General features: G+C 68.0%; 43 protein-coding genes and 1 CRISPR repeat array (1 of these 44 only partly in view). Of the genes, 9 read left to right on the forward strand and 34 right to left on the reverse strand.

The genetic code is table 11. From position 1 onward, the window contains the following. The 10 genes from B0I29_RS00210 to eccD all read right to left on the reverse strand — a co-directional run. Nucleotides 1-115 carry the 5' portion of an amino acid adenylation domain-containing protein gene (locus B0I29_RS00210; RefSeq protein ID WP_111646743.1) on the reverse strand. It extends 6,755 nt beyond the left edge of the window, so the window shows 115 of its 6,870 coding nt (coding positions 1-115); the start codon lies at nucleotides 113-115; its stop codon lies off the left edge, out of view. 106 nt (nucleotides 116-221) lie between these two features. Then, complete coding sequence (locus B0I29_RS00215; RefSeq protein ID WP_146616662.1) at nucleotides 222-16,733, reverse strand: WXG100-like domain-containing protein; 16,512 nt, start codon at nucleotides 16,731-16,733, stop codon at nucleotides 222-224. A gap of 81 nt (nucleotides 16,734-16,814) precedes the next feature. Beyond that, entirely contained in the window at nucleotides 16,815-17,132 is a 318-nt protein-coding gene (locus tag B0I29_RS00235) for a hypothetical protein (protein ID WP_111646747.1), read from the reverse strand. Continuing rightward, nucleotides 17,125-17,559, reverse strand: a complete 435-nt coding sequence (locus tag B0I29_RS00240; protein ID WP_111646748.1) for a YbaB/EbfC family nucleoid-associated protein — start codon at nucleotides 17,557-17,559, stop codon at nucleotides 17,125-17,127. Before B0I29_RS00240 ends, B0I29_RS00235 begins: the two co-directional genes overlap by 8 nt. A 12-nt stretch (nucleotides 17,560-17,571) precedes the next feature. Then, nucleotides 17,572-19,677: a hypothetical protein gene (locus tag B0I29_RS45075; protein WP_146616663.1), complete on the reverse strand. Its 2,106-nt coding sequence runs from the start codon at nucleotides 19,675-19,677 to the stop codon at nucleotides 17,572-17,574. A gap of 3 nt (nucleotides 19,678-19,680) precedes the next feature. Further along, a complete protein-coding gene (locus B0I29_RS00250) occupies nucleotides 19,681-20,139 on the reverse strand; it encodes a hypothetical protein (RefSeq protein ID WP_111646749.1) in 459 nt (152 codons plus the stop codon). A gap of 5 nt (nucleotides 20,140-20,144) precedes the next feature. Further along, nucleotides 20,145-20,441 (reverse strand): WXG100 family type VII secretion target, encoded by a 297-nt coding sequence (locus tag B0I29_RS00255; RefSeq protein ID WP_111646750.1) that lies wholly within the window; start codon nucleotides 20,439-20,441, stop codon nucleotides 20,145-20,147. A 41-nt stretch (nucleotides 20,442-20,482) separates the two neighbouring features. Then, entirely contained in the window at nucleotides 20,483-20,812 is a 330-nt protein-coding gene (locus B0I29_RS00260) for a WXG100 family type VII secretion target (protein WP_111646751.1), read from the reverse strand. A 44-nt stretch (nucleotides 20,813-20,856) separates the two neighbouring features. Continuing rightward, entirely contained in the window at nucleotides 20,857-22,215 is a 1,359-nt protein-coding gene (gene eccB, locus B0I29_RS00265) for a type VII secretion protein EccB (RefSeq protein ID WP_111646752.1), read from the reverse strand. 1 nt (nucleotide 22,216) lies between these two features. Beyond that, nucleotides 22,217-23,587: a type VII secretion integral membrane protein EccD gene (eccD, locus tag B0I29_RS00270; protein ID WP_111646753.1), complete on the reverse strand. Its 1,371-nt coding sequence runs from the start codon at nucleotides 23,585-23,587 to the stop codon at nucleotides 22,217-22,219. A 152-nt stretch (nucleotides 23,588-23,739) separates the two neighbouring features. Between eccD and eccCa the strand changes: the two genes are divergently transcribed. Next, nucleotides 23,740-27,738, forward strand: coding sequence for a type VII secretion protein EccCa (gene eccCa, locus B0I29_RS00275; RefSeq protein WP_111646754.1), 3,999 nt, complete (start codon nucleotides 23,740-23,742; stop codon nucleotides 27,736-27,738). Here eccCa and B0I29_RS00280 read toward each other — a convergent pair. From B0I29_RS00280 to B0I29_RS00355, 16 genes are all read right to left on the reverse strand, one after another. Beyond that, entirely contained in the window at nucleotides 27,704-28,849 is a 1,146-nt protein-coding gene (locus tag B0I29_RS00280; protein ID WP_111646755.1) for a S8 family serine peptidase, read from the reverse strand. The genes eccCa and B0I29_RS00280 overlap by 35 nt on opposite strands. A gap of 64 nt (nucleotides 28,850-28,913) precedes the next feature. Continuing rightward, nucleotides 28,914-29,837, reverse strand: a complete 924-nt coding sequence (locus B0I29_RS45535; protein WP_220091241.1) for an RICIN domain-containing protein — start codon at nucleotides 29,835-29,837, stop codon at nucleotides 28,914-28,916. A gap of 69 nt (nucleotides 29,838-29,906) precedes the next feature. Beyond that, nucleotides 29,907-30,623, reverse strand: coding sequence for a lysophospholipid acyltransferase family protein (locus B0I29_RS00290; RefSeq protein WP_220091242.1), 717 nt, complete (start codon nucleotides 30,621-30,623; stop codon nucleotides 29,907-29,909). Nucleotides 30,624-30,747: 124 nt separating this feature from the next. Further along, nucleotides 30,748-32,511, reverse strand: a complete 1,764-nt coding sequence (locus tag B0I29_RS00295; protein ID WP_111646756.1) for a CapA family protein — start codon at nucleotides 32,509-32,511, stop codon at nucleotides 30,748-30,750. A gap of 26 nt (nucleotides 32,512-32,537) precedes the next feature. After that, the gene (gene alr / locus B0I29_RS00300; RefSeq protein WP_220091243.1) at nucleotides 32,538-33,653 is read right to left on the reverse strand and encodes an alanine racemase; all 1,116 of its coding nucleotides are present in this window, start codon (nucleotides 33,651-33,653) and stop codon (nucleotides 32,538-32,540) included. Continuing rightward, nucleotides 33,650-34,786 carry an acyltransferase family protein gene (locus B0I29_RS00305; protein WP_111646758.1) on the reverse strand — a complete coding sequence of 379 codons (1,137 nt, stop codon included), beginning with the start codon at nucleotides 34,784-34,786 and terminating at the stop codon, nucleotides 33,650-33,652. The genes alr and B0I29_RS00305 overlap by 4 nt, the downstream gene beginning before the upstream one ends. Next, the gene (locus B0I29_RS00310; RefSeq protein WP_111646759.1) at nucleotides 34,783-35,865 is read right to left on the reverse strand and encodes a D-alanine--D-alanine ligase family protein; all 1,083 of its coding nucleotides are present in this window, start codon (nucleotides 35,863-35,865) and stop codon (nucleotides 34,783-34,785) included. The genes B0I29_RS00305 and B0I29_RS00310 overlap by 4 nt, the downstream gene beginning before the upstream one ends. A gap of 217 nt (nucleotides 35,866-36,082) precedes the next feature. Further along, a complete protein-coding gene (locus B0I29_RS00315) occupies nucleotides 36,083-36,775 on the reverse strand; it encodes a hypothetical protein (RefSeq protein ID WP_111646760.1) in 693 nt (230 codons plus the stop codon). Nucleotides 36,776-36,967: 192 nt separating this feature from the next. Further along, complete coding sequence (locus B0I29_RS00320; protein ID WP_111646761.1) at nucleotides 36,968-37,825, reverse strand: HEAT repeat domain-containing protein; 858 nt, start codon at nucleotides 37,823-37,825, stop codon at nucleotides 36,968-36,970. A gap of 125 nt (nucleotides 37,826-37,950) precedes the next feature. Further along, nucleotides 37,951-38,283 carry a hypothetical protein gene (locus B0I29_RS00325; RefSeq protein ID WP_111646762.1) on the reverse strand — a complete coding sequence of 111 codons (333 nt, stop codon included), beginning with the start codon at nucleotides 38,281-38,283 and terminating at the stop codon, nucleotides 37,951-37,953. Between the two features lie 193 nt (nucleotides 38,284-38,476). Further along, the gene (locus B0I29_RS00330; RefSeq protein ID WP_146616665.1) at nucleotides 38,477-38,764 is read right to left on the reverse strand and encodes a hypothetical protein; all 288 of its coding nucleotides are present in this window, start codon (nucleotides 38,762-38,764) and stop codon (nucleotides 38,477-38,479) included. A 289-nt stretch (nucleotides 38,765-39,053) separates the two neighbouring features. Further along, nucleotides 39,054-39,242 carry a hypothetical protein gene (locus B0I29_RS00335; RefSeq protein WP_146616666.1) on the reverse strand — a complete coding sequence of 63 codons (189 nt, stop codon included), beginning with the start codon at nucleotides 39,240-39,242 and terminating at the stop codon, nucleotides 39,054-39,056. A 26-nt stretch (nucleotides 39,243-39,268) separates the two neighbouring features. Beyond that, nucleotides 39,269-39,484 carry a hypothetical protein gene (locus B0I29_RS45540; RefSeq protein WP_111646765.1) on the reverse strand — a complete coding sequence of 72 codons (216 nt, stop codon included), beginning with the start codon at nucleotides 39,482-39,484 and terminating at the stop codon, nucleotides 39,269-39,271. Beyond that, nucleotides 39,481-40,593, reverse strand: a complete 1,113-nt coding sequence (locus B0I29_RS00345; protein ID WP_111646766.1) for a pyridoxal-dependent decarboxylase — start codon at nucleotides 40,591-40,593, stop codon at nucleotides 39,481-39,483. The genes B0I29_RS45540 and B0I29_RS00345 overlap by 4 nt, the downstream gene beginning before the upstream one ends. Next, complete coding sequence (locus B0I29_RS00350) at nucleotides 40,590-41,396, reverse strand: hypothetical protein (protein ID WP_146616667.1); 807 nt, start codon at nucleotides 41,394-41,396, stop codon at nucleotides 40,590-40,592. Before B0I29_RS00350 ends, B0I29_RS00345 begins: the two co-directional genes overlap by 4 nt. Before the next feature lie 5 nt (nucleotides 41,397-41,401). Continuing rightward, nucleotides 41,402-42,865 carry an APC family permease gene (locus tag B0I29_RS00355; protein WP_111646768.1) on the reverse strand — a complete coding sequence of 488 codons (1,464 nt, stop codon included), beginning with the start codon at nucleotides 42,863-42,865 and terminating at the stop codon, nucleotides 41,402-41,404. A 598-nt stretch (nucleotides 42,866-43,463) separates the two neighbouring features. Between B0I29_RS00355 and B0I29_RS00360 the strand changes: the two genes are divergently transcribed. The 3 genes from B0I29_RS00360 to B0I29_RS45080 all read left to right on the forward strand — a co-directional run bounded on the left by B0I29_RS00360 (nucleotide 43,464) and on the right by B0I29_RS45080 (nucleotide 46,711). Beyond that, nucleotides 43,464-44,795, forward strand: a complete 1,332-nt coding sequence (locus B0I29_RS00360; RefSeq protein WP_111646769.1) for a helix-turn-helix domain-containing protein — start codon at nucleotides 43,464-43,466, stop codon at nucleotides 44,793-44,795. Between the two features lie 5 nt (nucleotides 44,796-44,800). After that, nucleotides 44,801-45,370 carry a GNAT family N-acetyltransferase gene (locus tag B0I29_RS00365; RefSeq protein WP_111646770.1) on the forward strand — a complete coding sequence of 190 codons (570 nt, stop codon included), beginning with the start codon at nucleotides 44,801-44,803 and terminating at the stop codon, nucleotides 45,368-45,370. A 228-nt stretch (nucleotides 45,371-45,598) separates the two neighbouring features. Next, nucleotides 45,599-46,711: a polysaccharide deacetylase family protein gene (locus B0I29_RS45080; protein WP_146616668.1), complete on the forward strand. Its 1,113-nt coding sequence runs from the start codon at nucleotides 45,599-45,601 to the stop codon at nucleotides 46,709-46,711. 335 nt (nucleotides 46,712-47,046) lie between these two features. Here the strand turns inward: B0I29_RS45080 and B0I29_RS00370 are convergent, their stop codons facing one another. The 8 genes from B0I29_RS00370 to B0I29_RS00405 all read right to left on the reverse strand — a co-directional run bounded on the left by B0I29_RS00370 (nucleotide 47,047) and on the right by B0I29_RS00405 (nucleotide 52,261). After that, entirely contained in the window at nucleotides 47,047-47,619 is a 573-nt protein-coding gene (locus B0I29_RS00370; RefSeq protein WP_111646771.1) for a DUF6346 domain-containing protein, read from the reverse strand. Between the two features lie 16 nt (nucleotides 47,620-47,635). Then, a complete protein-coding gene (locus B0I29_RS00375; RefSeq protein WP_111646772.1) occupies nucleotides 47,636-48,640 on the reverse strand; it encodes a hypothetical protein in 1,005 nt (334 codons plus the stop codon). Beyond that, the gene (locus B0I29_RS00380) at nucleotides 48,637-48,951 is read right to left on the reverse strand and encodes a type VII secretion target (RefSeq protein ID WP_111646773.1); all 315 of its coding nucleotides are present in this window, start codon (nucleotides 48,949-48,951) and stop codon (nucleotides 48,637-48,639) included. The genes B0I29_RS00375 and B0I29_RS00380 overlap by 4 nt, the downstream gene beginning before the upstream one ends. Beyond that, nucleotides 48,948-49,340, reverse strand: a complete 393-nt coding sequence (locus B0I29_RS00385; protein ID WP_181557627.1) for a YbaB/EbfC family nucleoid-associated protein — start codon at nucleotides 49,338-49,340, stop codon at nucleotides 48,948-48,950. Before B0I29_RS00385 ends, B0I29_RS00380 begins: the two co-directional genes overlap by 4 nt. A 460-nt stretch (nucleotides 49,341-49,800) precedes the next feature. Beyond that, nucleotides 49,801-50,628 (reverse strand): hypothetical protein, encoded by an 828-nt coding sequence (locus B0I29_RS00390; RefSeq protein ID WP_111646775.1) that lies wholly within the window; start codon nucleotides 50,626-50,628, stop codon nucleotides 49,801-49,803. Nucleotides 50,629-50,639: 11 nt separating this feature from the next. Further along, entirely contained in the window at nucleotides 50,640-51,026 is a 387-nt protein-coding gene (locus B0I29_RS00395) for a hypothetical protein (RefSeq protein WP_146616669.1), read from the reverse strand. A gap of 17 nt (nucleotides 51,027-51,043) precedes the next feature. Then, entirely contained in the window at nucleotides 51,044-51,211 is a 168-nt protein-coding gene (locus tag B0I29_RS00400; RefSeq protein ID WP_111647295.1) for a helix-turn-helix transcriptional regulator, read from the reverse strand. Between the two features lie 210 nt (nucleotides 51,212-51,421). Then, nucleotides 51,422-52,261 (reverse strand): ATP-grasp domain-containing protein, encoded by an 840-nt coding sequence (locus B0I29_RS00405; RefSeq protein ID WP_111646777.1) that lies wholly within the window; start codon nucleotides 52,259-52,261, stop codon nucleotides 51,422-51,424. 89 nt (nucleotides 52,262-52,350) lie between these two features. Between B0I29_RS00405 and B0I29_RS00410 the strand changes: the two genes are divergently transcribed. The 5 genes from B0I29_RS00410 (at nucleotide 52,351) to B0I29_RS00430 (ending at nucleotide 57,491) form a co-directional block, all read left to right on the forward strand. Beyond that, nucleotides 52,351-52,605, forward strand: coding sequence for a hypothetical protein (locus tag B0I29_RS00410; protein ID WP_111646778.1), 255 nt, complete (start codon nucleotides 52,351-52,353; stop codon nucleotides 52,603-52,605). A gap of 125 nt (nucleotides 52,606-52,730) precedes the next feature. Further along, nucleotides 52,731-53,201 (forward strand): hypothetical protein, encoded by a 471-nt coding sequence (locus B0I29_RS00415; protein WP_111646779.1) that lies wholly within the window; start codon nucleotides 52,731-52,733, stop codon nucleotides 53,199-53,201. 357 nt (nucleotides 53,202-53,558) lie between these two features. Then, nucleotides 53,559-54,076: direct repeats of the CRISPR family, unit length 28 nt; unit sequence CTGCTCCCCGCGCATGCGGGGGTGATCC. A gap of 356 nt (nucleotides 54,077-54,432) precedes the next feature. Continuing rightward, nucleotides 54,433-55,668 (forward strand): PD-(D/E)XK nuclease family protein, encoded by a 1,236-nt coding sequence (locus B0I29_RS00420; RefSeq protein WP_181557628.1) that lies wholly within the window; start codon nucleotides 54,433-54,435, stop codon nucleotides 55,666-55,668. A 369-nt stretch (nucleotides 55,669-56,037) separates the two neighbouring features. Then, complete coding sequence (locus B0I29_RS00425; RefSeq protein WP_146616671.1) at nucleotides 56,038-56,529, forward strand: hypothetical protein; 492 nt, start codon at nucleotides 56,038-56,040, stop codon at nucleotides 56,527-56,529. Nucleotides 56,530-56,633: 104 nt separating this feature from the next. Beyond that, entirely contained in the window at nucleotides 56,634-57,491 is an 858-nt protein-coding gene (locus tag B0I29_RS00430) for a tyrosine-type recombinase/integrase (protein WP_111646782.1), read from the forward strand. The last annotated feature ends 180 nt before the right edge of the window (nucleotides 57,492-57,671 follow it).

Consider the following 57,671-nt stretch of genomic DNA (forward strand, 5'->3'; position numbering starts at 1 on the left):
CGATCTGGCCGAGGATCTCGCCGTACTCGCCGGCGTTGAAGATGGTGTTCTCCGGATCGAGCTGCTGGGCGTACCAGATCCCCCGCTGTCCCGCCATCAGCTCGCGTGGCTCCACCGTGGTCTCCCGATCTGCTAGCCGTTCGCGCCCGCGACGCCGAGCACCCCCGGAAACCTCTCAGCCACACATCGACGGAGAGTCGACAGAACGACAGCAGTAAAGGTCAGTTCGTCGTCGTCGCCGCCACCTGGGTCATCAGCCGGCCCGCCCAGTCGACCAAGTCGGTGTATTGCTGATCCAGCGTGTCGATGTCGATGCGTTGCGGACCGAAGTACCGCAGCTCCAGGACCGCGAGAGGCATGCCGGCGATCTCCTCGTCGAGGTGGTCCAGATCGGTGCGGATTTCCAGAGCCCGGTTCTGTCCGATCGTCGGGCCGACACCGAAGGCGCTATTCAGATAATCCTCAACCGTGAACGACATCTGGTCCTTCTGCACCCGTGCCTCGAGCTGGAGCAGGACGTCGGCCCCGCCGGGAAATGCGTGGGACTTGAGCCATTCTTCGTTCTTCGCTTCGAAATCCAGGATGAACTCGTCGATCAGCTCGTCGCTCTTCTCTTGGAGGAAGGCGCGCGGGGCCGATGGCAAACCTTCGCGGTGAGCATTGAGCGCGGTCCGTGCGGCAACGATCGTCCGGTTCTTCGGAATCGGCTTGCCGGTGAAAGAGCCACCGATGACGGCGGCTGTCTGGGTGTAGACGAGCGCCAGGAAACCGGCTATTGCCTTCGCCTCGCTGTCTATCTGCGTTTCATCAGCGCCAGAAGTGGCGATGCGCGCGTTGCGGTAAATCTCTGCCCTGCCGAATCCGAAGATGAACGCATGGTCGAGTTGGGTCCAGGCGTAGTCACCACGGAATTCCAGCGGGACGTTGGCGAAGGCCAGCCCCAGCAGGTCCGTCACCTCAGACAGCGGAACGCCAACCGTGTAATGCGGGAACAGCGGCGGGACGCGACCCTCATCGGCGTCACCGATGATGCCGACTCCTGTCGCCGCCGGCTGGACCACGAAACCCTCGATCCCGTGAAAAGCCTGCTCGATCGTCTTGCCCTTTCCAGCGGTCAGAGCGGTCAGCGCGATCCTGGCCGAGTCGATCGCAGTTCGCATCGCCACCTTGTTTTTTTCGGCTGGCATGACGGCTGTCGGCTCGGACACGACCTCGGCGATCCAGGCCCGGTACCAGTCGATGACGATTTTCACGCCCGGTCCGGTCACCAATGGCCCGAGGTTCCAGATCTCCTCGGCGGTGGCTTCGTAGGTAAATCCCAGAGCGGTCCGGGACTCCAGCTCGAATCCAGCGCCGCTCGCCACGCGTCCGCCCAACTCGTCGACCGGAACCCCGTCAACACGAATCTCGTCGTCCAGCGGCACGAACAACACCGGCACCTCGTCCGGCGGATTCAGCAACCAACCGTTCTGACCGTCGGCGAGCACCACGGCATCACCTGTCCGGATCGCGTTGACCACGTGTGCCGGTCGTTCTCCGGCGCCCTCGAACACCACGAAGCCTCGCGCCCGAGGACCGGCCGTGGCCAGGCCGGCGCGCACGGCACCCACCGTCGACGCGACGAATCCGCGGTCCGCGTAGTTCACCAGGTCTGTCAGGGCCATCGGCCCCGACGGCGGCACCTGATAACCATGACCCGCGTCGTCGCTCAGCGACATGTCCACGCCGATGGCCGCCAGCACACAGTTCGTCACGTACTGCCCCCGGTTGGCACGCCAGGGATTGACCCGTCCCAGCCAGCGCAGGCCCAGCGCCGCAAGGTCCGCCCCCGGCACCACCCAGGCCTCGTACATATCCATGCCGGCCACCGGCAGGTACGGCGGCGGAGCAGGCGCGGGTTGGTCCGGGACCAGGGGCGGCACGTACTTCTCCGCCACCGCGGCGATCGGCATGCCGAGTCTGTCGCCGATCACCCGTGCCGCGTTGTCGAGCCATCGACGGCCGTCCTCGCCAGGGATGTCCCCTCGGGCCTTCTTACTCATGAAGCGACCGGATTTGTCGTTGATCTGCCATCGGTCCTCGGCCGCGTTCCACAACAGCTCCCCGGAGACGCGGGCGGCCGGCCGCCCACCGGCGATGTTTGCTCCCGCACTCTCCGGCTCGAACGCGGCCACGAGCGTGGGGTGGCCGACCTTCTCCGTGACCCTCTTGATCTCCTCCGGGGTGACTTTTTCCTTCCGGGCATGTTCCATCTGGGCCCGCAGCTCCTCCCAGTAGTCGGCACCCAGCATGTCGTCCGCATTCTCAACGCCGAGAACCACGTCGCCGCCGGCATCCACCGAGTAGAGCCATCGCGTTCCGCGATACGCCTCGAGCACCTTCACCGGCAGGTCCTCCAGCCGGTACCACAGCACGTTCAGCTGCACCACGCCGTCGTCGGCCACCTCCCGCACGTCGACCCGCTTGGCCTGCACCAGCGGCCCGAATTCGTGGTCGAGCCGCCGCGCGCGCTCCTCCGGTGACTCCACCGGCGGCAGAGCGACCGGTGGCGGATCGGTAGGCAGCGCCGCCCCCAGGTCCCGGACCGCGGCCCGCAGCTCCAGCACCGGCGCCATCCGCGTCGAGCCGTGCGGCTTCGACGCGAGCCACACCGCGATCGCCTCGGAGATCCCCGCCAGCGCCCGCCGCCTCGCGGCGACCGTACGCGCCGCGTGATATTCATCGATCCGGCCGTCGATCGCCCGCAGGCGCTGCGACCGAGGCTTGCTCATACCCAGAGCCGAGTTCTCCCGCCAGGTCCGCAGCACCGTCCCGGCCGGCCGCCCGCTGCCGGCCGTCCAGTCCAGATCCACCACCGTGCCGCCCACGTCGATCCCCGCGGTCAGCGGCAGGAAGAACACCTCGGTGACGTCCACGGGCACCCGCGCTCCGCCGCCGGCCTGGGCGTCGATGAACGCCACCGTCCTGCGCTCAGGATCCGTGGAGTCGAGCGCGACCACGTTGATCACGTGCCCCCTGCCCTTCTCGTCCAGATAGCCCAGGAATCCCCGCGACGCGGGCGGCGCGGACCTCATGACAGCACGCACGGCCTCCACGTCCGGCAACTCGGAGAACTCGTAGCGCTCACCGTCCGGCACGTGACCGCGCGCCGGGTCGTTGGCGTATGCCACCAGATCCGCCACTCTCGTCGGCGCCGATGCCGGCGCCTGATATTCGTTCCCCGCCGGGTCGGCCAGCGACATGTCCGCCGCGATCGCCACGATCACGCAGTTGGTCGCGAACTCACCCTCCTCCTCGCGCCGCGGATTGACCTTGCCCAACCAGGGAAAACGCACATCGATCACAGCGTCCGACAGCGGCCCTCCGGCGGCCTTGGAACCGAGGAACTCGCGCAGGCGTGACCGCCTCGAGGGACCGGCCGTTCTCTCTGCACCGGTGTCGGTCATGGCGCTGCTCCCTTCGGCGGCCGTTCCGGCTGCCATCGGCTCGTTCGTGCTCGGTTGCGCTTGCGGGTCGGTCACCGATTCCTGGGGTACGGGTACCGCCCGGCTCGTTTCGTCAGGTGCCACCGGGTCCGCACTGCCGGTCGGTGGCTGTGTCGTGTTTACCGCCGACGGACGCCGGGAGCCGGACGCGAGGCTCGGGGTGCTGTCCCCGGGCACCGGAACCGATGCGGCCCAGGGATTGCGCCACCGCGGCACCGAAGCGTTGGTGGCGACGGAGAGCGTCGACCCCTGCCTGGTTGCGGCGCGGGAGCGCAGGCCGAAAACCTCGGCGACGTGCGGCCGGCGTGCCGCCGGTGTGCCACTGCGTGAGCTGTCCGTCGAGGTGACCGACGGCCGCGGGTGCCGGAACTCGACCGTGCTGGTCCGGGCCACCGGCGCGGGGGGTGTCAGGGTATGCGGGGCGCCGTCGGCGTCCACCAGCGTCGGCGACGGTTCCTCGTCCGGAGCCAGTGTTCGATCCCGTGGCATGAAACGCACCAGAGGCTCCTTGCCTGCCTCATGGCTCGCGATGATGTCGTCGCGCATCCCGCGGTATGGCTCCGGCGGCGCCCAGCCCAGGTGCGGCCCGTGTTCGACGGCGACGTCCGACTGCCGCAACCGGTCGACGACGGCGTCCAGTTCGGTGCCGCTCAGCCGTTGTCCGGTGGTCGCGTCGAGCAGGTCGAAGACGTCGTGGTCGCCGGCGATCAGCCGGTAGGAACCGTCGGCCGGCCGGCCCTTCTTCGACGAGGTTGTGGAGGCCTCGGACTCCCGTCGGTGAGCGATGCCGCCGACCATCACGATGTCCGGGCTCAGTGTCGACGACCCGGCGTTCTCGGCGGCACGCTGCCGGGCACGCCGCTCCTGCGCCGGAGTCCAGTCCGGCAGCGGCGTCGGCGGCTCGAAGTTCACCACCAGGCCGGCCATCTCCGAAGGCACGCCGATCGTCAGGTCCTGCGGCCCGACGGTCTTGTTCTTCAGCGCGGCCGGCTTCGGGCTGGCGTTGAGTTCCAGCCAGGCCGCCGAGGCGGGGTTCGTCGGGCGTACGTCGATGATCGTGCCGAGCGTGGTGGCCAGGTCCTGGAAGCGCCGCTGGTTCGCGAAGGGCATCCCGTACTGCTCCAGGACGATCGCCGGGGTGGTCGGCGTGCCCGGCCGGACACCACGCGGCGAGAGCCCGTCGTAGAAGTCGCCGGTGCGCGCGAGCCGCAACTGGTAGCGCTCGCCGGGCCACAGCTGCACGGCGTACGGCCGGTCGGCGGTGCCCTGCTCCACCACGATGTCGATGTCGAGCGCGACGGCGAGCGTCTCGGGCAGCAGGTCACCCAGCCGGGAATCCCACGGAATCGCGCCGGTCATGCCCGCCGTCAGCAGCTCACGCAGTGAGGGGATCCGGCCCTCGGTACGCACCAACCGGCGGGCGTGGCCGACGACCGCACCGTCGCCGGGCCCGGCAGCCTGTTCGGCCCGGTCCCACATCGAATGCCCGGCGTCCGCGGCGAGCGCGGGCAGCAGTCCCGGGGAAATATCCGCCTCGGGCAGGTCGCCGAGGAGCAGATCGGTCAGGAGCCGCTGCTCGGTGAGCACGTCGGGCCAGCCCGGCAGGTCACGAACAGCGTCGGCCGCGAACGTCCGCAACCGCAGATGCGCATCAACGGTGCCGAGGCCACTGACCATTCTGGACAGCAGGCCCTCCAGCCCCTGCAACCGAGCACTCTCCAGCACCGATCTGAACAATGTGTGCCCGTCCCGGATCACCGGGTGCACGACCCTGCCGAAGGGAGACAGACCGTCCCCATTCACGGGCGCCGGAGCTGCGTCCGGCGCCGGTGACAACGACCGTGGAGAATCGACGATGTCCGGCTCCTCGTCGGTCTCCGGCTCCGGCGCCAGTTCCGGTGCTGACCGTTCGGTGCCGTCGAAGACCAGCCATTCACCGTTCCAGATGATCGTTTTTCCGGTCGTCTCGGTGCTCACCACCTCGGTCGCGGCGATGACGGGCACGTCGAAACCATGCGCGCGCAGCGTCCGCTGAAAGTCGTACGCCGTCCCGCCCGGCCCGTTGATCCGCCCGGTGCTGCACGCCAGCAGCACGTAGGAGGTGGGCCGGTCGGCGGCCTCGTTCGCCTGCTGGAAGCCGGGGGTCCGCATCAGCGCGAGGGCCATCGCGGCGCCGTCGACCCGGACGATCATGCCGCCCGTCACCGTCAGGGCGGAGTTGTGACCGGCGACGAAGAACGGATTCGCACCGGCCACGTCGGTCCGCCACGGCGTGATCGTGACATCCGGCGGCGGTGTTTGCGGAACTTGTCCGCCGTTGGCGTCCGGCCTGTAGTACACGGGCCGCATCATCGCTGACCGGTACCCGTCGGCCGCCGCCCAATCCTCGATCCCGTCAAGGTAGCCGCCGACGCCGAGCACCACGCCGAAGCGCCGACCGGCCGAGTCCTCCAAGCTCGTGTAGTTGTCGTTGTTGAGCAGGATGAGCATCGGCGGCGTCATCGGGTCCGAATGCACGTTGCCCTGATGGTCGATGTGCGCGTTGCGGTGGCCGATCACGCGGATCTCGGGCACCGCTGTCGACGAGTCGTCGAACTCCTCGGCCTGCCCGTCGGTCCAGCGCCGCCACTCTCCGCCGGCCGCGGTGAACAGCACCGGCACCCGGGTGTCCGGGTCCGGCTGCAGCAGCATGGTGGCGTCGCCCTCGTACGCGAACACGGTCGACCGGGACAGCACCCGGCTGAACGCCGCCATCGCTTCGTTGTCGGGTCCGTCCGCGGTGGCCTGCCGGTTGGTGACCACCACGATCGGCCGATCGTGGTGGTCACCGGCACCCTGGAACGCCGCTGAGGCAGCCACGAGGCGGGCCAGTCCCACGCCGTTGACACGCCGGGTCCGGCCGTCGGCGTCGACGACCGGGTACCGGCCGCTCGCCACGTCGTCCGCGCTGCGTTCACCGGTCACCACGAAGAACGGATGCCGGTCATCCCACGGAGGGGTACGCCCCCAGAATCCGTTGCGCTGTTTCACCAGAAAGTTCGGATCCTCGCGGGACTCGGTGACATAGACCTCGTCGCCGGCCCACCGGTCCCCCGCCATGGCACGCAGCGTGTCGGGGTCGTGCAGCTGCCGGTCCTCCGCGTGGAAGGTGACACCGGCCGGATGGCGGGAGAAGTCGGTCAGCACCCGGGACGGAACCTCCGCGGGGTTGAGCCCGTCCAGGCTCGTATCCCCGGCGAGCAGTCCGATCTGCACCACGGCGGCACGACGGTCCTCGACCGTCGCCCGCACACGGGGATCCCCCGCCATCGCGGTGACCTGGATCCCGTGCTCGGGCCCGAGCTCCGCCCGCAGCTCACGCTCGATCAGCCGGCGCACGCCGCGTGCTCGCCGCGCAGCCGTGCGGGAACCGGTGAACCTACGTAGCGATGCCGAGCCGAGGATGCCTGAGCCATTCCCGTACCCGGTGATGGTGATCTGCAATGTCGCAGGCCGAACCTGCTCGCGGCGCTCGGCCAAGGACCGCACGAAAGCGCGGATGCTCTCCTGCTGACCCTGGTCGGTTTGATGGCTCTGACGCCGGAAACGAACCGTCAGCGAATGCCAGCCGTCGGTGGTGACGGCGGTAGCGGGCGGCGGGTCAGCGGCCTCGTACCCATCCAGCTCAGCGGGGTCATCCTGACCACTGGACGAACCGCCCTGCTCCTCGGACGAATCGTCCTGCTGCTGCGGCGGGGCCGCCTGCTGCCTGCGCGGTTCGTTCGAGCCGGCCGATGGAGCACCGGGGCCGGCAACGGGCATGCTGGGGCCGGCCGATGGGCCACCGGGATCGGCAGGTGGTGGCCGTCTCCAGCCGGGCCCGCTTCCCTCGCCCCGGCCTTTGCCTTTGCCTTTACCTGTCGGGTCGACAGCATGGGGAACGCGTCGGACCATGACCTCGTCAGTGCCTGCCATCTGCTCGTTCACGTCCACACGGAAGTGTCTGGTCAGATCGTTCACCTCGTCGTCGGTCAATTGCTGCGGCAGCGGCGCGTTCGCTATTTCGGCAAAGGCTCTCGCCAGGACCCGGCGAGCGGCGGTGGCTCGGAAGGTGTCGCCCGCCTCGATGGTCAGCAGCCAGTCGCCCGGGTGGGTGTCGATCCGATCTCGCAGCCAGGACCGCATACCGGCGACCTCGTTTGTCGGATCGTCCTCGTGTCCGGCGAGCATCAGCCGGTATGCGTCCGGGTCGTCGGTCACCGCGCTGCGGGTCTCGAGCCGGGATTGCTCGATGGCCTGCTTCATCTCCTCTTCGAAGGCCTTGTCCGCGTCGCCGAGGTGTGTCGGCTGCTGCTCGAACAGCTCCATCACCGGGTCTGAAGGAACGATGTAGAGGGGATCGCCGGTGACCGCAAGCCCGTGCGATGTCGGGTCGGCGAGTCCGGCGATGTCGTTGCCTTGTTGCACCACGACGCCCCGCCTCAGGGCCATTCCGATCACGTACGGGACGGTGAGGTCGGCAGCCACGTGGTTCCGGTTGGCGGCGGCACCGAACAGGTCCCGGCGCACGTTCCCCCCGAAGGTCTGGGAAAGCCACCCCCAGGTGTGCTCCGGCAGCCTTTCCAGCCGTTCCCTGATCGCCAGCCGGAGTGCCGCGGTCACCTCGGCCAGGTCGCCGGTGACGTCGAGCCCTGTCTGTCCGGCCGCGCGTTGCGCGATCCTTTCGCGCTGGGCACGGTACCTGCCGCCCAGCATGTCGGCGATGACCTGCGAATGGGTGACGATCAGCGTATGGAGGAGGCGATCGTTACGTCGTTCCTCGACGCCGGGATCAACCGGCGGCACCGGCGCCAGCTTCGGTTTCTTGCCCTCCGGTTTGACCGGCTCCGGCGGCTCGACCTTGGACGGCGCAGCTTTGGACGGCCCAGTCTTGGACGGCCCAGTCTTGGACGGCCCGGCCTTGGACGGCCCGGCTGTCGGCGGTGCGGCCTTCGGCTCGGCCTTTTTGACCTCCACCGGCGGAGGCTGCGCAGGTGCCTCGACATCGGCCGCACCCTTTTCCGGCGCTGGTGGCGCCGGCTTATCCGGGCCGGCAGACGGACCGGCAGACGGTCCCGCCGACGGGCCGGAAGGCTGGCTGGGCGGCTGGCTGGGCGGCTTCAGCACCGACATCTCGATCGCCTCGCCCGGTGCCGCCGGCGGCACCGGCACTGGCGCTGGCGCTGGCGCTGGCACTGGCGCTGGCGCTGGCGCTGGCGCTGGCGCTGGCGCTGGCGCTGGCGGAGCCTGGATCTCCCCCGGCTCCGTGTCACCGGGGACCCCTGACCCCACCGCGGTCATCGTCGGCGCATCGCGGTCGCTCTGCCCGAGGATGCCGAAGTTCTCGGGGACCGCCCGCCGCGACGCCCGCCCGCCGCGATAGATCACCACGGCCACCTCGTAGCGGTACAGGTAGAAGTCAGCGAGCTGCTCAGCGTTCTGCTCGTCGATGAAGCCGAGGCCCTCATCCTGTTCCTTGGAGGCCGCGTCGGAGATGCCGCCCTGGACCTGCCCGGCCAACCGGTAGGGATACCTGGCCGGATCCTCCCGGCGTTCCTGCAGCTTCCCGGCGGCGTCGCCGCGCACAGCAAAGGAATAGTTCGTCGACCGAGACGCCGAGGTCGACGGGGCGTCCTCCTGCTGCCGGTAGTTGCGGGACTTGTACCGCGCAAACGCCGGTTCCGCGGCATCCTGTGGTGTGACGGTCGAGGCGCGGCGAAGCTGCTTGATCGCGATGACGTCAAGGCCCAGGGTCACGCCCAGGTCGGCCACCCGATATCGATGGTTGAGCAGGTCTTTGAGGCGCGCCCGAACGAAGGTCAGGTCGAGTTCGCCGGTGACCTGCGACCCTCTTCCGGGCAGTGCCGCGAGCGGCGTACGCGTAACAGCGGATGTTCCGGTGGCCAGTGCTCCGGGGTCGTCGATGAACGTGGCCAGCCACTCCACCGCCGGCAGGTCATATGGATGGAAGCTCTCGTCCTCCAGGATGAGCCGGTTGAGCGGCGAAATCCCGGCACCGTCATGGGTGGCGATCGTGGTCCAGACGCCCTGCTGATCCGCGTTGAGCAACAGGTGCTCGTCGACCACCATCCTGACCATGCCGGTCTGCCTGTCGTTCTGCACAGCCCAGAGCGCTTCGGCGTGGCGTGCGTCGGCAGGGCCCACATTCCGGGTAGCAAGTACGACGGCCCGCAGCCGGGTGTCAACCGCCGGCGCCGTGGTGGTGAACGACATCTCGATGGTGTACCGAACGGAATCGGTCAGGGCGTACGACTTGCCGTTCTTGGTGCCGATGCGGTTGATGCGGGTCTCGGCAGCGGTGTGGGTGCTGGTCTCGGCCTCCTCGCGGTTGCGGGATCCTTTCAACAGGGCACCGCCGCTCCCCTTGCCCGGTCCGACATGCCGAGCCCGGAACTCGAGGTCGTGCTGGTTCGTGACGGCCTTGGTCAGCGTCGTGCCGCGGCTCTGATGCTGCTCGCTGCGCATGGTCAGCAAGGTGTCGGGGCGAGACTCCTGGTATGCCTCGCTCGTCCCGTGTTCGACACGGGCACTCACCCGGACTTGCAGAGTTCCGCCGAACAGCGGGCCTACCCATTCGTACCTTCTCAGCACGCCCGGGCCGAACAGCTCCATGGGTACGGCTTCGAGCTGGTCGGGCGCAAAATTGGCGAGGATGTCGTGCAGGAACGAACGGCCGTAGTCGCCATGCAGGAGGTCGCGCCGGCCGAGTTCGGCTTCGATCCACTGGTTGACGGCATCGGCACCGAGCCACTCGATGTGACTGAACGTGTGTGTCCGGCCGGGGTCGATGCTCCGCCAGCCGCTGACCGGAATGTTCCTGTCGGTTCCCGGTAGCCGCAGCCGGTAAGCCAGTGTCTCCGGCATGTACACGACCAAGGGGTGGCCCAGGGCCGGGCTGACAACGGCGTCGGTCACTCGGGGAGCAGGCATAGGTGGCAACGGCCGTGCCGCCGGCAGCTCCCCCCGGCCGATCGCGGTAGCCACCGTGACCACGGCCGTTCGGGCTTTCCGTAGCGCCGGCACAGCGGTGTCGCGCCATCGCAGCGCTCGCAGCCGGAATTCGATTCGTCCCGCGCCATATCCGAGCAGCAGTTCGCGATAGCTGATACGAGTGATGTCGATGCCACCGTCGCCGTTTTCGGTGCCCTTCTGGCGCCCCCAACGTCGGTGCCCGGTGTAGCGGCCGACTGCACGTGTGCTCTCGTCGGCCTGCTCGTCGCCGACCACCGAGCCGGCGATGAACTGGCCTTCTCCGAACGCGCCGGCGGTCCCGCCGAGATTGCTGCCCGACTCCTTGGAGATCTCCCGGACCGCTTGCGAATATTGCTCGATCTCTCCCATGCGGCTGCCGACGAGTACCGGGTCATGGATGACCAGCTGGACCTCGATGGCGCTCTGGTACCCGTTCAACGACGGCAGTCGGACGAGGTGTCCCTGTGGTCGGACCAGAGCGGCGAAATGCGACTCCAGATAGCCGGGGGATCCCATCATCAGCAGTGCCTCGGGCCACGATCCCCGGTCGGCCCGCCAGTTCGCGTCCAGCCCGTGCATGTCGGCGTACATCCCGGCGGCCGGATCCAGCAGGGCGGGCAGGGATCGGAAGATCGGCATGATCCCCTCCGTGCCATGGCCGGTGAATCGCAGGTGGCTCGGACCGGCCCCCTGACTGGGCGGCGTCTGTCCACGGCCCCATTCATCGGCGAGCGGCCGCACGACTGTCTGCTCGATCGTGATCACGGGCAGGACAAGGCTCACGGGACTGTCGTCAGCTGTCATCCGGCTGTTGACCTGGACTTCGATGACGTCGGTCTCGAAGTTGTCAACGATCTCGATGCGGCGGTACTGCCGGATCTTCCATCCCAGGCTCTCGCCGCTGGTCCTCGAGTAGTCGCTGCCGAGCAAACCGCCGACACCGAATCGGACGACGGCGGGTAGATACACGGTGAGTGAACCGAGCAGTTCGATGTTTCCGCCGTATGCCCGTCCATGGCTCATGTCGGCGGCATCGCCGACCAGACTTCGCTTGTTGACCGAGATCAGCTTGTCCCGGCGTTGACGGCGCGGTAGCTGTGTGGGCGGGGCGGCCTGGACGAAGATGGTGAACTCGGTGCCCCGGAACGTCACCGTGAACCGTTTGCCCGAGTACAGGCCCATGAAGTCGGCCAGCAGGGTCGGCTTGCTGAACCGCCGGGCGATCCGAGCCCGGACGTCGCCCTCTTCGAACACGGTCATGGCCGGCTGGTCGCCGGCGCGGATCCGCTGGCGGAGCTGGTCGAGGACCAGTCTTTGCAGAGCCTCGAGACCAGCGACGTCGACGGTCGCTCCCATGCCTTCGCCGGGAAGCGGACGTCGAGGCACTACGGGTCCGGGCAACGGGGGATTCAGGGGCGCGGGAGGCCGACCGTCGACGTGCAACTGCTCCAGGAACGCCGTGCGGGTCTCCGATGGCACGCTGATCTCGTAATTGACCGGTGTACTGATCAGCTCGGACCATTGCCCGCGCAGGGGCCTCGAAGCCATGATCGACACGTGCATCCGGCCGCTTCCCTGGAAGAAGTGCAGTCGGCCCCGCTCGTTGACGATCGTGTGGTTGCCGAAGGTGTGCGCGGTGGCCGTCTCGGAATTCCAGGAGTAGTTGCCGCCTACGGAGACCTTCACATTGCCCCGCGCCCGATGGGAACCCTTGCTCGGATCGGACAGACCACGCAGGTACCAGCTCAGCTCCGCGCCGATGCCGCTCGATTCTCCTGAACTGTGTTCGGTTGTCCCGGACATGCCGATGTCGTCACGCACCTGCAACTCGACGAAGCTGTCCTCCTGGTATGTCAGCGGCTCCAGCTTCACCTGGATCGTCAGCTCGGTTTTCACCCGGTCCGAGATCAGCACCGGGATGTCGATCGATCCATCGGCAAGCAGCCAGAGGTAACGGCTCATCATCTTGCGTTCGCTGAGCGCCTCCTCCAACTGGCCGACGACCGCGTCGGTCTCGGCGGCGGTCATTCCATGCGCACGCAGAGTCCGCTGGACGGAGGCGATGACTGCGGTCGTATCGATGGCGGTCAGCGACTCACGAACGTTCGACGGCGGCCGGTTGCCCGGTACTCGCAGATCCCGTCGGATCGGCGGCCTTTCGGCGTCACGGCGTGCCTTGGGCACCTGCAGTGTCGCCTGTATTTGCGACGTTCCCGTCGTGCTGACCGACCGCCATGGCACACCGTCGACGAAAACGTCGAACTCTACGCCGGCGGTGACGGGCGCGTATTCGGTCAGGAACAGGCGGCGACCCGAGATCACCCGGTATCCGTCCGCCGCCGACTCCTCGGTCTCGCGTGCGAGGGTGAAACTGAAGCTGCTGTTAAGCCAGAATTGAGAGGCGAGGTTCCCCAGGGTCTGGACGAGTCCTGCAAGCAATTGCGGGCCGAGGTCCCCATCGAAGGTCTCACGGCTGGTGCTGCGGTCACGCTGGCTCTCCATCGAGGCGAACGAGACTCCGTATGTCCGCCGGGCTTGCTCCTGCGGGTCGCCGAATCGGGGCTCGGTCAGTTTCGGCGCCAGCCAGACGACACGGCCACCGATGAGGAAACGCCTGCCGTTGAGAAACAGGTTCTCCCGTTCGACGCGCTGTTCGTTCTGTCTGTCCAGGGCGTGCTCTCTGGGCGCCAGGTTCAGCAACCGCGTCAACTCGGTGCGGATCCGTCTCCTCAGGTGTTCGACCTCTACCCCGCCCAGCAACGGTCCGTTTGCAGTTACCGGACCGTCTCGGTGCAGGGCGCCTGTCACGTGCGCCGCCGAGGCCGCGGGATCGTCGGCACGCAGGTCCTGCATCATGAAGTCGCCGTAGGCACGCGAAACGGTGAGGTACCACGGCATATCCTCGCCGTCGGCCGGTGAGGACTCGATCAGGACCGGGTCAACCTCCAGCGGATGAGACACGACCTTCTCGCGTACGGTTGTGGGCGCCACGACAGGGGCTGGTTGCACGACAGGGGCCGGAGCAACAGGGGCCGGAGCGACAGGGGCCGGAGCGACAGGGGCCGGAGTGACAGGGGCCGGAGCAACAGGGGCCGCTGGCGGCACAACAGCCGGCGTCGGTTCCTCGTCGGACGACGATTCTTCGCCCGACGAGGATTCCGGGATGACGTTGGCCTGCAGGACCAGGTACAGGAAGGCGAGTTCCCAGTCGCGTTCCTCCACCACGTCGCGTACATTGTCCGTCCATCTGGGCGGGTGGTGTCCAGGAATAAGTCCCCCCTCCCGGTGCCGGTGCAGCGTCCACAGCATGAGGACTTCGTCGAAGAGATCCGAGTACGGTTGGCCGGGCGGGATGTTGTTCGCCTGCGCCCACCTCTTGAACGGCTCCGTCACCTCCTCCACCAGGTCTGGTTGGAGTTCCACGAGCCACATACCGCCCCAGAGCGCCGCCTGCACCTCGGCGGTGAAGCTCTCGTCGTTTTCAGGGTCCTCTCGGGCCGCGAACAGGTCGTCGAATTCCGGGTGCCCGTCGTGGACGACGTCCTGCATCTCCTCGAACCTCTCCCCTTCCTGCGCGGGCGTCAGATCGGCCAGCCAATCGGATACCGGGGATGAGACCACGGCAGCTGTCGAAGACCCAGCCCCGGCGGTCTCCGTCGGCGGCGTGTGCAGGCCCTCGAACCTCCGCGAGACAGGCGCGTCGATGAGCGCCTGTACGATCGACGCCGATTCCGGGGTGGTGTCCGGGCTCGGCGGCACCACCACACCGTCCGGACCGACCACCACGGCCCGGGCCAGCGCCGGGTCGGCTTGTTGTTTGGGCGACCACGACAGCAGCTGCAGCCCGCGCCCGGTCGAGACATCCGCCTGCCACAGCGCGCCGTCCGTGGTCTGATGCAGCGCGATGGCGTGTCCGGCAGCCGCGTCCGGCCAGCTCATCAGCACGAACGCAGTCGCGCCGTGACCGGCGCCGGTCACGGCATCGGCGAGGTCCTGCCAGGAGACGATGCGCTGCCAGTCCTCGCGCGCCCCTGCCCAGTGCCCGGGCAGGCTGCTGCCGACGTTCCGGTCATCTCGGGTACGGCGGGTCCGCAGCACGTTGGCGCGCCGGCCCTGTCCGTAGAGCCGGTCCGCCAGGTTCTCGATGAACACCAGGCAGGCGCCACCGTCGGGATCGTCCGGCAGGTCGCCGGCCAACTCGTCGAGCAGGCCGCGGAACTCCTCCGGCCGGTGCGCTCCTATCAGGCCCGCGTCTCCCGGTGTGAGCAGCGGCGTCACCGGTGCCGCGAGAGCCTCGGTCGTGTCAGCGTGCGAGACAGCGCGGTCGCCAGTACTGCCACCAGTGCCGTCGGCTTCGGCCGGCGTCACCGGCCCGGTCTCTGCCGCCCAGGCGCCCAAGCCGTCCGCGGTGACCGCTACCGCCTCGGGCCTGCTGTCCCCCGCACCGGTGTCCTCGGTGTTCTCCCGCGGCCCGTCGGAGTTGGTGGTCCGGCCGGTGTTTCCCTGCGGCCGCCCGGCGTCCGGTGCGCCCTGCGGTGCCGGCACTGCGGGTACGACCGGCGCGGGGCTCGCCGCGGCGACGGAGTCGGCTGTGGAGTCGGTGGACACCGCCGTGGTGGCGTCCACCATCGAGGACAGGTTCCGAACCTCCGAGCTGGGCGTGGTGGATGCCTGCTCAGCAGGTGCGGGCCCGGCAAGTGAGGGATCAGCGAGTGCGGGCGCGGCAGAGGCGAGCTCGGCCGGAACGGAGGCGGGCGCCGATGGTGTTGTCGCCGGCAGTTCGGCGGGCGCTGTCGTGGGCGCTACCGGCGTGGCCGTAAGGGCAGGCTCGGCGGAGACCGATTCGGCGGACCGGGGAACATTGATCGGAGTGTTCGCCGGCGTCGTGACCGGCGTGCCGGGACGCGACGGCGCATCGTCCGTGGTCGGGGGTGCGTTTTTCTGCGGTACGGGTTTCTGCGGTGCGTCCTTCGCTCCGGAGGACAGCGGTTCCTCGGTCCCCTTCGACCACGACGGCCCGTAGTTCTCGTTCAGTTTCTCGCCGAGCATGTCCCCGGACCCCTCGACCACCCCGCTGACGGCCCCGGACGCGAGCGCCATCGCACCGACCGTCCAGCCCGCACCGGTCAGCAGCCCGACCATGCCTTCGGTCAGGTACTCGACCGCCGCCGTGCTCACGACGACAGCGCCAGCGGTGCCCAGCGCGGACTGCCACGACCCGCTGGTGAGGTTCGGATCCGGCGTCTGTCCCGGCGTGGGACCCTGCGTTGTCGGCACCGTTCGCGGCGCCGGCGCCGGCGATGACGGCGACGGTCGGGGGGAGGGCGCTGGCTTCGGAGCGGGTGCGGGCTTCGGAGCGGGTGCGGGCTTCGGAGCGGGGGGCGGCTTGGGGTACGGCGTGGGCTTGGGGTTCGGCGTGGGCTTGGGGTTCGGCGTGGGCTTGGGGGCGGGGGCCGGCTTGGGGTTCGGCGTGGGCTTGGGCTTGGGATTCGGCGCCACGACATCGACATCGGGTGCGGTCGGTGGCGGGTCGAGTTTCTTGAGGAACTTCGAGAGCCACGCCAGGATCGCGTCGGCGCCCATCCCGAGCAACGCGCCCACCGAGCCGGACAGGATGGCCGCGGCGATCAGCTTCTTGTCAAAGTCCTTACGAGTGCCGTTGTCGATCTGGATCCGCTGCACGATCAGGTCCAGCAGCATCTCCATCATGATGCCGACGAGCTGCAGCAACGCGACCGTGGACAGGATCCGGAGCAGCAGCGTACGCATCAGCAGCTGCATCACGATGCGCGCGACCGCCATGGCCCGCAGCGGTGCGGTGGGATCGAACCACGAGAACGCCACAGCGAGAGCCAGGTCGAACAGCATCTGAATCGCCGCACCGATGATCATCAGCTTGGCGTACTCCACCTCCATCGCCAGTTGCCGATGGTTGTCGGAGTACTCCCGGGCGGCCTGCGCGGCCATCGGCAGATACCCGGGATAGCTCGACAGGTAGACGTTGATGGAGTCGAGGAACGCGTCGACCGACGGCCCCCTCGCCGATCGCCGTACGCTCTCCGCCCCCGACCGCAACAGGTTCTCGGCCGCCTCGAGATCCCGGGCGAGCCGGGCGTAGACCTCGCTGAGGCGCAGCAGCTGGTCCTCGTTCGGCACGCCCTTCTTCGTCCCGGGGAAATCCTCGCCGGTGAGCATCAGCAGAAAGTTCGCCAGTTCCGGTGAAACCTCGATTGCCATGACGGTGCACCCCTGCTGACGTTGTCGTACGGACGGTGCCCGGGCGCGGCCGGCGACGGTGACCGCGCCCGGGCACCGGGTCTACCGGTTGTTGACGCCCAGGCGTGCCTGGTCGTTGGCGGCGTCTTCCTGTTGATTGAGGACGGACCGGAGCTGGTTGACCCGTTCCTCGTCGACTCCCGGCATTTCGGAGAGCCCGACCATGGTCTTGCGGACCGACACCGCTGCCGGGAAGACCGCCTGGGCCACGGCCTCGTCCAGTTCCCCGGACTTCTCACCGATGACCGGGAGGTTGGCGTCCAGTCCGGCGTTCAGCCGGGCGGCGGTGTCGGTCAGGTGGGTCTGCAGGTGCTCGAACGGCGCCGGCAGATTGCCGTCCTTGCTCCACAGGTCACTCACGGTGTCCCCCTGCGCCGTTGTTGATGATGTCGTCGAGACGGCTGTCGTTCATGACCCGGGCTGCCCGGCGCAGCATCGCCTCGATGTCGAGCGAGCCGTCGATGGTCCCGGTCGTGTCGAGCCCTTCGGGCAGCATCGAGCTGTACCGGCTGCGGGCCTCGTCCGCGGCCTGGCTACGCGTCGCCTCGATGGTCTCGACGAGCAGGCTGGCCAGCTCGACGGCCGGCATGGTGCGGTACGCGCTGGTCGGGAACTTGATCGAGGTGATCGCCCCCCGGCCGTTCACGGTGACCGCGACGGCCCGGTTCTTGGCGGTCACTGTCGTCTCGGCCCGGTCCGACTCGGCGCTCAGCGCGGTCAGCGCCTCGCGCTGCTTGGTGAACTCGGCGTACGCCTGCTCGAGCTGGTTGTGCAACGGTGCCGTCATTGGTCTGCTCCTTCACGCTCGGCCACGGGTGGTCCTGGTGGTCTCGGTCCGTGCCGGCGCCCGGGTCGTGCCCGGCTGTTCCGGCGCGCGGACCTGCGGGTCGGCGTCGGCGTCGGGCATCGGGTCGCGGCCGATCACCGCGGACACGACGCCGGGGTCGGTGCCCCAGACCTCTTCGTCCTCGGTGAGCCAGGTCTTGCGTTCGCGGTCCTGCTCCTTGCCGGAGTTCGGCGCGCCCATGCCGCCCATCGGAGGCATGAACGGGTACCCGCCGGTGGAGCCGTTCGCCGCCATGTCGCGGCCCGCGGCGTCGGCGCTGAGTTTCGCCAGGTCCTGGTATGTGCCGGCGCCGTCCGGGGCGGCGCCGATGAGGCCGCCGCCGAACGGGGTGGCAGTCAGTCCGCCGATCTGTTCGTTAACCGCCGACGGTCCGAGGCTGCCGCCGCCCCCGCTACTGGCACCGCTCGTGCCGCCGCCGGGACGTCCGATGCCGGTGCTGGGCGCGACGGACCGTACGGGCCCGTTGCCGATGGTGCCGGGCCGCACGGTGCCGGGTGAGCCGGCCCCCGGCCAGGGCAGGCCGCTGGTTCCGCCGCCGACGACCGGGGGGCGGGTGCTGGGCAGGCCGCCGATCGAGCCACCGCCCCCACCACCCGTGCCCGGTCCGTTCAGGCCGGGCACGTTGATGCCGGGGCCGTTCACACCGGGCCCGTTGAGGCCCGGCACGTTGCCGCCGCCGATGCCGCCACCACCACCGCCAATGCTGCCGCCGCCTCCTATGCCGCCGCCCACGCCGCCGATGGTTCCGCCACCACCGCCGATGTTGCCGCCGCCCCCGCCGCCGATCCCGGGCGGCGGGACTGACGACGCGCCGACGTTGAGCTGGGAGGTGTCCGGCGGGGGGATGTTCGAGTTCCCGATGTCGAACGGTGGTGGCGTGGTGGAGCTGTTGTTCGGATCGTTCGGGTCGTCAGGATCACCGCCCGGAGGCCGGTCTTCCACCCCGGTCGGTGGGCGCAGCGCGATGGTGTCGAGTTTGGTCGTCAGCTTCGGCACGATCACCTCGGCCACGTTGTCGAGGTCCACCTTGATGCCCTTGATCCAGCGCAGTTTCGCCAGCTGGTCGACGATGCGCCAGCCTTCGGCGGTCAGGATGTCGACGGTGCGGATCAGGTCGGGGTCGTTGCCACGGGCCAGGTTGAGGTCGAACTCGACGTTCCAGTTAGCCAGGCCGAACCGGGTGTCGTCGACGGACTTGGTCTCCCAGTTCCCGCCCAGGCTGTTCAGCACCGCCTGGTAGATGCTGCGTTCGGTGGTGTTCTCGGTCAGCGACGGGCCCTGCTGAGCCGGCAGCGTCAGCCAGTACCCGTAGATGATGCCGTCCGGCCCGATCCAGTTGGGTTTGTGGTACCAGGCGTTGCGGACGTCGCGACCGAATTCGCCGATCGCGTCAGCGCCGCCGAGCAGCATATTGCTCCACGCCCTCGGTCCCTGCAGACGCTTGTCGGACATGTCGCGGTGCAGGTCGGTCATGTCGCGGTGCAAATTCTCCAGGTTGTCGTAGAACATCTGCGCGGCGGAGCCGGAGAAGCCGGACGCTTCGGTGTCGATGCTGTCCATCTGCCGTTTGATCATGTCGCTGGTGCTGTCGAGCCACTGTTCGACCAGGTTGAAGCTGTTGGCGGCGTTGACCAACGACTGCCGGTCGAGAACCGGGTGGTTGCGCTGGTCGAGGAACGGCAGCACGGACAGGTACGACCCGTGTGACCAGCTCTGCCACTTCGGCAGGTACTCGTTGCGGTTCACCCGCACCCGGACGATGACGTTGTCCTTGTCGTACTCCTGGTTGCGGGTGTCGAGCCAGCGGTAGAAGTGCAGGACGTTGGGGTCGGTGTTGTACTTCCACGGCTCGCGGTCCTTCGTGATTCCTTTCTCGATACCTTCGTCGCGCCAGGTCGCGTCGTGTTCGATCCAGGTGAGTCCGGTCAGGTCACCGCGGGCGATCGGGCCGTCCGGCCCGCCGCCGAGGATCTCGGTGAGCATCCGGTCCCAGTTCCAAGTGCCGCCGGAGCCGCCGCCCGGCTCGGGCTTGTCCGTCGTCTCGTCTCCGGCAGGCATCGGCTACCCCGTCGCGCCTTCGTCGGTGATCTCGTAGAAGGTGACGTGTTCCTGCAACGAGAGCCCGCTGAGCTGGTTGAGGTTCTCGACCTCGGCGTTCTCGTCGAGGAATTCGTCGAGGTCCTGCCCGTACTGGTCCAGCCGGTCGCGCAGCTTCGCCATCCGGCTGAATGCCACCGTCGTCACCGACCCCACCGACTTGACCAGGGCGGCGCCGGTGGTGAACTCGTCGGAACCCACGGTGACGCGGACGTTGTCCAGCGCCGGCAGCGGGCCCACCGGGCCGACGGCGAAGTCGGGCGTGGAGACCCGCTCGGTGGCGGGCAGCACCGTCCCGTTCTCGTCGACGAACTTCAGGCCGTACATGACGTCGTCGCCGCCGACGGCGGCGTTCTTCAACCGCAGGCCCAGCGTGGAGATGACCTCGCGGTCAACGACGATAGGGGTGTTCTCGGCCGGCATGCCGCTCAGCGCCCGCTGGAGAAGATCGACACGCCGGTACGCTGACCCTGCTCGTAGGTGGACAGGATCGAGTTCAGGTTGACGCCGGCCTGGCTCAGGCTGGCGCGCATCTGCTCAAGGCCGGCGTTCCACTCGGCCTGGGCCAGCTGGTACTCCTCGACGGCCGCACCGGCGTTGACCGAGACGAACGTGTTGACCGAGCTGTTGAGCTCCCCCATGGCCGCGTCGATGCGTCCCTGGATGGCGTTGATCTGCTCGATGGTGTCCACCATCATGCTGGGCCGTACGCTGAAGTCAGACATTCTTGCTCCTCAGTGCGTGATCGGGTTCGTTCTCGGTTCGGTCAGGTCCAGCTGGCCGGCGGCGTCGGCCCACTGGTGTTGAGCCAGGACGAGGCGTCGGTCAGCGCGTCGTCCTCGGTGCGCTCGTTGCTGCGCGAGAACTCGGCCATGTTGTCCTGCAGCCCGCCGAGAGCGTTCTGCACCCGGGCCAGGCCCTCCTGCCACTGCGAGATGGCGTTACCGAAGGTGGCGGCGGCGTTACCGCTCCAGCCGCTGAACAGCGAGCTCGTCGCGTTGCTGACCGCTGACGCGGCGGCCTGGTTCTCCGAACGCGCTGTCACGAACGCGTTCATCAGGTCGGTGGTGGTTTGGGCATTGACGTCGATGGCCATCGCTGGCTCCTATCTCTTGACGGGCAAAGGGGCGGTCGAATCGGTCATGAGCCGCGAACCGCGCTCAGGTCGAGGGCGGGGCCCTCAGGCAGTAGTCGCAGCCATTCGGGCGGCACGGGTGTCGCGGTGTCCGGCGCGTAGCCGAGCGCTTCGGCGGCGTCGGTGGTCGGTACCGGATACCGCAGCCCGGCGTCGGTGATCAGGTATCGGGCCGTACCGGCGGTTTGGCCGGTACGGCCGGGGGCGACCAGCCCACCGCTGCCGGGCGCCAGCCGGATCACCGCGGCCGCGTCCTGTGACTGGTCCGTATCCGGGGACTGTCCGGCGGCGGGAGCGTCAGCGACCACCTCGGTGATCCCCGCAGCGTCACGGCGCACGCACCAGGCCCGCTCGTCGCCGGCCACCCCGATAGCCGGCGGAACCGGCGGCGCCTGCTGCGGGACGAGCCGGCGCTCGGACACCGGTACCTCGGCCAGCGCCGGCGGCCCGACCGGGATCGGCGCCACCGCACCGCCCGGGTAGGCCTTGGCGGTCTGCGGATCAGCCGCCACGATCGCGTAGCCGGTGGCGGTGAGCGGGCTGAACCCGTCGCGCAGCAGCACGTAGTAGCGGTCGTCGGCGCCGTCGAGGCGGACCACGAACAGCTGCCCGATCAGGGTCTGCTCGCCTTGAACCCTCGGACCGGGTTCGCCGCGCCCGGGAACCTCGACCGGATTGATGTCCGCCGCCGGTGGCAGCAGCTCCGGCCAGCGGGAGTCCACCGGCACGACCGGTCCGTCGTACCCGAAAACCCGGGCCATCCAGGCAGCGCCGAGCTGATAGCGGTGGCCGCGCCAGATCAGGAAGTTCTGGCCGCGGCCGGGACTCACCACGACCGCCCGCTCCGCGAGCGGTTCACCGCTGGCCTCGGTGGCGAGCGCGAGGGTCAGGCCGGAGCCGACGGCCGGGCAGGCGGTCCAGGTGACACCGGTGAGAGCATCGGCCCGGGGCAGCGCGTCCGGTGCCGCCACCACGCCGACCGGCAGGCCGCGGGTCACGCCGGTCAGCGACCGGCTGGAGACCGACACCCGCGGCGGATCCGCGCCGAACAGCAGCCGCGCCGACGCATAGTTGAGCACCGGGCGCAGCTGGCCGTCGGTGAAGACGTACCGGCTGCCGGTCTCCTTCTCCAGCACCAGCGTGCCGGGTTTACGCCAGGCGGTGCTGCCGCCGGGGCGCAGGTAGCCGTAGAGCCCGGAACCGGCCACCACGAGCGCGGTGATCAGCACGCCGACGACCACGCCGGTGACAGTGCGCCGATGCGGGTTCTCCGACCGTTCCGGGTCACCGGTCACCAGAGCAGAGGTGAGCCGGCCCAGCACGTACGACTGCGCCTGCACCTGATCACGCCGGGACTGTGCCATGTCAGCCCCCCATCGCCCGCACGCGCGCGTAGACGCCGAACACCTGCAGCAACACCGGGATGACCGCTACCGTCGCCACCGTCTGGAACAGGTCACCGATGCGACCCCAGTACGGCATCAGCCGGCGTCCGGGAAGCAGCCGGGCAAGGCACACCAACAGCGCGCCGAGCAGCAGCACGAGCACAGCCGCATACGCCCGTGCCGCGGTCGGCGCCAGGGTGAGTCCGCCAATCAGAGCAGCACCCAGCCCGAGCAGGGCCGGCACACCCTGGGCTAGCCGATGCCAGGCACTGGTCATCGGCCGCAGCATCAGCAGCCGAACCGACGCCACCAGCACGATCAGCGTCAGGGTGTCCCATCGGGGATCACGGGCGAGCAATACCAGGCCCACCGCCGACGGCACCGCCAGACCCGCGTAGAGAGCGGTCATGTACCGATCCGCGGTGGCCGCGCCGGTCAGCAGCGGCTCACTCGGCTCCGGGTCGATGTCCTCCTGCAGATGCTCGGGTTCGGTCGGCAGCGGTTTGAGTCGCATCCGGGCCATCCGGAACGCGGCCATCGGCACCAGAGTGGCCGCCACCGTGCCGATCACCGCCACCGTGCCGGCCGCAGCCGTGCCCGGCACGTCCAGGAACGCGACCGCCGCCGCACCGAACGCGCCCAGGCCGGCACCGAGGGCAGCGGTCACCACGGCCAGGCGGATCGCACCGACCGCGAGACCAGCGCCGAGCACCGCCACACCGGCGGCGACCGCCGCGGTGAACAGGTGCGGTGCGCCGGCGTGCAAGCCGGATCCCGGTTGCGACCAGTCGGGCAGGCTCAGGCCCGCGAGCACCGCATAGCCGACGACACCGCCGCCGAGCACCAGCGCCGCCGGACGGTCACCCACGACCCGGCCGGCCGCGGCCGCCCCTGCGGCCAGCGCCACCGCGGTCAGACCTGCGGCCAGCGCCCGCGCCGACGACGCCATCGGCAGGCCCAACGCGATCAACCCGGCCGCCAGCAGCACCGCGAGCGAGCCCAGCGCCGCCCACCGTGTCATCTCCGGACGCCATAGGCCGCTGCGCGACTCCAGCCCGGCGGCGACACCGTCGATCATGTCGTCGAACGCCACCGGCGGGATCTGCTCGGCACGCGGGCGCAAGTGCACGACGTCACCGTCGTGCAGGCCCAGCGACCGTACGCTGCCGTTCTCGTCCAGCGCCGGTGAACCGAGCCGTTGCAGCACCCAGCCGCCGTGCGGCAGCCCGGCATCGGCCAGGTTGTCGCCGAGTTGGCCCAGCAGCACCGGCAACAGGTCGGCGATCACCACCTGCTCAGGCACGGCAACGTCGATGCGCCGGTCCGGTCCACACACCACCAGACGGCACATCTCTCCAGTCGTCTCCCCTGCCACGGCCCCTACTTCGTGCGCGGCCACCGGCTGGTTCACGCACCTCGCAAGAAATTTCGCTGACCCGAACACGGTGCCGCGACGTAGTGGCCAGGGATGCACCGCCGACAGCGGGCAGAGAGAGGCGAACCATGGCGACCGCGATCTTCAAACGCCCGGCACGGCGCAGCGGCCCGGAGGCGCCCAGCGGCGAACTCAGCCTTCAGGAGCCGCCGGAGCTGGCCGAGCAGCAATCCAATGCGATGCGCACGATGTTGATGGTGCTACCGATGGCGTTGATGGGTGGCGTCATGGCGTTGATGTTCACCACCGGCTCGTCGCGCGGCGGCTCGATGAACCTGATGATGTCGGGCCTGATGGTCGTCGCGATGGGCGCCATGATGCTCGGCCAGCTGGGCGGCGGCGGAGACCGCAAACAGCGCGCCGGCGCGGAACGCCGTGACTATCTTCGCCATCTCGCGCAGAACCGGCGCCGCGCACGCCAGTACGTCGATCAGCAGCGAGAAGCCGCGTTGTGGCGCGACCCGGACCCGCGGGCGTTGTGGACGCTGGCGATGACTTCGCGCCGGTGGGAACGCCGCCCCAGCCACCCCGACTTCCTCGAGGTACGCGTCGGCACCGGCGAGCAGCGCCTCGCGGTACGGATCGCGCCGTTGCAGACCAAACCGATCGAGGATCTGGAGCCGCTGTCGGCCAAGTCGCTGCGCCGATTCATCCGGGCCTACAGCACCGTGCAGGACCTGCCGGTCGCGTTGTTCCTGCCCGGCTTCGCCGAGATCCGCGTTGGCGGCGACCCCTCCCACGCCCGCGCTCTGGTACGCACCCTGATCGCGCAGCTGGTGACCCTGCACGCGCCGGAGGAGGTCACGCTCGCGCTCTGTGTGGGCACCAGCGGCGCCGACGCCTGGGAATGGGCCAAGTGGCTGCCGCATCTGCAGCACGCTGCCGAACAGGACGCGGCCGGCCAAGTCCGTCTGGTCGCTGACGGCATCGACGGGATCGAACGCATGCTCGGCGACGACTTCCTCGAACGCCCCCGCTACGAACGCGACGCCCGGGTGACCCGCGACGAACCGTACGTGGTGGTGATCCGCGACGGCGGCAGGCTTCCCAACGGCGCCCGGTTCACCAGCGGCGGCTACCGCAACACCCTGCTGATCGATCTGGACACGCCGACACCGAGTCTGGACAAGGAGGTGCTGACGTTGCACGTCGACGCGGAACGCCTCGAGATGATCCGCCTGGACCGGGTGGGTAGCCCGGTGCACACCCTGCTAGCCGCGCCGGATTTCCTCGGCGAACCGGCCGCCACCGCCCTGGCACGGCTGCTGTCGCCGTACCGGCTCGCCCTGACCACCGAACCGGACCGCGAGGCGCTGACCACCGACTTCGACCTGCCGTCGCTGCTGGGTATCGCCGATCCCCGCGCCCTGAACCTCGGTGAGCTGTGGTCAGCCCGGCCGGCCGCCCAACGGCTGCGGGTACCGATCGGCGTGGACCGGCACGGCACCCCGATCGAACTCGACCTCAAGGAGTCGGCGCTGGGTGGCTCCGGCCCGCACGGCATGCTCATCGGCGCGACCGGGTCGGGCAAAAGCGAATTGCTGCGGACCCTGGTCGTCGCGCTGGCCACGACCCATTCCAGCGAAACGCTCAACTTCGTGCTCGTCGACTTCAAAGGCGGCGCCACGTTCCTCGGCCTCGACGAGTTGCCGCACACCTCCGCGGTGATCACCAACCTGGCCGACGAGGCCGCGCTGGTCGGCCGGATGCGCGACGCGCTGCAGGGCGAGCTGGTCCGGCGCCAGGAACTTTTGCGGGCGGTCGGCGGCTACAGCTCGGTACTCGACTACGAGAAGGCCCGGTCCGGCGGCGTAGCGCTGGATCCGCTGCCGACGCTGTTCATCGTGGTCGACGAGTTCAGTGAGCTACTCGCCACCCACCGCGACTTCATCGACCTGTTCGTGATGATCGGCCGGTTGGGTCGCTCACTCGGTGTGCATCTGCTGCTGGCCAGCCAGCGTGTCGACGACGGCCGGATCGGGCAGCTGGAATCGCACCTGTCCTACCGCATCGGGCTGCGAACCTTCTCCGCCCTCGAATCGCGGTCGGTGATCGGGGTACCGGACGCCTACGAGCTGCCGTCAGCGCCGGGTAACGGCTATCTGCGCACCGATGTGTCGACGCTGGTGCGGTTCAAGGCTGCCTACGTCTCCGGCTCGTACCGTCCGCGGGCGGCACGGGTCCGCCAGGAGATCGTGCAGCGTCAGGTGGTTCCGTATCTGCTGGAGCACGTGCCGCATCGGCACGCCGATCCGCTGCCCGCCGAACCGGATGCCAAGGCGGCGCCGGACGACGCCGCGGAGCAGTCCGCCAGTGTGATGTCGGTGATGGTGACCCAGCTGGCCGGGCAGGGCCCGCCGGCGCACCAGGTGTGGCTGCCGCCGCTGGCCGCACCGCCGACGCTCGACCAGCTGCTGCCGGCGCTGGAGCCCGATTCGCGTCGTGGCCTGGTTGCCGCCCGCTGGCCCGGCAACGGCCGGCTGGTCGCCCCGGTCGGCTATGTGGACCGCCCGGCTGAACAGGCCCGGGAACTGCTCGTCGTCGACCTGTCCGGTGTCGGCGGGCACCTCGGGATCGCCGGCGGGCCGCAGAGCGGCAAGAGCACCCTGCTGCGCAGCGTCATCGCCGCGCTGGCGCTGACCCACAGCCCGGCCGAAGTGCAGTTCTACTGCCTCGACTTCGGTGGCGGCACCCTTGCCAGCATCGCCGGGCTGCCGCACGTCGGCAGTGTCGCCGGGCGCCTGGACGAGGACCGGGTACGCCGCACCGTCGCGGAGATCACCGCGCTGATCGCCCGCCGCGAACGTGTCTTCGCCGACCGGGGCATCGACTCGATGGCGACTTACCGCCGCCAGCGTGCCGCCGGCGAGATCATCGACGACCCGTACGGCGACGTGTTCCTGGTCGTGGACGGCTGGTTCACGCTGCGCCAGGAGTTCGAGGCCGTCGACGCCGCGGTGCGGCAGATCACCGCCCGCGGCCTGAACTTCGGTGTCCACCTGCTGCTGACCGCTTCACGCTGGTCGGAGGTCCACCACGGGATGCGTGACCAGGTCGGCACCCGGCTGGAGCTGCGACTCGGCGACCCGGTCGACTCGACGGTCGACCTGCGGCTGGCGGCCACCGTGCCGCAGATCCCCGGCCGCGGCCTGACGTCCGACAAGCTGCATTTCCTCGGCGCGTTGCCGCGCATCGACGGCGTCGAGGACCCGGACTCGGCAGCCGACGGCGCCCGCGATCTGGCCACCTCGGTCGCCGATTTCTGGCCGGGCGAGCCGGCGCCGCCGGTGCGTACGCTGCCGGCCGTGCTCGACGCCGGGATCCTGCCGGCGCCGGAAGGTGATTTCCGGGTGCCGTTCGGCCTCGACGAGGAACGTATGTCGCCGGTGTGGCATCACTTCGGTGAAGTGCCGCACCTGACCGTGCTCGGTGATGTGGAGAGCGGCAAGTCGAACCTGCTGCGTCACCTGATCCGTTCCATCTGTGCCCGGTTCGCTCCCGGTGAAGCCCGCATCCTGCTCGTCGACTACCGCCGGACGCTGTTCGACGCGATTCCGGACGCCTACCGGCTCGGCTACTCGGTGTCGGCGGAGTCGACCCGGGCCACGGTCGCCGACGCCCTGGCCGGTCTACGGCCTCGGGTGCCGGGCGCGGACATCAGCCCTGAGCAGCTGCGCCGCCGCGACTGGTGGACCGGTCCACGGTTGTTCGTACTGGTCGACGACTACGAGATGCTCTCCGGCATGGACAGTCCGCTGCAAGCCCTGGTGCCGATGCTGCAGCACGGCGCCGACATCGGCTTTCACCTGGTGTTGACCCGCGGCGCGTCGAACCTGTCCCGGATGTCGATGGACCCGTTGATCCGGCGGCTGCAGGAAACCAACAGTCCGGACGTGGCGCTGTCCTGCCCGCCGACGGAAGGTCCGCTGCTCGGCGGCGCCAAGCCGCGGCACCTGCCGCCGGGGCGGGCTCTGCTGTGCAGCCGCCGCGGGCATCGGCTGATTCAGACCGCGTGGTCCGATCCTGCCGTCGTCACCGTCGACGCCGCCGCACCGACCGGACGGTGACGATCAGGGCGGCGAGCACGACGCCGCCCAGCAGCAGCACCGACCCGGCGATACCGGCGGCCCGGACCGCCGGGTCGCCGGGCGACGGCATCGGCATGGTCACGGCGCCGCCCCGCGGCGGCGCGGCGGGGGGGCGCGGGCTGGTCAGTGCGGCCACCGCGGCGTACGCGTCGAGTGTTGCCGGACCCGTGGTACCGGCCGCCGGCGCCTCAGCGGTCGACAGCAGACGTTCGTGGACCTGCGCCCACCGCAAGCCGGGATGGTAGGAGCGGACCAGGGCCGCCGTACCGGCCACGTAGGCGGCGGCCACGGCCGGGCCGCCGACCCGGTAGTGGCCGTCCCCCGTGGGTCCGATGCTGTAGGCGCCCGCGGCGGGTGCAATCAGGTCGACCTGCTGCCCGCTCAGGTCGGCGCCTGCTTCGGACACCGACAACACCAGCGGGTACGCCGCGGGGTAGGACACCGGCGGCGTCTGACCGGCTGTCACACTCTGCTGGCCGGCAATGGTGGCGGCCGCGACAATCAGGCTGTTCGCGGCGGTAGCCCGGATCACCGCATCGCGCAGTGCAGGCGAGTCCTCGGCGACGCCGGACCCGACCAGGATCACCGACGCCCGCTGGTCCACCGCGAAACCGATGCCGGCGGCCAGCGCCTGTGGTTGCAGCCGCCCAGCGGCGTCGACGACCCGGACCGGCAGGATCGTGGCCTCCGGCGCCATTCCGGCCAGTGCGGTACCGGCGATCGGGCGGGCCGCGACGATCCCGGCGAGCGCGGTGCCGCGCCCGAGGCAGTCATCGCGGGCCGGCCCGCCGCCCACCACGTCACCGCCCGGCCAAACCGCGCCGGCCAGCGCGGGCGCCTTGTCGCTGACCCCGGTGTCGATGACCGCGACGACGACACCGCGTCCCCTGGTCAGCGACGACACCAGATCCGGCGCCATTCGTGCCTGCGGCGCCGACATCGCGGCCACCACCACCGAAGACGCTTCCACGCAAGAACCGCTACCGGGCACCGGCAGCGCCGGTGGTTCCTGCGTCGCGCTCACCGGCGCCGCGATCGGCAGACCCGCCAGGGCCAGCGCCAGTGTCCCGGCCGTCCAACTCCACCTCATGGCCTGGACTACGTACGCCGATAGGCGCCTGTTCACACTTGCGGACGCCGGATCGACAGGCAGGTCAGCCCTTACGCCACTTCTGGTTACCGGTGCCGACGCAATCCCACAGCTCGAGCGGCCCGCCGTTGTCGGTGCGCACGTCTTTGACCGTCACGCATTTGTCCGCGGTCGGGTTCACGAGGTCACCGGCCGCGTTCAGGGTGAAACGCTGCGCCCAGCCGCCGTTGCAGCGGGCGATCTGGATGGCGGTGCCGTTGTCCCGCGATGCCAGGGCGATGTCCATGCACATGCCCTGTGACCGGAGGGTCCCGTCTGATTTGAACACCCACAGCTGCCACGCGGCACCGGTGCAGTCCCAGATCTGCAGTCGTGTTCCGTCCGCGCTGCTGCGGCCGGTGACGTCGATACAGCGGCCGCTGGCGGAGCCGCGGATGAGCTTGCCGGTGACCGTCGCGGGTTTGGTTGTGGTGGTCGTGGCGGGCTTGGTGGTGGTGGCCGGCTTGGTCGTAGTGGCCGGCCGGTCAGCGGCCGGCGTGGCCGGCTTGCTCGACGCCGCGGGCGGGTTCTGCGCCGATGGTTTCGTCCCCGGCGCTGACGGTTTCGCCGACGACCGCGCCGGATTCGGCTGCTGCGCCTTGGGCGGCGGCGCCGCGGCCGACGGCGACTTCTGCGGGCTGCCGTCCGAGCCGTCCACCTGCTCGCTTACCCCGGAAGGCGCGTTCGCCACGGCCGGCCCGATCGCCACGGGCGGCGGTCCTGGGACACCGCCGACGACGCTGGGGACGTCGACAGTGTCCCAGAAGGGCTGCGCGATCCCCGGCACGGCCCGCACCATCGGCGCAGGCGTGACAGCAGAGTTCTGCGCGGCCTCAGGCATGCGCTGATCGCCGGTGACACTGCCGGTCGCGGCCACGGCCACCGCCAGGCCGCTTACTGCGACACCGACGAGCAACAATCTCAGCTGGCGGACTTCGACTGATCTCACGCGGGAACGCTAGAGGCCGCGCATCGACGTGACATCGACAGCGCGTAGGCGCAGAGCTGACCGGCCCGGTCAGCGCACCGGCGATCCGGCCGCCACGAGCGCGTCGCTGATCACTTGGCGGGCGGCGTCACGCAGTTCCGCCGTACCCGGGAAATCCGCTGGCAGAAGCGGCGGCAGCACCTCGACCAGGATGTCGGCGCGCTCGCGCATCACCAGACCCTGCGCAGGCAGCGCCTGGCGGGTGCCGTGTACCGCGATCGGGATGATCGGAACATTGTGCCGGATCGCCAGTTCGAAGGCGCCGTCCTTGAACGGCAGCAGTGACCCGTCGCGGGTACGGGTGCCCTCGGGGAACATTGCCAGCTGCGAACCGGCATCCAGTAGCCGGTCGCAGTGCTCCTTCATCAGACGCACCGACTCGCTGTCACCGCGCTTGACCGCAACGCAGTCGCTGAGCCGCATGTACCAGCCCACCACTGGCGTCTTGAACAGTTCCTGCTTGGACACCCATTTGATCGGCCGGTACAGCGTCTGAAGGGCCAGGATGTCGATCATCGAGGCGTGGTTGGCGACCAGGATCGCGCCACCGTGCCAAGGCAGCCGGTCGCGGCCTCGCACCCGCAACCGCCACAGCGGGTTGACCCAGAGGTAGATGCTCCCCCACGCCGCCGCGTACATGTGCAGCACCACTCGCCGCCGGTCGAACGGAAAGGTCACCAGCCGGATCAGCGCAACCCCGCCGATGAACACCAGCGAGGACACTGCGAAGAAGGCCCAGAATGCCACGGAGAGCACTCTCGCCATGCCGACCGGTCGCTCGCCCACATTGCCTCATCACGTCGTCCGCAGCCGGTGAACCCCGGCACTGACCATTAGCGGTCGCGAAGGTCAACGCGGGAACGACAGCACATCAACGCCTGAGTTGCGCACACGTGCTCAGCTGCGAGTAGTTCTCCCTGGCGAGGTCAGCACGCCATCCGGTGAGCAGCCGGGGCCGGCCGGATTCCGAGGTGAGCACTGGAGCGAGTTCGGACCGGACGACGGTGCGCCCGCGTACGGTCAGGGTCAGGACGCCGGAGCGGGCACTGAACGGTGGGTAGAGTCCCGAGCTGTACCACAGCAGGTTGCCCAGGCCGTAGGCGACGAACGTGTCGTCGAGGTGCCCAGCACCTTGCAGGACGTGGGCGTGGGCGCCCACCACGATGTCGGCGCCGGCGTCGGCCATCCGCTGGGCGAAGGTCTGCTGCTCGCGAGACGGGCACGGGTCGCCCTCGACGCCCCAGTGCGGCATAACCACGACGAGGTCGCTGTCCGCGCGGGCCGCCGCGACCGCTCGCGCGGCCCGGTCGAGGTCGAAGGCCATGGCGATGCCGGCCCGCAACGGTCCGGCAGCCCAGGTGTCCGCCAGTTCGGCGACCTGGCTGAAGCCGAACACGGCGATGCGGACACCGTGGACTTGGGTACGCCAGGGCCGCAACGCTTCGTCGATTGCCTGGCCTGCCCCGAACACGCCGACCCGGGCGGCTCGGACGTTGGTGATCGTGTCGGTGAGCCCGGCCCGGCCGTGGTCCATCGAGTGGTTGTTGGCCAGGCTGACCGCGTCGATCCCGGCCGCATGCAACGCTTCGGCGGCTGGCGGGTCGGCGCGGAACGCGTACCGTTTGGGCTGTGGATCGTCGCGGAGGGTGACCGGCGTCTCGAGATTGACCACCGCCAGATCCGCTGCCTTGAGCAGCGGCCCAGCCTGCCCGAATACCGATCCGTGGTTGCTGAGCAGGTTCCGTATCCGGCCCTCGAAATGCACGTCGCCGCCGAACGCGAGCACCACGTCGGGTGCCGGGTCCGGCGATCGTGGGGCGCAGCCCGCGGAAGTCGTGAACAGCACCGTGGCCAGCGCGATCCGCCACCAGCGGCGCGACAGCCGCCGAGCGACCATGCCGGCTACCACGATCGCTGCGGTGAGCAGAATCGGTTCGGCAACGGCGACGGCCAGCTGAGCCGGCCCGTCGAGGGTGGAGAGCCGTCTTACCAGGACTGCGCCGCTGGCAGCGGTGACCGGCACCAGAGCAGCGGCGATCGGGGCAGCCGCGTCACCGATGCGCGCCAGAGCTCGCGTCATCGCCGGCGCCGGCTTCGTGGCGAGCGTTTCGAACCGATAGCCCAGCACCCAGCCGATCAGGAAGAACAACAGATGCCTGGTGAGTACGGCTGCCGAGGCCAGCTCCGGCAGCCGGGCGGCGGTCGCGGCTCCCAGCACCGCCACAGTGGCGCCACCGCCGAGGACCAGCCACGCCGGCGGCCGGCGGACAAACCTGGCGACCAGCGGGAACAGGGCGAGCGAATAGGCCAGGGCCAACCCTGCGTCCGGCAGCACCACGAACCGGATCAGCTCGGCCAGGTCCCGGACCGGTGTGAGCCCGTACACCGGCCCGTATCGCCACAGGACGGCCAAGGTGGCGGCCACGGACACGCCGTACCAGCCGGGATGCGGCACCACCCGGGCACCGAAGCCGACAGCGACGAAGAACAGCGGCGCGCCCAGGATCGCGGCGAGCTGCGCCGTATGCCACCAGAAGGCCGGCACCGCAGCGGTCATATCCCATTCGACCTGCGCATAGTGCTCCTGCACCACCGTAGCGAGAACAATCAGCAACAACCCGGATCCGGTGGCCACCGCCGGCCACCGTGGAGCAGCATCCGTCACCGCACCGGCCCGTACCGTCGGGGGATCCGGGCACCGATACCGGTCAGGATGTCGTTCGGATTCGTGCCGGCCCACTGCGCCCACTCGGCCGCAGTAGGTTCGCCGTCGGTGCCCGGGCCCAGCATGACCGCGATGTCACCGGGACGGACCCGCAGGTCACCGACGTCGATGACGATCTGGTCCATCGAGACCCGGCCGACGACCGGGCAGCGGACACCGTGGATCGCGACGTGCGCGCGGCCGGTCGACTGCCGCGGCACGCCGTCGGCGAACCCCAGCGGTACGAGCGCGAGGGTCGTCTCGCGGCTGGTGACGTGATCCGGGCCGTACGAAACACCGGTGCCGGCCGGAACCCGCTTGGTGAGCAGGACCTGAGCGCGCACGGTCATCGCCGGGCGAAGCCCGAACGTGCGGCCCGGGACCGGTTCGATGCCGTACAGCGCCAGACCGGCCCGGACAAGGTCGAATCGGGTCTGCGGCAGCTGCAGCGTGGCCGCGGAGTTCGCCAGGTGGGTGATCGTCGGGTCGAGGCGGGCGGTGACCGCCGCCTGGCGGGCCGCCTCGAACGCCCGCAGCTGCCGCCGCAGCCCGGCATCGCCGGGAGTCTCCGCGTTCGCCAGATGTGACCAGAGGCCCCGGATCCGGATCAGCCCGGCGAGTTCGAATTTGCGGGCCCAGGCCATCAGCTGCGGCCATTCCTCGGCGACCGCTCCCCCACGCGACATCCCGGTGTCGGCCTTGAGGTGTACCTGGGCGACCACGTTGGTTCGGTCGGCGGCCTCGGCAACGGCTTCCAGCGCCGGCAGCGAGCCGACCGACACGTCGACGCCCGCGTGCAGCAGGTCATCGAAAGTCTCGGTCGGCGGATACATCCAGATCAGCATCGGTGCGGTCAGCCCGGCCGCCCGTAACGCCGTCGCCTCGGCCGGGGACGTCACCCCGAGCCAGGTCGCGCCGTGATCCAGCGCGGTCCTGGCCACCGCAGCCGCGCCGTGACCGAATCCGTCGGCTTTGACGACGGCCATCACGGCCGCGGTGCCGGCCGCCCGGGCGAGCAGGACGGTGTTGTGCGCGACCGCGTCGAGATCGACGAATGCCTCGGCCATGTTCATCGGCGCACGACCGGCAGCACCGTTGTCGGCGCAGAGGACCAATCCGCGACGGGCTCCGGCTCCGGCTCCGGCTCCGGCTCCGGCCTGGAACGAGCCGGAGCCGGAACCGCAGTCGGACCCGGAAGATCGAACAGCCAGGACGCGCCGCTGACAGTGAGACCGCGATGCAACACCAGGCAGAACCAGATCAGCAGAGCGGTCAGCGCCACGGGCAGGACCGTCGCCAGAACAAGCTGCGCCCCGACGCCCGCCCCGGAGAACGGCCGTAGCAGCGCAAGATGCAGCAGCGCGAGCAGCGGCATATGCATCACATAGATCGGCAAGGTCTGCCGCCCCAACCCTGCCAACCGCGTCGCCAGCCACGGCAAACGCTGCAACTGAGCGGCAGCGGCCACACCAAGAACCACGGCGAGCCCGCTCGCCACCGGCCAGACACCGAACCACCGCTCAGCGCCGAGCAGCCGCAGCGCGGCCATCACACCGAGGTAGCCGACCACGCCGAACACCACCAGCCGCATCGTCGCCTCGTCGGCCAGCCTCTGCACCCACGGCTTCAGCCGCAGCCCGGCGAGGAAGAACAGCAGGTTCTGGTAGAGCTGACCACGGTTACCCGGACTGGCGAGCAGACCGGCCGACGCCACCGCCGACAGCAGGAACGCAGCACCCAGCACGACCACCACGGGCACGCCCCGGGTCAGCTTGGCCACCACGAAATAGACGGCGAGCGCAATCAGGTACCACAGGTTGGTGGGCGTAATGGTGAGCTGCTCCAGCACGTCAAGAACGCTGCGGGCGGCAAGGGTGTCAAACGCCGGCACCAGGGCGAGCACCATCGTGTGCACGGCGAACCACACCGCGTACAGATAGAAGAATTTGATCGTCCGGCCGCGCCGGACCACCCGCCACGGACGCTGGACGGCCGCGGCGGCGAACATGCCGGAGATGGTGAAGAACAGCGGCATGCGCAACGGCAGCAGCTGCTCGCCGAACGTTCCCCACGCGCCCGGCAGCGGCACCGGCAGATGCCAGTCGATGCGCAGGTAATGCTTCATGATCACGTGCCACAGCACCACCAGGATGATGCACACACCCTTGGCCAGATCAGCCCACTGCGCCCGGCTTTCGCCGGTCACGACCGCGCCAGGTCCGCCGGAACGTGCAAGGCCGTCCGCAGCAAAAGATCAAGCAGATCAGGGTACGAGGTACCGGCCGCCTGCCACATCCGCGGAAACTGTGACATCGCGGTGAGGCCGGGCATCGTGTTGACCTCGTTGACCGTCGGCACCATCCGGCCGTCGATCACGGGCAGGAAGAAGTCCACCCGGAGCAGCCCGGCGCAACCGAGCGCCCGGAACACCCGCAGCGCGGTCAGTTCCAGCGCCTCGGTCGTCGCCGCGTCGAGGTCGGCGGGGATGGTGAACGTGGTCCCCTGCCCTTCGCGGTATTTCGCCTCGTAGTCGAAGAACGCGCGCTGCGACCCGACGCCGATCTCCAGCGTGGGACCGGCCTCGATCACACCGCCTGGCTGCTCGAGCACGCCGACGTCGACCTCCCGGCCAGGAACGGCAGCCTCGACGAGAACCTTCGTGTCGGTTCTGCGGGCCTCGGCCACGGCAGCGTCAAGCTCGACCCAGTCGCGAACCACCGAGACACCGATGCTCGACCCGCCACGGGCGGGTTTGACGAACACCGGCAGGCCGAGCCGAACCCGGTCGGTCTCGGTGACGATGTCGCCGACATGACGCAGCACCACACCGTCCGCGACCGCGATGCCCTCGGCGGCCAGGATCTTCTTGGTGAACTCCTTGTCCATCGAGGTCGCGCTCGCCAGCACCCCGCTACCCACGTACGGGATACCGGCGAACTCCAGCACGCTCTGCAGGGTGCCGTCCTCGCCATACGGTCCGTGCAGGCACGGCAGCACGACATCGACCTCACGCAGAGCCGTCAGCGCCGCGAACATGCTCTCGATCGGCGTCGCCGTCTGGTGCGGGTCCTCCGGGGTCATCGTGTGCAGGGCGTCGACATCGACCTGCTGTCCCGGCCGGTCGGTGCCCACCAGCCAGATCCCATCAATGGTGATCCGGATCGGAACAACCGTGTATCGAGTGCGGTCAAGGAACCGCAGCACGCTGGCCGCCGACTTGCACGACACGTCGTGCTCAGCGCTGCGCCCGCCGAAAATCACCGCGACTGTCACCGCAGAGGTCATGAAGGTTTCCGCATTCCGTGGGCCAGCCGTGTGCTGCTCCACCGTCAGCCAGACACGACGAGGCACCGTCGCCGGTGCGCTCTGGGCACGGATTGTGCGGTGATCCACTGCTCACCGGGAAGACCACTTCCTGCTCAGTTTCCGCGGATCGGGAACCTCTCCACGCGTCAGCGTGAGGAATGAGGAGAACGGGCCACCCATTCCGCACTCAAGATCACTACGCGTCAAGCAGGGCAATGATCGCGAATGCCCCAGCCGTGACCAGCGTGCTGGCCGCAACGGCTGCCGCAGCAGCTCGACGCGGACCGTCAGCAAGCCAGCCGGCTGCCGCGATCGCGAGACCCCATGGCAGCGACCACGTCAATGCCGCCTGCCCCAGGGCTGTCACCTGCCATGAGTCGACGACTCCAACCCAGAGGATCGGCGCCAGGACTGCGATCGTTGCGCCGGTGATGAGCCATCCCCATCGGGGGCGAGACCCCGCAACTGCAGGCATCAGCAGAGACACGGCGGCACAGCACGCGACGGTCATGGCAACGATCAGCACGGCGGTCAGCGGGAGCACCACGGCCAGGTGCCGAGTCGGCAGCCCCGTCGCGCCGCCGATGTTGAACCAGTCCCGCGAAGCGGCGACACCGCCACCCACCAGCTGAGATGCGCAGACCGCGGCCACCACGGCGGCGCGGCGACCGTGGTGGGGCCGGACAAGAAGAACCAGGCCGGCAACTCCCACCCCGGCCAACAGCGGCCAGAGCGCAGGGATGGTGTCCCAGCCGAACCGATCGGTGTACTTCACCACCCGCCGCACCGACCACCCCGCAGCGCCCGTCGCCGCCGCCGCGCTCATCAGGACCACGGCACCGACTACTGCGGCGTGCTGCGGCCGAACGACCACATCGTCTCGCGTCATACCCGGACAACGGCGACGCCCACTGCGAGGATCCTGCCGCCCGGCCTGACTTCCCGGGCGAATCCTGCCTATCACCGAACGCCGCGCCGACCGGCTCTCCCGCGGGGTCCGGACCCGGATCGCGGGCGTCATCGCTCGGGAGCAGCTGCGCTCCCGCAGATTGCCGTCGCCCAGGCGGCGTGGGCACCGATATCAACGGTACGGATTCTGCTGGTCCTGCACTTGCGACTCCTCGGCCAGCCACTGCCGAACAGGTTCCGGCGCGTCGGTCCAGGACAGGTGGGCGAGCGCCAGACGCGCACGCGCTTTCCCCGTGCCGATCGCACCCAGGGCACGGATACAACGCCGAGCTCCCGGCAGATCCTGGTACGCGTAAACGAACTGGTCGATCAGCCCAGGCAACAGGTCCACGGCGGCAGGGTGCTGCATCCGGCCCAGCGCGTCCACGAGATGCCCGGGTTGAGGCGGCCGGGCATCCGACTCGAGGACCTCACACAGCACCGCCGCGACGTCGGCTAGCCCGGCGGCCGCGGCGAGCTGGACTATCGCATCCAGGTCCGCCCACCGCGCTTCAGCGGCGAGCCTGCGCACCATCAGCGGCGCAGCGGCACCGAAATCAGGGACAGCGGCGGACACCACCTGCGCCGAGCTGGCGTCGACCGAACCGGCTGGCAGAACCCGCAGAACCTGCGCAGCCAGCTGGTCGATCCGATCGGCATCGGCCACGGCGCGGTCGAACGGCCGAGGACCACGGACCTCGCAGGGCGGCACACCCCAGTTGGCGACATCCCACGGCACGTCGCGCCACGGCGACACGATCGCGCCGGCGGCGATCAGGGCACGCGATTCACGATCGTTGCGGTAGGCCACCGGGATCACCGTCAGCGCCAGTGGCTCACCGGTCGTGCGGGACTTCGCGGATTCCGGCCGGATCCCGTGCCGCGGACCGGGCCCGGTCGACATCCACTCGGTCAACGGCACCTCGAAGTCGCTCCACGGATGCCCGATCACCACGAGCACATCGTCGAGTTCCGACTGTCCACCAGCCATATCCCGGCAGCCTACGAAGCCGTCGCAAGCGTTTCACAGAGATGGGATCGAGTTAGTTAGCACTGTCCTGACAGTCCAGCCGTCCGAACCCGGTTGAGACAGCCCCGCAACAACGTCAGACGGTGCTAATCATTGCCTTCGCCCGCGAGCAGGACCCGCAGACGCCTAACCTCTTCCACGAGGCGCGGCACAGCCTCCCGCGCCATGGCGATGAAAACTGCGTTCCCATCCCAGCGTTCGTCGCCGGAATCGACGTATCGCGGATGCTGAACCAAGGTTGCGGCAACGATGTCTCGATGATCAAAATCCGGCCACCTTTCGCCGGCGCCGGTGTCGGGAACCGTGCTCACCGCCACCAGGCTCATGGCGAAGTCATCGTCCAAGGCCCGGACGAACCACGGCGCCGGAGTGGCCGCGGAGCACAACTCCTCGATCGTCACGAGTTCATCTTCATGCATGTGTCCACCTTCCACAGCCCGTTGAGCCGACCTGAAGTGCCTCGCAGCCAGCAGGCGCGTGCGGCCTTAACACTGTTGCAGTCACCCTGTTCCTCAGCCACGCGAGGCGGTCGCCATTTCAGGCACCGTGAACAGGGTGATCGCAGGTGAGTGGTCGCACGAGCGGGGCGGCAGCCCGTAATTCGCAGGTGCTTCATTGCAGGGTATTGCGCGCCCAGGTCACTCCACAGCCGAGTACCAAGAACAGGCCGACGGCGCCGATTCTCAGCCATGGAATCGACCGGAGTCGCCGGTCGAACGCGATCGATCCACTGAACACGACACCCACCGCAAACATGACGATCAAGAAGATCGTGATCCATCGCCACGGGTGGGACCAGCTGTCCCAGAACGCCACGGCGCCGAGCCCGGCCGCGCCAAGCGGGACCACCGTGAAGAACGACAGCAGGATCGCGAGGTGCACTCGCTGAGAGGTGGTCACGCGGTCATTTCCTCGCCGTCATGACCGAGCGCGGCGAGAAGGCCCAGAAAGACACTCGCCTCGTTCACGGCGGCGATCATCGGGGTCCGGGCGGGTTGGCGCATTGCGGCTCCGTCCATGGAAAGGCCTGATGAGCGTAGGCCGTACTCGGGTAATGGAGAAAGGGCTCGCACACATGCCGCAGCCCCCAACGCCGAGTGACATCAAACGAACTCCGCTTGGACACGGAGGCGTTCGGGCAGCAGACACCGGCGCCTGAATCAGACGCTCTCTGACGGCGCCCGTCGGGTCACGGTGTCGCCAGGTCGGCGGTCTCCGCATCGTTGAACGGAATCCGAGCAACGCACAAGAACGCCCGCAACGTCGTCGCGAGCCCGTCCAACTGATCGTCCTCGACGAACGCGTACCCGCGATGGGACCAAAGATCGGCGATCTGCTCCGCCGTCTGCCGCAGAGTGTCCTGATCCGGTTCGGACATGGTGTTCTCCTGTCGCCTCGCAGGAACTATCGGGCCCACTTCAGAAACCGCTCGAAGAGCGCGGCGGGTGACTCATCAGCGAGCACATGTGCGGCGTCCTCGATTTCCATCCACAACCGCATGGCGAGTTGCACCGGGTCCGGCGTCGATGCCACCAGGTACTCCCGCGCCGGATCGCACGGCCATGCCTTATCGCAGCTCAGGCAGTTGTACGTGGCCCGGTCCGGCTGGTGTTTAATCACGGCGCCGCCGTCTTCAGGTCGGCGACGACCTCGTCGATCCAGGCCTGTTCGGTGCCGGGCATGCAGATGATCCGGCCGACCTGCGCGTCGCCGCCGAACACCCATGGCCGTGGCAGCGGCCCGGGTTGCCGAAGCGTCACGGTGAAAGCCAGAGGCAGCCGGTCCGCCGGCCAGCCGATGCGGTGCAGGGCTTCCGCGGTGTAGGCGGCCAGCTCGCGCGCCTGCCGGGCGCGTTCCCGGTGTACGCCCCACCCGTGGTCGAACAACGCGGCCCGCAACAGCAGCGGGGTGTGCCCGGAGCGTGAACCGGCGATCGTGGTGTCAGCCGCCCCGATGTAGGACACCGGCCGCTGATCCTGCAGGGCCGGCCTGCGCGGGTAGATCAGGACCGCGCAGGGCATCAGGGTAGACAGGAACTTGTGCCCGGACACCACCACGCTCGTCGCCCCGGCACCGAAGTCGAACGCTGGCCGCTCCCGTAGTGGCAGCAGGGCGAGAGGCAACCCGGCGAGCGCCGCGTCCACATGGATGCGCCTCCGCACGATCCCCAGGTCGTCGCAGAGCGACGCGATGCCGGGGACGTCGTCGACTGCTTCACGTTCGGTGGTCCCGACGGTCGCCACGATCATCGCTGCCTTGTCCCGGTGTTCCTGCAGCGTCGAGCGCAGGTCGTCGAGCATCATCCGCCCGTCGTGATCGACGCCGACCCGCGCCAGCGGAGCCCGCACGATCCGCGCCGCTTTCGCCACCGAGTAGTGCGCGGCCGTGGAGGCATAGACAACCAGGTCAGGGTGCGCGGTTGCGGCCTCGTCGACGGCGTGCAGGGTTCCCTCGCTGGCGCCGGAGGTGACGTATCCCCAGACGTCGTTGCCGCCGCCGAACAGTGCGCCGAGGCAGCGGACCACGTCGATCTCGGCTTGTTTGGTGTGGTTGGGTCCGTGCCCGCCCTGCCACGGATCGCCGACGTTGTTCAGCAGCCGCGTCGTCATCACCTCCGCGAGCTGCGGAAAGCTGAGATCGGTGGCGCCGGGGAACGCGAGGTTGAAGTGCGCCGCCGACCGGCCCGGCTCGGACAGCACGAACCGGCCGGCGGAGTCGAAGAGCGTCATGACCGTGCCCGCCGATCGGTCTCAGCGACCCGTACCTCGTGATCGAGAGCGGTCATCCACGACAGCACATGCCCGACCCGGCTCTCCTGATACAGCGTGCTCAGGCTGACTTTCAGATAGGGATGCGGCGACAGGATCTCCGGCGTCGAGAACGCCTGATGGCTCCAGATGGTCACCTTGCCGTGCCCGCCCGCGGCACGCCGGTCAGCGACGAACGCCCGCTGCCCGTCCGGTCCGTCCGGCGCCCCACACACGTACAGAAACGTCCCCGGGATCTGCAACGCGCTGCTCGCGGTGCGGCACACCTGCGCCCAGGTCCCGGTCCGGGTGTCCAGGCTCGACATCACCAACCCGAGATACACGGCGTCATCGCCGACGCCGACCGCCCGGTCCGCGATCTCCCGGCGCACATCCCACAGCTGGCCCTTCGCCCGCCCACGCGCAAGGTCGACGAGCGCGCCCAGAAGGTCGACGGGATCGTCCGGTTCGGGTCCGGCCAACCACAGCTTGGTCGCGGCCGCGACCTGCCCACTCTGCTGCCGAAAGATAAAGGCCAGTCCGTACGGAGATAGCGGCCGTTTGTAGCGTCGTTCCCAGGCCGCATCCGCGTGCCGGACGTTCATCTCCCGTGCCCGTTCGAAGATTCGCCATTCCAGGTCTTGGCGGCGCCGGGTCTGTTCGGTTTCTGCGGCGTGGGTGTGCTGGTCGGTGTCGAGCGGATCAAGGCGTGGCCGGCGTGTGCCCTGGTGGTGCAGCGGGGAGCGTTGGGCCGGCGGACGCCAGCCGTGCTGGGGTTCGGTCATCGCGGTCATACCTCGACGTCCCCGAGCGCCGGATCCTGGACCGTCCGACCATCTGGCACACCTCGCCCGATGCCCTCATAGACATCTGGACGAGCGCGCCTCAGCCACCATCCGACCCCTGCCGCTGTCAGCACGGCTACGCCGATTGGCGCCGCGACCAGCCACGGCCGCCCCGACCCGGGCGCGGTGCCGAGCAGCGTGCCCAGGCTTGACGCCATGAAGATCAGCACCAGGATGCCGAGAATCCCACCGGCGAACGGGCACACCTGCCGCACCCACACCGACTCGGACCCACCCAGCCCTTGATCGAAGAAGTGCAGGGCTGACCAGGACGCGGCCGTCAACAACAGCAGCACGCAGAACGCGCCGATCGTCGACAGCCACGGAAAGATCGTGCCCATCGGATCGGCGCCCGCGATCGTGAACAGGCCGAGAACCAGCGCCGCCGTCACCGACTGCACTGCCGTGCCGCCGAGCGGCGCCCCGCCCTTTGCACCCGGACTCACGCGCGCCCAACGGGCTGGCAGGACACGCTCCCGGGCGAGGGCGAACACGTAGCGGGCGACGGCGGCGTGGAACGACGACATCGCGGCGAGAATGCTGGTCACCAGCAACAGCGTCGCCAGGTCAGCGATGCCAATCCCGTACACATCGGAAAGAAGCGCGAGCGGCTGACGGGCCTGATCCCCGGCAGCCTGCCGAAGGTCGGCGAAGCCGACCCAGGCGCCATACGCCCACGACGCCAGGCAATAAAGGATCCCGCAGCCACCGATCGCTGTCGTCGCGCCAACGGCGAGGGCCCGGTGGGAGAGGGCCTCCTCCGCGTAGGCCATCACCGTGTCGGTACCCGCGAACGCCGCCGCCGCATAGATCAGCAGCGTCGCCGCGGCTCCCGAGACGAGCAGGCTCGACGGAGCGAACACCAGCCCGGCACCCATTCCGCCGCTGCGGTGGGTGAAGCCGGCCGCGATGAACAACACGACCACGGCGACCTCAAGGGCCAGCAGAATGCCGAGCACCTTCGCCCCGACCGCACCCGGATACTGCCCGAGCAGTAGAACAATCAGCCAGCCGATCGCCGCCCAAACCCACCAGGGGCCACCGACCAGCTCGGCCAGGGTGGTGCCGAACAGTGGGTACAGGCTGATCTGCAAAGCGTTGTAGCCGACGAACGCGATCCCGGCCCCGACCAGGCCGAGCATCGGACTTCCGCCGACGGCGAGTTGGGCATAGAACGGCGCGCCATGGCGAACGTGTCGCCCAACTGCCACATAGCCGACCGCAAGGATCCCAATGACCGCCATGAGCAGCAGAAATGACAGCGGCACCCCAGCCGCACCGGTCGCGGCATAGGTGGCTGGGATACCACCGTTGAGTACGGTCTGCGGCGAGCTCGCGACGATCGCGGCCCCCGCTAGCGCGGCCGGACCCATCGTGAACCGAGCCAGCACCTTCGGTCCGGACGTCACTCGATCACCAGCTCAGAAGCCATCCGCTCGGCGTCCGGCGGAATTGGAGACTCGTTGACTGGAAACGTCACGTCAAGGACACGGCCGGAATGGCTGGGAAAGGCAGCGATAAACGATCCGCCCATGGCGGAAGCCTCCTGAGGGGTGAAAGGCGATCAAGTAGTTCGCCCGAGGGAATGAGCACCGATGGGGTTGCCGGATTCGGTGGCCTTCGAGTGAGCGTTCAGGCTGTGCGGACGCCGTCTAGTGGCTCTGCCTGCGGCGACGCGTGCGGTTCCGCATCTGGGAATGTCCACTCGCCACACCTCGGGCACCATCGGCTCTTGACCTTGAAACTGAACAGCCCTGCCAGGTAGGCCACGGCGACTCCTAGGGACACAACCCCAATGATCATTTGATTCACCACCTCAAATTGAGCAGGACCAGCGGACCGGGTAGTCAAATGTAAAGACCGTCCCGTACGGCTAAGGGAATTCGCCGCTCACCATTTTGTGATCCAATTATTTGAGATACGGTGCCATCGGAAAGGTCAGCGCTGTCCGGTTCTGTGTCCCGGACAGTCAGGACAGTCGGGCCACTTTCCTCACGGGGGCCGCCAATGATCGGCAAAGAACAGAACTTCGGCGAAGCGCTGCGACACCTGCGAGACGCGCGCGGCCTGTCGGTACGGCAACTGGCCGACCTGGCCTGCATCTCCAAGTCCAAAATCGGAGCGATGGAGCACAGCGACGGCCGCAACGTGGATCCCCGTGACGCTGAGCGACTGGATGTGGTCTTGCAGTCAGGCATAACCTTGACCACAGCAGCCCGCCGCGATCGGCTCGCCGCACTGTCGATGGCTACCCGGGTTCTGCTGGCCGGCCCGAACCGCTACACCGACCTCTCCGCAGTCCTGCTGAAAGCGGGGATCGAACCGTCAGGAGATGACGCCGTGGAGCGACGCACCTTCCTTGGCGCAGGGATCATTCTCCCCGCGTTGACCCTCGAGGCAACACGTCACGGCATGGGTACGTCCATGTCGGGCCGAGAAGAGTTCTCGGTCGATGAGTGGCAAGAGATCGTCGTGGAGCACGGGCATAACTACATGACCATGTCGCCCGATGAGCTGCTCGAAGTCCTTATGGTGGACATGATCGCCATTCAGTACGCCGGCGCGCAGGTCGACGATGCCGGGGCCCGTAACCTTCGACGTGCGAGCGCAATGCTTGCCGCCCTGACCGCGATGACCGTGTCGAACCTCGGCCGGCTACGCGAAGCCCGCCGGTGGTGGCGCACCGCTCGCATGCTCGCTGACCAGTCCACCGATCCGGTGACACGCACTTGGGTGCGCGGCAGTGAAGTTGTCAGGGCTCTCCATGAACAGCGGCCCGTCGAATCGATCATCTCGATGGCCGATCGCTATGAGCTGGAACTCGGCGAGGCTCCACGCGAAGCCCTTCCGGAATTACTCGGAGGTAAAGCCCAAGCGCTGGCGCTGGCTGGCAGATCAGAAGAAGCGAGCAGCAGCCTGTCTAAGCTGGAAGACGTCTTCACCGACCTGCCGCCCTCGGTGACAGGTCAAGGACATCCTTTTGGGTGGCCCGCTTACTGTCTCGGCTTCACCCGCTCCTACGTCCACTCCTTCAACGGGAATTACCCCGAGGCGGAAAAGGCGCAGGACGCCACGATCGCCCTCTACCCGGCCACCCACCGGCGCGGACCCGCAATGATCAAATTACAACGAGCGATCTGCATGTCCAGGGCCGGGGCAGCCGCTGAAGCGGCTCGCGACGCGCAAGCAGTCCTCGAAAGCCTGCCCGCGGCCGACCGCATCCGCCCGATCGCCGGCCTTTCCCGCCAAGTCCTCAACGGCATTCCAGCATCCGCTGAGAAGCTGCCCGAGGTGCGAAGCTACCGGGAGTTCCTCGCCGCAACCCAGCAGATGAGCTGAACTGCATGTCCATTCGAATCAATGACGCGACCCTGCGTCACTCCAGCGCAGACGAAGCCCTCCGGCTGCGCGAGCACCTGATCCCCATCTATGCGGCAACGCACGCGCACTTGATCGACCAGTCGTGGTACGCACCGGAGACCTTCTGGTCCCGCCTCACCAACATGTACGCTAAGGCCCGCGACTTCGACCTGGTGACCGCCTGGATCGGCGCCGACTGCATCGGATACGCGTTCGGCAGCCCAAGAGACGGCGACAGCGAACTCTGGGCTCAGCTGCAGGCCTTCTTCCCCGATGTTGAAGCCTCAGGCCCGATCTACATTTTCCGCGAGTTCGCTGTTGCCCCAACCCATCAACGCCACGGCCACGGCACCCGCATCCACGACGAACTACTACGCGGCCGACCCGAGCAGATCGCCCACCTCCTGGTCCGCGGCGACAATGAACCCGCACAAGCCGCCTACCGCCGCTGGGGATGGACCCACATAGGAACGAAGCGGCCGTTCGAGAACTCGCCCACCTTCGACGCGATGGCCCTCGACCTGGGCGACACGACCCGCTCCGAGGCTGAATGATCACGTTTACTGATCCGAGTTGAGTGCACTCGACTGCCCAGAGAGGCTGGCGGCCTTTAACCGCAGCCTCGGCCCTGTGAGCCGGTAACGAATCGGCGGTGCTCACACGGACTCCGAGTTTCGACTAGGAGTGTGAGGGGTCCCGATAGGGTGTTCGTAGCCCACGAACTGGTCCGGTGAGCGTAAAGTACGCACTACCGGCTATAACTCTTGTACCGCGGGGGATAAATGGCGCAGGTAAGTGTCCGAAAATTCAAGGTGTTGGCTCCGCCGGGCGGCACGAAAATTCAACCACAAGACGTTATTCCTACCGGCAACGTTCAAATGGAACTAAATCTTGCAGAAGTGATCCAAAGAAACGCTCTGGCAATACCCTATAGGGGTCGCCTATTGATGCGGCTAGTAAATCGCGAAATGGCGCTCGTGCTTTCTCTCTTTGGGCGGACACCACCGGGTTTCCCGCTGACACGCCATGACGCATTCGACAGCGCCTCTCTCCATGTCCGACGCTTTGTTTCCGAAGTATTTGCGCTCGGAGGTCTTACGGCCGTGGTGAATCGCGATAACGAGGCATTGCAAGATGTCGCACACTTCGATGCGCTACCTCAGCATCTTCGCCAGCTTTATCCTAATGCCGGAGTGCGACCTGACTTGAGATTCGCAGATGCAGAATCAACGGTTCTTGCCGGTGAATCGAGGGGGCGGAGCAGGGGAAGGCCCTTAACCGCAATGACGTCCGCTGCGCAACGACACCGATTGGACCAACTTCTAGCCTGGAGCCGGCAACCCGGTTGTGATCCGGTGTGCATGGCTTGGTCCTGGATAGAACAGCAACAAACCGAGATCGACTTCTTCAAGTTTGCTGAGGATACGGCAGATGAGCCGATGGGAGAATCGGCCGTTGAGCAGCTCGAAGATCTAACTCATATGGCACCTCCGCTTGCTAGGCGTCCGCCTGGTCCGGCCTCGCCCAGAAGGGAGAGGGAGCGGCGAGTAAAACGCGAGATCATCAAGAACACTGTCGAAGACCATGAGCGTCAACTGGCCGAAACTGCGCCCGACACCATAGCTATTGAGCTGGAAAGGCCTTGGTACGGAGAATGGCTAGACGTGCCAGTTTTCGACGAAACCAAGCCGTCGAGAATGCTGCTTGCAGCTAGCCGCACCGAGGAGTCGAATGAATCCATCAGTTCGTCTGAACCCGACTTCCTAGATGTCAGTAGGAGTGAGCAAGTGGAAGTCTATCTAAACAGTCGAACGATGGTTGCTATTGATTGGACTTCTCGCTCGGATCGTTCATCGAAAAAAGTCGTAGAGCGCATATTGCACCGCGCTAGATAGCCCGATTGGAGACCACGTCTTCGGCGCAGCCTCCATCCGGCGATTACGAACCGTCGGCAATATCTGGAGGCAGGCTAGCTCCAACTCGCTTGGAGCCTGCCTTCCGAACGGTCCGCAATCTTTACCTACGGTGAAAATCGTAGTCAACTGCCGCATACAAAGCGTATGCCCAGCGTGAGGCCACGTAGGCAGCGTCATGACACGGCCGCCGCGCACGGCCCATGCCCATGGGGCCAATTGAAGCCGCCCCGTCCGCATGGGGCCGCGTCAGGCCGTCAGAACCACCCGTCCTCAGCTACTGCGAAACCAGCAGGCTTGCCTCCGCCGCTTGCCCATCATCTACGGCGGAAACGCAGGAGTTCGCGGAGGATCATGGCCACAAGGAAGGTGGGTAGAAGGCCGATGATGCCAACGGTAACGCCGATCCAGGTGAGCCACGGCCGTGCTGGGGTGTCCTCACGGGCGAGTTCTCGGCTCCCGCGATGCTCCCCGACGTCGCCGACACGGACCGCCCGGCCGATGTCCGCGGGGGTGAAGACCTCGTCAATGACGAGTCGGTCGGTGCCGCCATCGTCCCATCGGATGGTGGAGACGCAGCGATACCAGTAGCCGAATCCTCGGGTGGTGACCGGCCCTTGCTCCGTACAGTGAGCGACCGTCGCCTGTCCCGTGCGGCTCGCTTCGGCAAAGTCGTGCCCGGACAGCCGGATCAGTGTGACGCACGTGCTGAGCAGCGCGGCTGCCAGCAGGACGATCCCGGCGAGGAAGGCGGCCGAGCCAAGTTTGCCGCCACGCTGACGCTGGATCGCTGCTGACGACTGGCCCTCCGCCTCTTCCCGGTCGAGTTGTCGCTCAAGCTCGGCACGTTCATCGGCTCGTCTGGCGATCCGTTCGTCGTGGGATTCCACGGCGGATTTCCCTTCGTCATCGCTCGGGTTCGAGATCGATAGGCGGTGGCGCCGGGTTGTCTCTGTTCATGTCGGAGGCGCCCGACCCGGTGTTCTGTGAGGTGTTGCCCTGTGCCGCCGCTCGGGCAGTGTTGACCATGACCTGGTCGACAGCACCGTGGGCTCTCACGTGTCCCTGGCTCAGCAGTCTGTACGCGTCCGCTGCTCCGCGCCAGCCCTCTCCCGCCGTACCTACTGCCTCGATTCGGTGCGCTTCCAGGCGTAGCACGTTCCGGCTGGACTGCCCGATCCGGCTCATCAACGCCTGCATCTGCCTGACGAGAAGACCCGTGTTTTTGATCGCCGCGAACAACTGCTTCACCACGGTGAAGATCTTCAGGCTGGCAGCCGACACGAGTATGGAGATCTCCGCAACCACCTTCGGAATGAGCACAACGCTGACGGCCTGCACCGCCTTGGAAATGCACGCGCCGACGACCTCGGCAACAATGTCGCGGACGGTGTTACGGGCGATGCCGACCGTCGCGCCTAGAGCCGTGGTGGCTCGGCCCATGCCGTCGGCGAGTTTGCCCATGGCCTGGATCGACTCGGCGTGGCTGCGGGCGCGTTGCCGGTACGCGTCGGCGGAGGCGGCCGTCCACGCGACGGTGGTGCGGTTGACCTCTTCGACAAAGAAGTCGGTCGCGTCGTAGATGCGTTGTTCGATGTTCTTCCAGCTCTGCGCGTGCGCGTCAATAGCCTTGGGGTCGCCCATCAGCTTGTCGAGCGGTTCACGCAGGATCGCGACGTGCTCCATCAGCCAGCCCACGCCGGCGGCAAACACGACCTGCAGCGGATCCATCACGGCGCCCATGGCAGCAAGGCCGGTGGCGAGGGCGTTGCCGGCGAAGCCGGGCACGTCGCCGCTGAACGCATTGTCCACCATGCCACTGGCGGACTCGAAAATGCCGGTGCCTTCGTACGCCTTGGTGGTTCGCTCCTCGGCGATCAGCCCAGGCCAGCCCAGGTAGGCCTCGCTCATGGACCTGCCTCACGCAACTCCCGCGCCGCCTCGTCGTCGGTCAAGGTGACGTTCACGCTGATCGACCGCAGCAAGTCAGCCAGGTGCGAGGTCGCGTCCGTGGCACTGCGCGTGTCCTGTATCGCCTGATCTTGCGCGATGCCGAGAAATCCGGTGATGAAGGGGCCCGGCCACTCGCCGTACACCCCGCTGTCCAGACGCAGGTGGCCGACCGCTGCGGTCACGGCGTCCAGCATCTCCGCGACGCCGTCGACCATCCGGGCGTGCTCGCCGAGGATGCCCACATCGAGGTGGAACTCAGGGTGGCTCATCGCCGGCCGTACCCTGCATCGTCGTCTGGATCGGGTTCGGGAAACGCCTCGGCGTAAGCGTCGGCGACGAAATCCGCCGTGGGCGAGTCAGCGCCATGCAGGCGGGTAACCAGGTCGGCGACATGCTGCGCAAGGCGCGCCTGCGCCGCCTGGCTCGTGGCGACTATGAGGCGCGAAAGCTCGTCCGGCGCCAGTCGCATCGCGTGGTCGGCCAAGGCGAGGCCGCTCAACCCACCGGCATGGTCGACCGTCACCCGTACGTCGCTGTTGCTGGATTGCGCGGTGGCGCTGACCTGCTGCAATCGCTGGGCCAGCTCCAGACCGGCATCCGCCGTCCGCTGCGCACGGGACTGCCACTCCGCGAGGTGATCATCCGGGTTCAGATACACGGCGTCAGCCCGGTGCCGACGAGGGCTTCCCATGGATCTGACAACTTCACGCGCTGTAGACTCGAAGCGTGGAAGACGCGTTCCGGGCCGGCTCCCGGAACTGACAAGGCCATAGGTTGGTCAGACGACCTCATATCCATCAGCTGATCCCTCCAGGCATTGGACAGCGGTCCGGGGCCCTTGACAGGTGGCTACTACACACCTGTAAACACCTGTCGCGTGATCTGGGTTCAAGGACGGACTCACCTCCGCATGCGTGCCGGTGACCTAATCGATCAACGCGGCGATGAGTTTGCGGGTAGGCGGTTCGCTCATTTGTCCATTACCGATCTCGACGACGCGTCATCGGCCGTCGCGGGGCCAGGGCGAGGTCCGTGGTCACGAGAGGCAGCTTTAAGCCTGCGCCGATGCCGCCACTGGGTTCCACCGCGGCCCGCACACCTCTACCCCAGCCGTGAAGTCACAGTGCGAAAGGCGTCGGCTCGGTGTGATGGCTGTCCCACACCCACGCGTCAGCGCCGTGGTCGACCAGGGTGCTGCACCGGTAACGCAGCAGGTCGACGTCTCGGTCGCGCTGATCCTCATCGGCGTCACTGACCGCCCGCGGATCGACGACGGCATCCACGTTGTAGGCAAGCCGGTCCGCCAGCCAGTAGTCCCGGCGGAACCGGGTACGCCACTGCGAGTTGCTACCCCACCCGTGCGACAGGTCGCTGACCGGCCGGTACTGGCGGTGCCACGCCCAGTACAACGTCGACTCGGTCGTGATCTGTGGATCCAGCCGATCGGCGCCAGCCCGCACGGTCACACCACCGCGCAGTAGCAGCATTGATCCGACGAAGCAGGCCGGCCACCGCGACGCCACCAACTCCGGTTGCGCCTGCGAGTTGTCGGCGGAGGCAACATCGGTGATCTCGTGCAGGAACGGATGGAACGAACCGATGTTGACGCTGCGGCCACCGATTCCGGTGATGAACTGCTCATACGCGCGTGGGGGCAGCAACGGATCAGGATCCGCGTCGTCGGCGGTCTTCTCCGGCTGGCTACTCAGGATGAGAACCTCGGCAACCCGGCTCAGCGCGTACAACGCCCACGAATCCTCGACCGAGATCGACGCAGTAGCCATCTCCGGAGCGCCAATCCGGTGCAGCGAGTCTAGGACGCCGCGATTGGCCGCCACCCACGGTGCGAGTACGTCACGACCCCAGTCGACGCCGACGTAGTCACGGGTCGGCTTGAACAGAGTGTGTCTGATCTGGTGATAGTCCTGCACCGTGAACACCGCCATGCCCACCAGTATCAGTACGCGCCGTTGAGACGCCGCACGGCCTCGGCAACAGCCATCCGCCCGACAGCCTCATTACGAAACTCGGCCGAATCCACCAGGTGTACCAGGATCCGCCGCAGGACGAACCGGACCGGCGGCACCTCACCGTCACCCACCCGGGTCAGTTCATCAAGGACGCCACGACGAACGGCGCCGATGCACTGTTCGATGAGCTCATCGTCCAAGACACCGGCCGGCGCGGCGTCGCCGTTGCTCAGGAACTCGAAACGTTCGGCGGGCTCGATGTCGGCGAGGATCTTCGCAAACCCAGCACAGTTGGTCTGCGTCCCATCCCGAACGGCGATGTCACGAACCGGACGATCAAAGACGACGCTCACCGACACCTCCCGATCCGGCATGCATGAACGAAAACGCTCTATACCTTACGACGCACAGCGATCCACTCCTCGACATCCGACGTCAGCCACACCTTGCCCTGTGCCAGATCAGCGACCGGAGCCGGGAAGTCAGCACGACTGGACAGCTCGTAGACGCGCTGGCGGGAGATCCCACCAAGCCGAACGCGGATCTCATGAGCACCCATCAACACACTCGCACACCGTTCCACACTCATGACTATATTCCTACGACAAGTAGTCTCGCGATTTTGTAAGCCGACAGTGTCCCTCAATGCTCAACCCCGTCCCGGTCGACGCCGCGACCGTCGATGACCGGGCCGCACGTCCCTGCCTCGGCCGTGATCCCGGTGCGCACGCAACAGCCGACGGACACTGACCTGAACCTCCGGCAGTGGTCAATCGAGCAGCGCGGTGATGAGGTCGGCGGCCGGCGTAGTGGAGGGGCGGTCGCTGACCTGGCCGTCGCCGACCTCGACGATGCGCCAGCGACCGTCCTGGTGGCGGGTCAGATCTGCGGTGATGAACGGCAGGTCCAGGGCCTTTACCGCCGCGGCCATCGCGGTGAGGTTGACATCCGCGGGCGGCGCGTCTTCTGCCGTGTCGGGATGGGGGGTGACCAGCCGACACACGCCGCCGACCCACCAGGTACGAACCTCTGCGCCGGTGAACCCCTCGAATCGGCGCAGCACGAACCCGCCGGTGAACTCGTCGTCACGCAGCTCGCGGAAGCGAGTGGCGACGCGCCAGGCCGCGTCGGAGTCGGCGACGTCGGGGATGTAGGCGGCCTCGTGCCAGTAGTGCTTCATCGACTTCGTGTAGTCCCGCAGTACCGCTGGTCCGGTGCCGAGGGTCGCGCAGGCCTTGGTGAAATCGTCGTGGTGGTCACCGGTAGTCCACGTCGTCTCGGGGGTGTGCTCCCGGATGGCGGCATACCAGCCGGGGAGTTCGTGGGACTGCCGGTACTGCTGCGGGCTGGTGCGGACAGTGACATCGCGGGCGGCGAGGGCTTGCACCATCGCCACATACTGTTCGCTGCGCAGCATCCAGCCTCGGTATACAGCGTCGGAACCGGCGGGGACCCGAGTTACGGCGGCGGCCGCGTCGCCGCGGGTCACGGCGTCGTGGTCGATCACCGCGACGTCGAGACCGGCATCCCGCGCGGCCTCGACCTCAGCAATGAAGTGCTCGTCTGGGCGGCGCGGGCGCAGAACATCAGCGGGTACCAGCAACAGCATCCGCCCATTATCGGCAGCCGAAACGAAGCATGCGCCGCATTTATTCGACCGCCGTCGATTAGATGTGGACGCCGTGATACCGCCGGGCCATGCTGGATGCCGTGGCCGCTACCGTCATGCCAGGCATCACCTGCCCCACCTGCACCGGCGATCTACGGCTGGTCGGCTTCTTCCTCTCCTACCGTGACGAAGACCAGAAGCGTGTCTGCCGAACGCCACTGTGGTGTGCCGCCTGCGACCAGGTCTGGGACAAATGGGCGGACCGCGACAATGCGCCGCTGGCGCCCCACGACGTGCCGCTCCCGGAGAGCTGGAAGCAAAGACTGCTCGGCCCACAGCCTTAGCGCTTGAGCGCCACGATCGACTCACCAACACGTCGAAGCCCATTCGCGTCGCCGTCAAATGGCATCCTGAAGACCGTCTTAAGTGGTCTCACGATCAAGGCGCCGACTCCCTATCCTTCCGCGGTGTGTACGAACACACCGAAGACGACGAGGACGAGAGCGTCACCCTGCAACCGGGCATGGTGATCAGCATCCGCTCGCGGCACGACGTGGTCATCATCGACCCGGACAAGTTCCTAACCGCCGCCCGCCGCGCCTACCTGGCCTACAATCCCGGCGCCGACGAGTCCGAACTCGCCGTAGCGCTCGCCGACCCGTACTGCGCCGTCGACGCCCTCATCAACTGCTACCACACCCTGGCCTCCGACGATCCCGAACTCGCCGCCGGTTCCAGCGAACCACCGACCATGCACGGCGGAGTCGGCCTACGCCCAGGCCAGCGCGTTCCCGACCGCCCCGACGGCCTCTCACCCGCCGGCATGATTCTGAGCATCGAGTTCGGCCATCACACCCCGCTGCAGGACTACGGCTGCTTCCTACCCTCGTTCACCGAGCTGATGGCCGAGCCATTGAAGTCGCAGGAGAGCAGCGAGTGACAGCGGCCTACCAGCAGGCCCATGCCCCGGCCCTCATCGACCCGGCACGCTCAAGCGGAGGCGATGCTGCGCCTCGCCCTGACCGAGACACCCGCGAACGCCGAACTGCTCACCCTGCTCGCCTTCCCACTGCGCCGGCAAGGTAATCCCGTGCGGGCGCTGGAGGTCTGCGACCGCGCCGACCACGGCGTGACGCTGGCCCCACAGCCGCCATCTGGATCTTCGACAAGGTGGGATCACCCCCGCATGCACGGGGAACGGCCGATCTCGTCCGGCGTCGCTCCCCGGACGTGCGGATCACCCCCGCATGCGCGGGGAACGGGCCCTATTGCCTTCTGCTGTTCGGGCCTTCGTGGGATCACCCCCGCGCATGCGGGGGTGATCCTGGGGATGGCCGAGTATCCCCGTCGACGTCACCCTGCTCCCCGCGCATGCGGGGGTGATCCCGGGACATGTCGATCTCAAATCAGTTTTGCAACCTGCTCCCCGCGCATGCGGGGGTGATCCCGGCCTGTCCGGGCTGCTGTTCCAGGTGTGGCACTGCTCCCCGCGCATGCGGGGGTGATCCTGGGCACCTGGCGGAGAAACAGCAGCAGATCGTCTGCTCCCCGCGCATGCGGGGGTGATCCGCTGTCCAACCCGGCAACGGCCTGGGATTGGGTCTGCTCCCCGCGCATGCGGGGGTGATCCATCGAGGGCGAGCCCCTTGGGGTGGTCGCTGCCCTGCTCCTCGCGCATGCGGGGGTGATCCCACGGGGTTGGCGTCGGGCACGGGTGCACCTTCCTGCTCCCCGCGCATGCGGGGGTGATCCGCGCATGGTGCGGTAGGCGCCGGGGATCAGCTGCCTGCTCCCCGCGCATGCGGGGGTGATCCGACCGTCCACAGCCTGTGGACAATCGGGATCCGGTGCTCCCCGCGCATGGGGCGATCCCCTGGGACGCCATGAGGACAGCGCCGCGATCACGTGCTCACCGCGCATGCGGGGATGATCCGCAGACCGATGCGATCGGTCGGGGCCTGGAGTACTGCTCCCCGCGCATGCGGGGTTGTCGCATTGGCAATGAGATGCGTAGCTCACTCATGCTCGGCTCCAAGCGCAAGCGAGGGGATCCGTTGCGCTCCGCCTTGACGGCCAGAGCTTCAGGGCATGTTGAATCTCTCGCTGAACTCGCGGCGGCCGCAGGGTGGCCGGGCGACACCGTTCAGCTCAGATCTGGGAGCATCAGCGTCGTGATCGGCGACGAGCAGCGGCTCCGGGAACTGGCTGGCGAATGGGCCTCAATCAATCGCTCGCGGATCGAACAGTGGGAGAGCCGACTGATTACGCTCGCCCGGGAGACCGCCGCGATCAAAGCGGCGGGGCGTTGGCGTACCGGGAAACGGACGTTGCTGGAAGTTCTTGGCGTTCACCATCTCGAAGTCAGGCTCGTCGCGTGCCTGGCATGGCTACTGCGGCCCGAGGATCACCACGGGCTGGGCGATCAGGTCGTGCGAAGGCTGTTCCAGAAGCTCGAACTGCCGTTTGATCCGGCAGCGCGGATTCGGGTGACCGTGGAAGAAACGCGATACACAGCCGACGGGGTCCGCACCCGGGCCGATCTCGTCGTGCGTGTCGGCGGTTCCTGCGTTCTGATCGAGGCAAAGTTCAATGCCGGCCAGCACGGTGACCAGTGTGCGCGGCTTGCCAAGCTCTGGGCGGATGAGGCTGCCACCCTCGTGTACCTGACCAGGGACGGACACGATCGCGGCACCCCGGCCGGGTGGGCCGCACTGACCTGGCAAGACATTGCCGGGCTGATGACTCCGCTGCCGTCCGGTGCATCGGCCGGCGCCCGGGATTTTTGGGAAACTCTCGACGGTGAAGGATCGGCAATGCCGGACGAAAAAACCAACTTCTACCTGCGCAACCGGAGCCAAATCGAAGAGTGGGCCGCCCTGCGCGACGAGGCAGTGAAGGAGGTCGAGGCCTCAGTCGAACTCGGCGTCGAAGGCGTGGACCCCACCATCCTCGCCGAAGCCGACCACGGCTGGTTCTCACACTCGGCCTACCAGACATACGAGTTGACCCGACCGTCCTGGCAGCTTGGCGCGTTGCAGGCGACGATCGCGCTGCAATGGCACGGGCCTAGCCTGCTGATCGATGGCGACTCCACCTGGCCCTACGTCGGTGTGCGGATCTCCTCTGCCAAGAGTCTCGCGAAAGATCGGCTGGCGACTCTGCTGACCGAACAGCTCGAGAAACACGCCGCAAAGCTCGGCTGGACGCACTCGCAAATCGCGCAGGGCTGGTTGTGGTGGCGCTTCGTCAAACCGACCGGTTCCGACGAGGACCTAGAGAGCCTCACCGAGGGTTGCCGCACAGCGCTCGAAGACGGCTGGCGGGCGCTCTCCGGCCCGATCGACGAGATCTTCGTGGCCGAGATGGTCAGCACCGCCGAAGCAACTGGCACCCCCGAGAAAGCCTGAGCAGTAGGAATGTCCTAGCCGCAAGGGGCCAAGTGCAATGCCGTCGGGCCTTGCCCATCGGTCAGCACTGACTGACGCTCGGTATGAACCCACGAAGACAATTGCCAGACGAAAAAGACCGTCCGGGTGAAGTCGCCCGGACGGTCTCGCGGAATCGCTATCGCAGTGAGATAGTCGTAGATAGGGTGGCGATCCGTAGGCAATTGGTGCGTGTTCGGCCTCGGACACCATTGATGGTGGAAGTTCACGTTTATCGTGGATTTCCACCATTTTGCGTTCGGGGCTACCGATCGCCGCACAGGCCGACCGGTCAGTCTGACCTTGCCGCTTTTCGACGTGAACGCCATGGTCAGCGCGGACGATGACGCCATGACCACTTCCATCACGCAACGCACGGACACGGCCGAGCGCCTCGTTGACGCCCTGGTCCCGCCGGCCACGAAACGGGCGCGGCCGTCGACGCCGTTGGCCGTTCCGGCTCTTCCGGCAACCAGGCTTCCCGTCGGCAGCAGCCCGTCGTCGCTCCACCTCACGATCGGCCGCCCCGACCTGTCAGGACGGGTGTCGATACGTCACCTGCTGCGTGTCATGCACTGGTCCCCCGGCGACCGCGTGGACCAGACCGTCCTCGACGACGCCGTGATCATCACCCGCAGACCGACCGGCCGCAGCGTCATCAACGACCGTGGTGACCTCACCATCCCCGCCACCGCCCGCGCCCTCGCGCACCTCGACGCCAGCAACCAGGTCGTCCTCGTCGCCGCACCAGACGAGCACAGCCTGATCATCCACGCGGAGAGCACCATCACCGCCCTGATCGCCCAGCACTACGCCCGGCAGGCGATCGATCATGACGGCTGACAGCACTCCCCCGGCCCGGACGCCGACAGTGCGGCAATACCTGCCCCGCGTGATCGCCGCGGCCAGCCGCAGCAGTCTCCGCATATAACACCTACTGGGCTCGCATGGTCGACGCCTGGGGCGACCTGCCCGTCGACCAGATCACCGCCACCGACGTGGAAGCGCTGCAACGCGACTGCGTCACCCACGCCCGCCAACGGCAACGCAACTACCGCGGTGGCCGGCATGCCGGCGAGAACGTCATCACCGCTGCCCGCGCCTACTTCCGACGCGCCATCGACGACGGCATCATCGCCACCGGAACCAGCCCCGCCCACCGGGTCGCCAAACCCCGCCGGCTACCCAGCACCCGCCGCGCCCTGCTCCCCTGGGAAATGCAGGCCATCACCGAAACCGCCCGCACCACCGGCAACGACGTCATCCTCGACAGCCTCCTGCTCCGGCTGCACACCGAAACCGCCTGCCGCCGAGGCGGCGCACTCGGCCTGCGCCTGATGGACCTCGACGCCCAAAACGGCCTGGTCCTCTTGCGCGAGAAAGGCGAAACCCTGCGCTGGCAACCGATCACCCTGCGCCTCGCCCGACACCTCACCGAACACGCCCACAGCCGCGGCGCGCGGTTGCCAGAAGACGAACTACTGCGCTACCGCAACGGCCGACCGATGACCTCACGCCGCTACGACCACCTATGGAAACGCCTCGGCGAACACCTCCCATGGGTCGCCACCCAAGGAATCACCAGCCACTGGCTACGCCACACCACCCTCACCTGGGTAGAACGCAACTTCGGCTACGGCATCGCCCGCGCCTACGCCGGACACACCGACAACACCGGCCCCGCCACCACCACCTACATCAAAGCCGACCTCCACGCCGTCGCCGCCGCCCTCGCTGTCCTGACCAGCGAACCCCACCCACTCGCCACCAGCCTCGACGACCTCGGCTTCGCCACCACCCCATAACCACACGGTGTTCACGCCGACGCATCACCCGCCCCGAAACCGGACACCGCGCAACATTCGTGTCCCATCAAGCATCAATCGACGGCAGGCAAACAGTCCGTCCTACAGCCGACCGTAAGACGCGGCACCCCGGCGAAACGGGGAAACTCACCAGCCATTTCCTCACCGATGAATCCGCAC

Source organism: Actinoplanes lutulentus, from assembly GCF_003259845.1.
GTDB classification, from domain to species: domain Bacteria; phylum Actinomycetota; class Actinomycetes; order Mycobacteriales; family Micromonosporaceae; genus Actinoplanes; species Actinoplanes lutulentus.

Bases quoted from the DNA above. Each gene is read 5' to 3' on its own strand.
- B0I29_RS00215 (WP_146616662.1), bottom strand. From the start codon at position 16,733: ATGGCAATCGAGGTTTCACCGGAACTGGCGAACTTTCTGCTGATGCTC.
- B0I29_RS00240 (WP_111646748.1), bottom strand. From the start codon at position 17,559: ATGACGGCACCGTTGCACAACCAGCTCGAGCAGGCGTACGCCGAGTTC.
- B0I29_RS45075 (WP_146616663.1), bottom strand. From the start codon at position 19,677: ATGCCTGCCGGAGACGAGACGACGGACAAGCCCGAGCCGGGCGGCGGC.
- B0I29_RS00250 (WP_111646749.1), bottom strand. From the start codon at position 20,139: ATGCCGGCCGAGAACACCCCTATCGTCGTTGACCGCGAGGTCATCTCC.
- B0I29_RS00255 (WP_111646750.1), bottom strand. From the start codon at position 20,441: ATGTCTGACTTCAGCGTACGGCCCAGCATGATGGTGGACACCATCGAG.
- B0I29_RS00260 (WP_111646751.1), bottom strand. From the start codon at position 20,812: ATGGCCATCGACGTCAATGCCCAAACCACCACCGACCTGATGAACGCG.
- eccB (WP_111646752.1), bottom strand. From the start codon at position 22,215: ATGGCACAGTCCCGGCGTGATCAGGTGCAGGCGCAGTCGTACGTGCTG.
- eccD (WP_111646753.1), bottom strand. From the start codon at position 23,587: ATGTGCCGTCTGGTGGTGTGTGGACCGGACCGGCGCATCGACGTTGCC.
- eccCa (WP_111646754.1), top strand. From the start codon at position 23,740: ATGGCGACCGCGATCTTCAAACGCCCGGCACGGCGCAGCGGCCCGGAG.
- B0I29_RS00280 (WP_111646755.1), bottom strand. From the start codon at position 28,849: ATGAGGTGGAGTTGGACGGCCGGGACACTGGCGCTGGCCCTGGCGGGT.
- alr (WP_220091243.1), bottom strand. From the start codon at position 33,653: ATGAACATGGCCGAGGCATTCGTCGATCTCGACGCGGTCGCGCACAAC.
- B0I29_RS00310 (WP_111646759.1), bottom strand. From the start codon at position 35,865: ATGACCTCTGCGGTGACAGTCGCGGTGATTTTCGGCGGGCGCAGCGCT.
- B0I29_RS00315 (WP_111646760.1), bottom strand. From the start codon at position 36,775: ATGACGCGAGACGATGTGGTCGTTCGGCCGCAGCACGCCGCAGTAGTC.
- B0I29_RS00320 (WP_111646761.1), bottom strand. From the start codon at position 37,825: ATGGCTGGTGGACAGTCGGAACTCGACGATGTGCTCGTGGTGATCGGG.
- B0I29_RS00325 (WP_111646762.1), bottom strand. From the start codon at position 38,283: ATGCATGAAGATGAACTCGTGACGATCGAGGAGTTGTGCTCCGCGGCC.
- B0I29_RS00335 (WP_146616666.1), bottom strand. From the start codon at position 39,242: ATGTCCGAACCGGATCAGGACACTCTGCGGCAGACGGCGGAGCAGATC.
- B0I29_RS00345 (WP_111646766.1), bottom strand. From the start codon at position 40,593: ATGACGCTCTTCGACTCCGCCGGCCGGTTCGTGCTGTCCGAGCCGGGC.
- B0I29_RS00350 (WP_146616667.1), bottom strand. From the start codon at position 41,396: ATGACCGAACCCCAGCACGGCTGGCGTCCGCCGGCCCAACGCTCCCCG.
- B0I29_RS00360 (WP_111646769.1), top strand. From the start codon at position 43,464: ATGATCGGCAAAGAACAGAACTTCGGCGAAGCGCTGCGACACCTGCGA.
- B0I29_RS00365 (WP_111646770.1), top strand. From the start codon at position 44,801: ATGTCCATTCGAATCAATGACGCGACCCTGCGTCACTCCAGCGCAGAC.
- B0I29_RS45080 (WP_146616668.1), top strand. From the start codon at position 45,599: ATGGCGCAGGTAAGTGTCCGAAAATTCAAGGTGTTGGCTCCGCCGGGC.
- B0I29_RS00375 (WP_111646772.1), bottom strand. From the start codon at position 48,640: ATGAGCGAGGCCTACCTGGGCTGGCCTGGGCTGATCGCCGAGGAGCGA.
- B0I29_RS00380 (WP_111646773.1), bottom strand. From the start codon at position 48,951: ATGAGCCACCCTGAGTTCCACCTCGATGTGGGCATCCTCGGCGAGCAC.
- B0I29_RS00390 (WP_111646775.1), bottom strand. From the start codon at position 50,628: ATGGCGGTGTTCACGGTGCAGGACTATCACCAGATCAGACACACTCTG.
- B0I29_RS00395 (WP_146616669.1), bottom strand. From the start codon at position 51,026: ATGCCGGATCGGGAGGTGTCGGTGAGCGTCGTCTTTGATCGTCCGGTT.
- B0I29_RS00400 (WP_111647295.1), bottom strand. From the start codon at position 51,211: ATGGGTGCTCATGAGATCCGCGTTCGGCTTGGTGGGATCTCCCGCCAG.
- B0I29_RS00405 (WP_111646777.1), bottom strand. From the start codon at position 52,261: ATGCTGTTGCTGGTACCCGCTGATGTTCTGCGCCCGCGCCGCCCAGAC.
- B0I29_RS00410 (WP_111646778.1), top strand. From the start codon at position 52,351: ATGCTGGATGCCGTGGCCGCTACCGTCATGCCAGGCATCACCTGCCCC.
- B0I29_RS00425 (WP_146616671.1), top strand. From the start codon at position 56,038: ATGACCACTTCCATCACGCAACGCACGGACACGGCCGAGCGCCTCGTT.
- B0I29_RS00430 (WP_111646782.1), top strand. From the start codon at position 56,634: ATGGTCGACGCCTGGGGCGACCTGCCCGTCGACCAGATCACCGCCACC.